The sequence below is a fragment of the Aeromonas sp. S41-2 genome (assembly GCF_027705845.1).
In the GTDB taxonomy this organism is placed as follows: Bacteria; Pseudomonadota; Gammaproteobacteria; order Enterobacterales; family Aeromonadaceae; genus Aeromonas; species Aeromonas hydrophila.
In genome coordinates this window covers 226,032-283,702 of sequence record NZ_JAPDCG010000005.1, presented here as the reverse complement: position 1 = coordinate 283,702, position 57,671 = coordinate 226,032, and the positions used below count along the sequence as shown (strand labels likewise).

Here is a 57,671-nt window from a genome sequence, read left to right as displayed (position 1 = left end):
CAGGCTGACTTTCAACTGATGAGCGTCACCTGCGCCGCTGGCGCGGTGCGGATCCCGGCGCACCGCTAGCACCAGGCGCCCTTGCGCGAGCCCAGTTGCTCCGCCAGATGGGGCTCGGCCAGCGGATGGCTGAACAGATAGCCCTGCCCCTCCTGGCAGTGCAGGGATTGCAAAAACTGGCGCTGGGCCTGGGTCTCAATCCCTTCGGCGGTGACCACCATGCCCAGGCTGTCAGCCAGATTGATGATGGTGCGGCACAGCTCCCGGCTGTGCTTGTCATCGGGTAGTGCCTGCACGAAGGTGCGGTCAATCTTGATGCGATCGATGGGCAGGCTCTTGAGCAGGCTCAGGGAGGAGAAGCCGGTACCGAAGTCGTCGATGGCGATCTGTACCCCCAGCGCCTTCAGGCGTCTGAACAGCTGCAGGCTCTGATCGACCCGCTGGATGATGCTCTCGGTGACCTCTATCTCCAGCTTCTCTGGCGGGAAGCCTGTCTCGGCCAGGATGGCGGCGACCCGTTCCACGTAACCTGCCGAGCGCATCTCCCGCACCGACACATTGATCGACAGCCTGGGGACCGCCAGCCCGGCGGCCAGCCACGCCTGTCCCTGCTGGCAGGCGGTGCGCATGACCCACTCGCCGATCTGCTCGATAAGCCCGCACTCCTCGGCCACCGGGATGAAGCGGGTGGGCCCTATCATCCCCTCGCTGGGGTGTTGCCAGCGCAGCAGAGCCTCCAGCCCGCTCATGCGGTTGCTGGCGAGCTCCGTCATGGGTTGATAGAGGACGCAGAGCTGATGCTGCTCGATGGCCTTGAACAGCCCCTGCTCCATGCTCATTCGCTCCCGGGTCTGCTCGGTCATGTCCGGGGTATAGAACAGATAGCCGTTGCGGCCCCGGCTCTTGGCCTCGTACATGGCGCTGTCGGCGGCGCTGACCAGGGTTTCCGGGCTGGTGGCGTGTTCCGGATAGAGGGCGATGCCGATGCTGGCGGAGACGGCAACCCGCTCGTGGCCGAGTTCGACCGGCTCGCGCAGGCTGGCCAGCAGTTGCTCTGCGAGCCTGGATAGCTCCTCTGGCTGCTCGAAGTAGGGGATCAGCACCAGGAATTCATCGCCACCGAGCCGGGCGGCCACGTCGTTGTGGCGCAGGACGCGGCGGATCCGCTCGGCCAGCAGCTTGAGCAGTTCGTCGCCGGCGCTATGGCCCAGGGTGTCGTTGATCAGCTTGAAGCCATCCAGATCGATGAACAGCAGGGCCAGTCGCTGGTGGTTGAGCTGCGCCGTCTTGAGCTCCAGCTCCAGCCGCTCCTGCAGCAGGTTACGGTTGCCGAGCTCGGTCAGGGGATCGTGATAGGCGAGGTGATTGAGCTGTGCTTCGGCCTTGCGAATGGCGCTGATGTCGGAGAAGGCGATGACATAGTTGGTGGTGTTGTGGCGGCTGTCGTGCACAGCGCTGACATGCTGCCAGGAGGTGAAGTAGCCGCCATCCTTGCGCAGGCACATCATCTCGCCATGCCAGGCGTGACTGCCGGGCAACAGGGTATGCCAGGGGTAATCGATGTCGGTGTGGCGGCGCGGATGCATGATGGCCTCCGGCGACTTGCCCACGATCTCCGCCTCTTCATATTGAGTCATACTGGAAAAGGCCGGGTTGACCGAGATGATCTGGCGCTGGCCATCCATGATGATGATGCCTTCGGCGGCGGTCTCGAACACCACGTTGGCCTGGCGCAGCTTGTCCTCCTGGTTGCAGCGACTGGTGGCATCGTGGATCACCCCGGTGATGCGTCGCCCCTGATGGTCGGTGGCCGCCACGTGATCGGCGTGAATGTCGACCCAGCCCCGCAGCTGATCCGGCCCGAGATAGCCGAGGGTGAGGTGAATGGGGGCCGTGCCGTTGACCGCGGCCCTGAACTGCTCGCCAGAGAGCGGGTCGAAGCGCTTGATGAACTGCTCCATCCCCCCCTGAAACTGGCTGGCCGTGGTGCCGAGCAGGCGCTCGACTTGGCCGTCAAACTGCAGCCTGTCCTCCGTCACATGCCACTCCCACACCCCGATCTGGCCGGCACTCATGGCCAGTTGCAGCCGCTGCTGCGCTTCGACCTGCTCGGTGACGTCCCGCACTATGGTGAGGATGCGGTCGGGCACCCCCTGTTCGTCCAGCATGGGGCTGTAAATCGCCTGCCAGTGGCGCTGCCGACCCTGATGGGCCGCGGTATGGCCGCTCAGGTTCAGCTCGACCCGGGGAACGCCGCTGCTGATGATCTGCTGGAACAGGGGTTCCAGCACCGGAGCCAGCGTGGGGACGATTTCGCGCAGGTATCTGCCGTAGTGCTCTTCTCGGGAGAGGCCGTTGAGATCGGCCAGGGTCTGGTTGACGCTGCGGCAGCGAAAGTGGCGGTCAAATACGCCTATGCCAAACGGGGCCAGTTCGAACAGCTGCTGCAGCTCGTTCATGTTCAATTGCCCCGCCAGCGGTGGATCCGGCATGGCATTGAAAGTCTCTTCGCCCATCGCGCGCTCCTGAATTGACTTCTTTGTCATTTAAGCTGCTGTCAGTATGGCATGAAGCATTCTGGAGGGAAGAGAGGGGGCGTCATTCGCCCCCTTTTTGCGGTGTTACCAGCTGAAGTGATAACTCAGGGTCAGGTTGATCATCGGTTGCCAGTCGTGCTCCTTGATGAGCCACTGCTTGGCGCCGAACTCGGTGCCAAGGCGCCACTGCTGCCAGCGCCAGCTGCGTTCCAGCGTGATTCCCCAGTCTCGCAGGCCCTCGTCTGCCCCATAGGCGGCCATGTGGGCCTGACTGCCCCGGGTCAGCCAGAGGTTGAGGGAGATCTCGGCCGGCAGCGGCAGGCTGTGCTCCATGTACCAGAGCTGGCCATAACGGCCGCTGACGTCATAGAGCTGACCCAAGGTGAGCTGGTGATCGTCGTCCAGTTGCCAGCCGAGGCGCCAGAAGGCGCTGAAGCGGTTGCGATCGACCACCTGCATGGGGGCGACGCCGACGGCGAAGAAGCTCTTTTTGTAGAGTGGCAAGGCCAGCCCGGCGCTCTGGCCATCGGCGAAGAGCAGGCCGACCTGGGTTTCCCGCTCATAGGCGAGCCAGAACTGCATGCTGGCATCGGCGCTGACCCCCGCCTGATTGCTGCCAAGCTGCCACTGACCGCCCAGCTGCCACTGGTTGTCCGGCTCTTTGGCCGACAGGGGCAGGGTCAGGAGCAGCAGCGGCAGCCAGCACTTATTTGCCATAGAGCCGCGCCCAGTCCCGGTCCTGATGCATGCCCATCAGGTGGCAGATGATGCCGGAGCGCTGGAAGGCGTAGATGAGCAGCACGCTGGTGGCACTGAGCGCCATGATGAGGCCGAAGTTGTTGGGCAAGATGGTGCCCTGACGGGCGGTCCACCACAGCAAGAGCGGGCCCCACAGGTGCACGAAGATGCTCTTGTGGAAGATGAAGACGGTCAGCGAGTACATGCCGATCCAGTTGAGCGGGCGCCAGCACAGCCGGATGTTGCGCTGATGCAGCCAGAGCACGGCCCCGATCACCAGAAACTCCATGCCCCAGATGCCGGCGCGGCCGACCATGTCCATCGCCAGTTCGTGTTCGTTGGCGTAGATGTCGCTGAGCTCGACCGTGCTGGTCTCGCCGAACATGAGATAGACGGCCAGCGCCACCAGCGAGAGCGTCAGCACCAGGGCGTTGAGGCGGTCCCGCCATTGGGGCCGCTGATGCCAGCACCAGCCATAGAGGAAGCCGAAGCAGCCACTGGCCATGAAGAGGTCGAGGCGGGCATCCAGCTCGTAGTCGGGGTGCACGTGCAGCTTCATCCAGCCGTCGATGTGACCGAGCAGATCCTGCACGCCGAGCTGATCCAGCAGCAGGCTGAGCAGGGTCAGCAGCAGCATGCCGCGAATGCCGAACCAGGCGTAGACCAGCGAGAAGAGCGCCAGCAGGCACATCCACAGCATCACCGGATAGAACGAGATCGCCTCGCCGAAGTTGGGGGCGATCACCAGCCCTTCCACATAGAGCACCAGAATGATGCTGGCGAACAGCACCAGCTTGCCGCCTAGCTGCGGTCTGAAGCTGGCCTGATCGCGGCGGCTGAGGTTGAAGGCGGCCAGCGCCAGGTAGATCTGGCTGACCCAGGGAATCAGCCAGGCCGAGACCTGGGCCGTGGTGTGATCCATGGGCAGCAGCTGGCCGGCCATCGCCTTGTGCGACAGATAGAAGCTGTCCCACAGGGCGTGTTCCCGGTTGAAGAAGTCGATGTACCAGTAGTTGAGGTAGCCGGTGTAGTGCTCGAAGACGGCCATGAAGATGACGAGCCCTCGCAACAGGTCGAGACCCGTGATGCGTGCATCCTGTGGAGGCATGCTGATGCTCCTGCATTGGTTGGAAAAGGAGCGGCACTATAACGGTTGCGGCGAAACTGAACGGGAGCTGAATGTAAGCGAATGTTACCAGCAATTGAGGGCCTGCCCTTGTGACAAGGGCGGATGGGCGGATCGGGCTGTCATGATTTGTAATAGTTTTGGCGGTTTATCAGCCTTTCTGGCGGCCGAAGGCCTGGATGCCGCGCACCAGCACCAGCAGGCCGAGCCCGTGAAACGGCAGCGCCAGGGCGAGCAGCAACAGCCAGTGGGCCTCGCTGCCGCTGCTGTTGATGAAGTCGACCCAGGCGGCCAGCAGGGCCAGCATGCCCGCTATCTGGAAGCGGCGGCGCAGCACCACCTCCACCCCGAGATTGGCGAGGTAGAGGGTCAGCAGGATGCCGGCGAAACCGGTGAGCTGGGCGGTGCCGTAGAGGACGCGGTCCGGGTTGAACAGCAGGGTCACGAGGGGGGTAAGGCCCTGATCCAGCGGGATCAGGGCCAGCAGCCAGCAGGCGATCAGCAGCAGGGCCGTCTTCATGTCGAACTCAGTCGGCGGCTGGCGCCGGTTTGACCAGGCTGAGGTAGTTGGCATCCATGGTGAGGAAAACCCCCAGCAGGCGGGCGCTGGCGCCGTAGAAGCCAAACGGATCGGCGGCGCGGCAGGCACGCTCGAAATGCGGGAACCAGGCCAGCAGATGGCCGTGCAGCAAGGCTTCCTGCTCGCCTAGCCACTGTTCGCGCAGGTCGGCGCTGGCGGCTTCGGCGGCGCGGATGATGAGATTGCCCATCAGATCCAGTTCAACCCCCAGATGATCGACCGGTTGTTGGTATTTGGCGCTGACATCGATATTGAGCCGGCTCAGCCGCGCCTGCATGCGCTCGAGCGCAGCGGCGTCCAGATGGGCGGATTCATGGGGAGAGACGGCATCGTTGGCCAGGAACAGCTCATGGAAGTCGCTGGCCAGCGCGTTGGCCCGCTCGGGGCGCACCAGCAGGCGGGCGATGGCGTCATTGAGCTCGGCCACGGCCGGGCGCATGGGATCGAGCGTGGAGAGGCTCTTCAGGAAGCTTCGCACATCATAGCTGTCGTATTCGGCGATCTGTTCGTCGCTGAGCTGGGCGGTAAACAGGGTGGCAAACCACCAGTAAAGTTCGGCCCGACGTTCGCTAGTGGCCAGAAATTCCTGCATTTTTCCTCCGTGGATAGCAAGCGGGAAGCAGACTGAGCCCGATTCTAACGGCTTTGGCAGAAAAGTTAACCCATAGGTGACAATCCGCCGAACAAGTCGGGAAAAACGCCGCCAGAGGCGGCCTTTTCAGGGCATGTCGACAACGGTGTCAGGCGGTGGGGCGAGTCTCGAACTGCGGCAGCTCATCGGTGATCTCGTGCCAGGGGGCCTTGGAGCCGACGAAAATGTGAAAGCCGGGTCGCTGGCTCGGCGCCGTGTCGAGAATGCCGAGGCGCAGGTTCAGCTTGCCGCTGCTGCGCTTCTCGCTGAACAGGCTGGCGCCGCAGTGGCGGCAGAAGGCGAGGCTGGTCTCGGGGGATTTCTGGAAGCGGCTGATGGCCTCCTCTCCTCGGGTGATGGTGACGAGCGCGCCATCCAGGCCGCCCACCGGGGCGTAATCGGCGCCGGAAAATTTGCGGCACTCGGAACAGTGGCAGTTGCCCAGATAGTCGAAGCGGTCGGGCAGGCTCAGGGCGACGGCGCCGCACAGGCAGCTGGCGGTCAATGATGTCATCTTGCGGATCCTTGGCTGATGGGTCAGAGCTCCTCGCGATAGAGCGTCTTCTTGCAGCGGGTGCAGATATGCTGGCGCCGGAAATCGGTCTGGTGCACCAGGCCCACATCCAGTTGCTGATGGTGGCCGCAATGAATGCAGAAGATGATGTCGCCATCGATGGCTTCCGGGTGCGCTGCCAGATACTGCTCGCGGGTGGGCAGTTGATCCCACTGCGTGACAAAGGGACTCTTGCGAGTGCCGGTATAGTAGATCCAATAGAACAGCGCGAATACCGAAATAATCAGAAACAGCATCAGGTTATCCAGCATGGCTTACTCCCGTGAGGTCTGCGGTGCAAAGAGGCAGGGGGTGACGTGAGCAGCAGTTGACCGGATGCGATGAGAGGGCCCTTCCGCTGCCGGTCGCGTCGTTGCTGCGCATGCCGGGCAACCGCTGTGCCAGCTAAAGATGTTATCTGTTAGTAAATGCTATATCCATGATCTGGCTCTGGTTTTGGCTGTTCGGCCAGCCCGCGCCCGGTCATGATGCCCGAGCGGTGACAGGGGATCGCAAGGCCGGTGTGGGTGTCGGGTGATGACTCTCACGCCGATTGGGGAGCATGGGTATTGTGAATTTCGCGACACATTTTACATTTTTTAAACAAATTTTTGGGTGGTTGGACTGTCTCTTTGATCCAGCTCACGTTACAATGCGCCTGCCCACTTCACCTATCGCGCAAACGATTTTCAGGAGAGAAACGGATGTTGAAACGTGACATGACCATTGCCGGCTATGATCCAGAGCTGTGGCAGGCCATCACAGACGAGACCCGTCGTCAGGAAGAGCATATCGAGCTGATTGCGTCCGAGAACTACACCAGCCCCCGTGTCATGGAAGCTCAGGGCTCCCAGCTGACCAACAAGTACGCCGAGGGTTACCCCTCCAAGCGTTACTACGGTGGTTGCGAGTATGTGGATGTGGTTGAAACCCTGGCTATCGAGCGCGCCAAAGAGCTGTTCGGTGCCACCTACGCCAACGTGCAGCCGCACTCCGGCTCCCAGGCCAACAGCGCCGTCTACATGGCCCTGCTGCAGCCGGGCGACACCGTGCTGGGCATGAACCTGGCCCACGGCGGTCACCTGACCCACGGCTCCCCGGTCAACTTCTCCGGCAAGCTGTACAACATCATCCCCTACGGCATCGACGAGTCCGGCAAGATCGACTACGACGACATGGAACGTCAGGCCGTCGAGCACAAGCCGAAGATGATGATCGGTGGCTTCTCCGCCTACTCCGGCATCGTTGACTGGGCTCGCATGCGCGAAATCGCCGACAAGGTCGGTGCCTGGCTGTTCGTCGACATGGCTCACGTAGCCGGCCTCATCGCCGCTGGTGTCTACCCGAACCCGGTTCCCCACGCTCACGTGGTCACCTCCACCACCCACAAGACCCTGGCTGGTCCGCGCGGTGGTCTGATCCTCTCTGCCGCCGACGACGAGGAGCTCTACAAGAAGCTCAACTCCGCCGTCTTCCCGGGTGGTCAGGGTGGCCCGCTGATGCACGTCATCGCCGGTAAAGCGGTGGCCTTCAAAGAGGCACTGGAACCCGAGTTCAAGACCTACCAGGCTCAGGTCGTCAAGAACGCCAAGGCGATGGCAGCCACCTTCATCGAGCGCGGTTACAAGATCGTCTCCGGCGGTACCGACAACCATCTGATGCTGGTTGACCTGATCGGCCGCGAGCTGACTGGCAAAGAGGCCGATGCGGCCCTTGGCAAAGCCAACATCACCGTCAACAAAAACTCCGTGCCCAACGACCCGCGCTCCCCGTTCGTCACCTCCGGTGTGCGGATCGGTACCCCGGCCATCACCCGCCGTGGTTTCAAGGAAGCCGAGTCCATCCAGCTGACCAACTGGATTTGTGACGTGCTGGACAACCACGACAACGATGCCGTGCTGGCCACTGTACGTGAACAGGTGCTGGATATCTGCCGTCGTTTCCCGGTGTATGCCTGATAACGGCCCTCACCCGGTTTGAGACCAATGCCACCCACGGTTATATGGTGTAGATAGTCGTTACTATTAAGTATCGAAGAATGCCTCCTTCAGACCTTGAAGGGGGCATTTTCATTTTTGACAAGCTATAGCTATGGCCCATTATTAGTACTAATGGTAATCGACTTACTACTCCTCCTTAGTTTCACTATGGGTAAGAGCTAGATAGGCTCTCATCTGAGATGTACCCAAAGCTACATCGGTCTGCGATAAGTGGTGGCGCCACCAATTGTCACGCAAGGAGATGTAATGGAACACACGACAGTACGCGGTAAGGTTCATCGTGATCACTCTGGCGCTGTCACCGAAATTCCTGTCATCCTGACCGAGCATGGCCCGTTAAGGCCGCTGGTCACTTACTTCCTAGCTCATGCTCAGGTACGCAGCAGTGCCTGGATGGCCAAGACTGCACAGGCTGTTGGTCTCCTGCTCGACTACATGGCCGCGAACCATGATTGCTTCGCTGATCCGAAAGAGCTATTCGAAGTCTTCAGCCAGCGTCTGTACACCGGCACAGTAGATGAGGATGGGAGCGACCCCAGCGGCCTCTATTGGCAGGGACGTAACCTAACTGTAGTGCGGATGTTGACGAACAGCATTTCCGGCTTCTCTGACTGGATGGCGTGTGAATTGAACGCTAAGCCCCTCAACCCGTGGCGTGAGGCCACACGCAGTGAGGAAATGCTAGCGTGGGCAGCCTGGTACCAGAAGTGTGACCGTGCCTTCCTAGCGCATACTTGGAATCGCGGCAAGGCGTCGCTCGAGATGACCCGCGCCCGTAATGTCCTGTTACAGCGCACGCCGGTGATCGACCATGAGGCAGTCAAGCGATTCCCAGATGAACGCATGTCAGACCTGATATTCAGGGGCTTCATCGTACCCGGTCAGCAGAACAGCCCGCGCCTTGAGCAGCGGCTGAACCTACGCGATATCCTGATCACGCTGCTGATGCACTACGGTGGCCTACGCATGTCCGAGCCGTTTCACCTCTTCGTACAGGATGTAGTGCCGGATCCCATCCACCCGGACCGCGCACTGGTACGAATCTACCACCCGAGTCTGGGAACTGCCCCGCCAGATTGGCCTGATGCCAGAGGCAAGTCCAGGAACTGTAATCGCATGACCTATCTGAATGGAAAGTACGGCCTGCGTCCTCGCAACGAATACGCCCTGAGTGCTCAACAGTTTGCGGGCTGGAAAGGCAATGCGCTCGATTCGAGATCACACTTCATGTATGTCAACTGGTTCCCGCAATGGGCCGGAAAATTGTTCTGGCAGTTGTGGATATTTTACATGGCACAGCGGGCACAACTGGTCTGCAATCACCCTTTTGCCTTTGTTACCCAGAGAGGTAAGCCCTACGCAATAGACTCATTCGAGCGCCAGCATCGGCGTGCTGTAGAGCGTATCGGACTACAAGTTGCTAAAGCTATGGGTACCTCACCACATGGTCATCGCCACGCCTACGGCCAAGCATTAGCGGACGCAGGGATTGACCCCATTTTTCGGAAGAAGGCGCTGCATCACAAGGCATTGGAATCTCAGGTGGTCTACACCGAACCCGATCGTGCAAAGCTAGTTCGAGCGTTGGAAGAGGCCACTACACGTGAGCAAGCCGATACAGTCTTGCCGCCAGACTTCTTGAAATACGGTTTCAGTGATGTTGACCCACTGGGGCTGATGAGCGGTCCGAGCCCGAAATTGGCGAGGAGAAAGTGAAATGGCTGATGGTAAAAGAATCAAGGGCACCGATCTAAATTTTGACCCTGAGTTTCGCTTCCTACTCGAGATCGATCCGGCTTTTGAGCAGTGGCGGGTACTCGCCATCGAATGGTGCTCCACACAGAAAAGCGCTAGAAGTAAGGCCCTATCAATCACAGCTTTTTTCGTGAGTTACCTGCATAAACTGCAACTGGATAAGAATCCAGTAAGTCTGTTCGAAGCCGGGCCTAGATTGCCAGACCTGTGTGAAACACTTGGATGGAAGTTTTATACCTCCCCATCGATCGTCATTCTTCATGACCATATCTCAGATTTCCTCGACTGGGTACTGCGCTCCCACCTAGCTGAAACCGACGCACAGGGCCATCGGGTGGTGCCACCGCATCTCCACCATCTCTTCCCGCGATTCAGAGCCCAAAGAACTGGCAAACAAGCAGATCTCAGTTTTGCACATGTGGCAATACGTGATCCCCGCATGCAAAATTGGCTGGTACTTGCTGTTGAATGGCTGAGTCAGCAGAAAACCTCCGTGGCACAGTGTCGTTATGCCCTTGACCACTTCTTGGTTACCTACATTATCGGCTGTGATTTGTCGCGTCAGCCTCTTGACTTCTTGACCCGTACCACGCCCAAGCCACTTCTCCCCGAGATCCTTGTTAAAGCTAAGAGCCGCGGTGATATTGGCCAATTAACCGACAATGAAGTCAGGGTAAATAACCATATTGCCGATTTTCTCGATTGGGTGCTTGCCGACAAGCTTTCACTTGAGGGCGACCATGGCCATAGGTTCATCCCGCATGAACTGCACAACCCGATTGCACGGTTGACTAAGTCTGGTATCGCCATGCCGACGGAAACAGTCAAAGCTGCGTTGTCCATTCGTTACATTAAAGAGCTGCGGACAATGTTGGCCGAAGGCCCACACTTTCGCGATTGGATCTGGGGGCAAAAAGTGACGGTTGGAGCGCGTGGTGGTGACTGGTTTCGGGTCGATCCGGCAATGGTCAACTACGACGATCCAGACTGTGTGTGGCGCAAACGAAACCCCACCCTTTACGAGCAAAATACGCTCAAACTTATAGGCAAGGTCACTGAACTTTGGTCGCCGGTTCGTGCAGTGGCGCTCTATCTCAAGCTGGAGCTGCCACTACGAACCTACCAAGTGCGAATGCTAGACTCTGGAGAAGCCGATACTTGGCGCTATGAACATGTCATACAGGGCGGCCGTTTCGTACTCAATGATTCACCGCTCGCTACTGGCAGCGACACGCGACCGTATCAGCGCGGCGTTTTTCATCGAAGTGCGAACGAATCAGGCGCGGGTTTGTTCATAAACACCAATAAAACAGCAGACAGCAGTAAGCCAGAATATGCTAGGGGCTATTTAATTCCCTGGGCCCACGAGGCTGTGCTGTATTGGCTGGCGAAGCTGCGCTGTTGGCAAGAACGCTACAATCCTATCAGCTCGCCGATAGCATGGACTGAACTGGAGGCGAAGCACTTTGGCCGCACACCTCCTCACCCGGAAGTGCTAGAGGGGTATGGAACTACCTGCTTCCTGTTCAGGAACGCAGCAGCTTCGGACAAAATCAGCCGACAAAAGCCAATTAATAATGTCGCACTCGACCACATCTGGTATCTGCTCCTAGCCCGCCTGGAACAACGTTGTCGGGCGCGTGCTGAAACACTGGATGACGGTACGCCTCTCCAGTTTATTAACCCTGTTGGTTATGGCACTCATTTTCCCCTACATGCACTGCGAGTGTCCCTTATCAGTTATCTGGTGCTCGACCTGCAGTTGCCGCTGGCCGTGGTCTCCAAGTTGATTGCCGGCCATGCGCGCCTCATTATGACGCTTTATTATACTAAGTTCGGGCATGCTTATATGAAGGAAATTCTAGACACTGCCGAACGCAAAACACTGGCTACTGAGGAGGCTAATCACCGCCGTTTCCTGATGGATGCAACCATGGAGCAAGTCAGTCAGCGATTTGCCAGTATCAGCGTGGATGCAATGCATGCTGCCGTTGGCCACCAGTCGGCAGCAACCTTTGTCTTCGATGATAAGGGGATCTGCCCGGTTGGCGGCTCGATGTGTGATGTGGGCGGAGAGCGCATCAAGGATCGCCAGCAAGATCAAATCTATGCCCCAGTCCCTGGCTACCCAGAGCATAACTGTGTGCGTTGCCGCTTCTTTCTTTCTGGCCCTGCATTTTTGCCTGGTTTGCAGGCACATTTCAATTCCCTCAGTTACAAAGCGCATGAGCGTGCTGAGCGGCACAATGCGCTGCAAGAGGAAGTTACTCTCTTGGAAAATCGCCGAGCTAATTGCGAGCGCCAAGGCCGGATGTTTCCGGAAACCCGTGAGCTGGAAAAACTCTCGCACAGTTACGAAGCGGAAGCAGAAGCGATGGGCAAGGTCATCAATGATCTCCAGGCCACGTACTACCTGATCAAGCGTTCACTAGATATACTGGGGTCAGTAAATCAGGAAGGGATCAAACTGGTCGCGGTAGGCGGGATGAACGACATTCAGATGGGTTTCACTGAGACGAAGTCGGAATTGCACCAGCTCGAAGTGCTGTGCGAAAACTGTATAATTTACCCTGAAATTGATGCGAGAAAACCCTCCCTACGCCGTGCCCAATTACTCGACAGCATGCTGGCGTTTAACAAAATGCCACCCATCTTCTTCCGTCTAACTCCCCAGCAACAACTGGAAGCGGGCAACGCAGTTATGCAGCTCATTCAGGCGCGCACCGGCTCGCTCAAAGGCGCGCTTGAGTTCGTTGAATGTCAGCGCAGTCTGCGGGAAATAGGGCTCATCGAAGAAACTTGGGATGTGCTTGCCGAGCAAGTTTGTGGTACACCAGCCCGACAACTAGTTGATGCTGCTCGTACCATCTTACATGATGGAGATAGTCATGCATCCTGACGAACTGCTGGAACAACTTAAGAGTAACGCAACACCGCGCAAAGCGAAGAACCTCGATATAATTCATGCCGTGTGCCGGGAGCAACATGAGCGCGGCAGTACTGATTTCTCAGTAGCCACAATATCCAAGATTGCCCAAGAGCATGGTGGCCCAGTCAAATCAACTATTCATAATAAAACCGGAGATGATTTTAAGGGGTTAATCAAGGCATGGGCTAGTTATACTGGCGGTGTGACCCGCAAGGTTCGTAGGGTTAGCGAGAATCCTATTTATGCAGTGCTCGATAAGATCCCCGACCCAGCTGTCCGAGCGGTGATGGGCGCGATACTCGCCGAGAACAAAAAGCTTCGCGGTGAGGTGAATCTACTCAAAGCTCATACCGAAGTCGTCATAGACCTGACTGTAAAGAATGCAAGCCACCTGCAGGACACTATACAGATCTTACCTATCTCGCAGGGGCTCACAGATTCAGAACAAACAGCATTGCGGCATGCGATCAGCGGACAACTTTTGCAAGACGAAGGCTGGCAGACTGATGAATATGGCCGCATTTTGGCTGCCAATGGGCGACCAATTTTCAAGATCGGATTTATTTCAGCGATCCGAAAAATTATTGGATGAGCATCATTTGATTGAATGTACCGTCAAATGTAGATAGCTCCAGAACTAGGAAGGTTGGAGTAACTCGATACCGACCAGCGGTTACCTAGCGTACCTCGAAACCTATCTGTGTCTGTTGCAGCCAACTAAATCCTAGTTACATAGACATAACTTAGAAGCGTTCATGCTTCTTCGTCTCTCCTAAATGAGCAACAGTACCTTCTCCACTACCGCAGTGACTAATAGCATTCGCCTAAAGATATTCGGTAATATATCTAAGGATACTTGCATATGGTTACACATTTTTAGGGAGGAGCTGAATGGATGATTTTGAAGAAAAGCGTAGATTTGAAGAGGCTATAAAAGCAGGCCAAAGCAATCTTCTGGCTTTAAACCTATTGAACAATTGGTGTACTCACGCTGAATTCATCCGAACAGGGGGGGTTGGCCTCATCGAGGCTCAAATGGGGCTTCCCATTGGTCACATGGGTGTTCAATGTAAACATGTTAAGCAAAGTTCTATCTGCAGCTGGTTACTGGAAGATTCAATTTACAGTTTTTATAAAGATCATTGTAAGGACTGCAACAAACGCATTCCTGCTGGATTTCCCAATATTATGGAGTTTGTTGCTCCCAGGGAGAGAGCTGCTGAAGAGCGGAAATCTGTACGCAGGGAAGAAGAAAAGCATAGGAAGCAGAAGCTGCTTATCAGGCAACAAGAACGGGAAAGATTACGGCAATGTCTTTCTCTTGAAGAGACTTTTGTTCTCGATTTACTAGACGAACTAGATCATGAACAGATAATGAATGATGATCCTCGTTTGGAGCAACTTGCAAATCTTGCTCCAGAGGCATTCACTCGTAAAGTAATTGAGCATATATTACCAGCGGTGCTACATGAAAAATTACCATATTCAATTTCAGCTGCAAAAGCCCTACTGAGAACACCATTAAAATCAGATGAAAAATTATCAGTTGCCGTATATTTAGTGAACAACTGTACAGATACGCCATCAGCAATAGAAGTAATTTTGTCAGAAACAGAAAACCTAACTCAAACTGATTTTATCAAAATATTATTTCGTTTTGTATCGATGGCCATTGCATCACCACCTGGGATTGGGTTTGGGCAAAAAAAACTTAATAAAACACCTATCCAGTCATTATTTAATAAAAAGAGAGAGTGTGTTTTCACCGAAGTTGATATCCTCATAAAAGATAGTAATCCAGGAAAAATTCAATTTGCCACTGAGATTATTCTTGCTGTTGATAATGACGAATTACTCCTAAGGCATATCAAGAGTATCTTTGCTAAACTGATGCGCAGGCGAACTCTTTTACCAGAAGAAGGACGTAATAGCAGTGTTGTTTACTATCTTCGGGAAGCTGCGACAAGGTGCTTAGATAGATATCCTGAGGTGACTGATAAACTCATTCAAGCTTACCTTGCCGACAGAGACAGTATCGGAAGAAAAGAGGCCAACAGAACCTATATATCTGTTCTAAGAAATAACTTTAGAAAAAAAGCTCAAGTGGGAAAGCCACAAGAAATAGCCTTTAGACGGTTACTTTGGGCTGCTGTAGAAAATCCTGAAGATGGTATGGATGATGCGGGGCAATTCTTCAGACACTCTAGGGACGAGTTTTCAGAACTTGCAGTCGTAAATTTTGATGACCTTATAGGCGCTGCAGCAACATTAAGCGAAAAATATGAGCAAATAGATAAAGATAATCTCTTGCAAGTAGAAGAGAATTTTCTTGACCATTTAGATAAGCGTAATAAACTTTCGGCCATTGATGTTTTGCAACAATCATTGATTGAATGGGCTTCCATTGGAGCTAAACATAAAGGGGAGGAAGGGATAAAAGACTATCTAAGTCTATATCGAAAAATACCAGAAGAGCAAACTCAGATGCGTGGAAACATGATTGCTCATGTATCAAAGCTATTAACTGGGGTTGAGAGCTTAAAGATGACGCTCTCCGATTGGTATCGTGCGCTTATGGATGAAAGTACATTGGTTCGTGCACACGCTATAAAAGCATGGGAGGATGTACCATATGATTTGGTGAGTAATTTTCCTGATTTATTCTTTGAAGCCTATGCGGTTTTACTAATGGATAAATACGTTATTGTTCATAAGTATGCCGTGTATTCACTTAGAAGAAGATCCTTTCCAAAGGAAAAAAGACATCTGATCAAAGCACATCTCTGGAATTTAATTTCTTATTATTCAGAGAGTGATAAGCAAGATGATTTTGTCGTTGATTGTATTGATGTCTTTGCCTCGCTTTGTCTATCAGAACAAGAAATGAAGGGCAATATTGGATTGCTTCTTTCAAGAATACTGTTAAGTTTTAATGGTGACACGCTTTATCATGCCATTGACCGATTGCACTATCGCTTTGATGGTGTCCCTGGATTTGTCAAAGTAGCACTCAAAGCAATTCAGGATGATTACACTCGTAGCATTTCTATTGATGACTGCATCTCTGTAATTTTAAGGGCTTCGCACAATGAGCTTGAAAGTTGTAAAGAGGATATTTTAAAAGCTTTTAATGCCCTTAAGCCATTTAGACCTCAAGAGTTTATTGAAGCTTTGGTATATGTGACTGCATTTAGCAAGCTTGGTGATAATATGACAGCCAACGCTTGTTTTCAGGAATTATTAGAGGGCATTCCGACAGATAACAAGAATATGCACTGGAGACTCGAAGCCGCTTTAGTTGCAGAAGCTGCTGGCATCGAACACTCTATAGAAGTTGGTAAGCCTTATATTGAATTAATTCAAAAATGGAATAACCTCTTAGTAGATTTGGAGAAAGAAAATGCAGAACAAGCCCAGTATAGAAATCTTCCACCAAGTTTTTTCTCCGAGGATTGAGATTGCAACTGCACTTGATGGAGCCCTCAAGCCCACTCCAGATGATTTAAAATGTCTGAAAGCTGCATGTCTAAAGCTTAAAGAGGCGATCGATGAACTTGGGCCTGGAGAGGTCGAGGATAAATATCGTGCGTATTATGCAGCTGTTACAATATTTTTGTCATTAGCTGAGTGGATACATGCTATCCGTAACGCTGAGCCTGATGCTCAAAGGTTCCTAAACTCAGCAAAATTAAAAGTATCAGATATCGATATGACCTTGAGTTTTTCAAGCGATGAGCGACTTAAAAAATTCCTTGAGGATGTTAGCAATGTAAGTGCACCGAAAGAATTAAACACGCTACAAAAGTACCTTCAGCAATGGTCCTTGCCACTTCTATTGTTTGCTAATGTTCGATATGACGGTATTACTGGATCCCGCTTACCAGTGACATCTAATAGTAATTCAGAAAAGGAAAAATTAGATACTACCATAGCATTCCTGAAGTTTGATATTGATGGAGAGCCCGCTAAGCAATGGAATTATCTTAAGCCAGGAACTGCGTATGATCTAACCTTAGAGGTTCGAGTTTCAAATTGGCCTAAGAGCGCAAATATACTTCTACTGACACCAATAACAATTGATGATCGTGAACGAGGTTGGTTACCTGACTTTAAGTTTGAGAAACCAGAGGGAGAAGGTCCTTTCTCATTGAAAGGAACCGGCCGAGTTGTTCTAGAAATAGCAAACTCATTTGGTTCTAGACCATATGAATTTTTATATGCTGCAGAGTTTGACAATTCAGATAACGGCCAAACTGTTACTGTTATAGGCCATAGACGTTTATTACTTGAGGGAAGTAATGTAGGACAGCATCCATTAAGTGGCTTTTCAAACGTTGATAGGCATCTTATAAAAATAAGAGATAGATTAAGAGTTTTCCGGGCGCATTCAGATGATATTGCGAATACAATGACGCTACTAGGCGGGTTAGGAAATATTGCTGCACAAGCACTTAAAGTGAGCTTATTCGATTCAGGTACACTTGAACAGCAATTTCAGAAAAAAATTGCTGAGATGCTTAGAAGTAGAGCTGATATAGGAGAGTATTTACAAGGCCACCCAGAAGCAGCTGGAGGAATTACAGATCTCACATTTATGGATATTCCACTGGAGCTAAAAGTTGAAAATAAAAAGGTTCTTTTTCCAAAGGATTTTTCAAAATATTTCGATCAAACCGCAGCTTATTCAATTGGATTAGGTAAGCGTATTGGAATACTATCAGTGCTTGAATCCTCGCCAAAATCAGCTCCAATTGGAGTGGTTGAAGATGACATCGAAGTATTTCCACATACAGTAGGTCAAACTCAAATTGCTATCGTTGTGGTTGTAATCCGAGGTGGTTTTCCTAAACCTAGTCATTACTCTCGTTAACACCTATATTAGCAATACTTTAAAAATAAAAATTAATTATTGCCCACTCAGATATAATGAGCGGGCAAATGTCACTGGAATAAATTTAACCGGATGTTAAATTTTTAATGATGTGGCTTCATTAATTTTCGACACGATATCGTTCTTTAAGAACGAGTGTTACTATAGGCTCTAATCTGAAACAGAAGTGAAACCAAGGGAAAACTGGACAGCCCCCGTAGACTACGTTTTCAAGATGGTGAAAAACACACGCCTCATTGCTACGATTGAAGTTTTATTACTTTGAGGAGATAACCTAGTTTTCTTGGTAAATTTCAGGGGCTCGTGTCAATTCACTCGATTGAGGAGAGATCAAGGCGTTGGATCCTAGTAGTGAGCCCTTTCAAGATGGACTCCGTAATTCGGGGGGGAAATGTGTCAGGTAATTTCGCACGAACGTTCGATATCACCATATCCAGATTGCCGATGAACTCAGCGATAATCCGTTTCATCTTCGCCTGTTCAAAGCCAACGGCTTTGGCTGTACGGTAGAAATGGCAGGGAAATATATGGTCTATCGCGTATATCTTACCCTTGGATGCGGTAAGTCCCATTGCCAGTTTGGCATCTCGGGGATGTAACCCTCGACCACCAAATGCAGGATACATAGAGAGAATGTCGTAAAATGGTGTCAGTCGGAAGCTTCCCCCCGGTTCTATAAAGACCGAGAAGTTCTTTGCATGACCGTCAGTCGCGGCCAGCAGCCAGAACAGCACTTGAGACTTCATAAACAGGTAACGATCCTGCTCCGGTGTGGCAGACCCCAACAGGGTCGTCATGATGTCAGCAATACTCGGCCCACCATGGCTCTCGTACTTCCGTACTGACGGTACATTCAATACTTGGCAGAAGTCCTCTTGGGGTAGACGCATGATCCAGCTACGATCAGCGGCGTAGCGTCGATCGAAGCGCTCCACTGCCAAAGCCTTGATCTTACCTACCTGCATAATGAAGCAATGCGGGACGGGAAGACCAAACTCTTTAGCTATCAGGGTACAGAGATACTCGTTCTCCACGCTCTGGGAGAGATCTATCGAGTAAGAGTGGCTCTCGATCTTACCAATGGGTAACTTGATGATATGGGTGGTTGGGGTCGCAGCACTCGGTAAGTACCAGCGGTTGTCACGATAGAGTAGCGCGGTCTTTTCCTGAGCCCCGGCGATAGAGATCCGGAAATCCTCAACTTCCCTGACCATCCCAAGAGGGATCCCTTGTTGGTAACTAGTCAGGATATGCTCCAGTTCAGCATCAGAGAGCGGTTTACATTCGATGCGTTTCACATCAGGCGTAGGGGCACCCTGAGCCACCAGTTGCAATGCACCTACGCAGTCCTGACCAATGCAGCTGAGCAGATCAAAAGATTGGGTTGAGTTGGCTTGGTAGCGTGCTACCACCCGGTTTTTTACTTCTAGATTATCCGGCAACAAGTTGCCGAAGAAGTTATAGGGCTCATCGCCTCGATAGCACTGCTGCCGTAACGGCATAGAGAGAGAAATGGGGCGGCTACCCGGCAGTGTTACCCAAGACTCATCGTACTGAAATTGGTGGGCACCGCTAGTTGTCATGGTAAAGGTACCCACTCGGTAACCGTTCATGTATACCCAAAGGTTAGCCATTACCATTCCTCTTTCCAGCCTGAGGAAGGGCTATCCGGTGGATCGGTTCGAGGCTTGATATCAAGGGATAGTTCCAACGCGGCGAGGATTTTGAACAAGGTATCCAACTTGGTTGATTCTGGATTGAGCTCAAAATTGGAGACGGTGTCTTGTCTGATGCCAACCTTGTCGGCAACCTTGCCCTGAGAATATTTTTGCAAAAGCCTGGCATCTTTGAGGTAGGCACTAAGCTGCTTCGCGCTGGTTACTTTCATGATTTGATATACCCGGTTGCTGACGTTATTTCAATTTACACGCTACAGCAGGTATTTCAAGGTTTACACGCTACAGCAGGTATCTTAAAGTTTACACGCTACAGCGGGTACTTCAAGGTTTACACGCTATAGCAGGTGATTTTAGCTTTACTGCCTACAGCGTGTATAACTCGCATCTACAGCCTAAAGGACCTTATTCGGGCCCTGTAACATCCCCATGGTTAAGATAGAAATTTTCACAGGCAGCAATGCTCCAAGATGCAGTTTATGACCCAACGTAATTAGGGGCCGATTAACGTCAGCGACTACTACATGGTGTGTCGTGTCTCTCCCATCACGGGCGTTACCAATCAATGGGCATCGCATTTGCACCGTTCCGGCCAATGAATTGCGAAGGTGCACCGTTCTTAACTTCCCCCTGTCCGTTGACACGAAGGTTCGATGTCATCAATACGCACGCCTTAACTGCTCGTGTAACTCCCACGTAATGAAGATTCAGGCATTGGATTTCGTGCTCGAAGAAAACACCATATTGTCCTCGCGGATAAGTGCGCTTTGGCAGCACGTGATCGTAGAGATCAACATGGAAAACGAGGTCGAACTCCAATCCTTTCGCCTTGTGTAGTGTCATGATCTGAATGGCATCGAGACTGGAGCTTTGAAGCCTACGGAGCTTGTCTGGATCTTCGCAAACAACCGTAAGCTCCGCCGTACCTTCCGCCGAAAGCGGCTGCCTCATCAAGCATGTGGCGGCATTCAATGCGACCGCAACTAGTTCGTAATCCAAGCAAGAGCGGCAACTTAAGATCGCACGTCGAAGCGCACGTCGTTCGTTAGCGGCTAGTTTGGTCGCGCCAGATCGCTCAATCAGCGCCTCTGCTGTCAAGTTCGAATCGAATCGCAACCTCAATAAATCCGAGAAAAGACTTGCCTCCGTTGCAGGTGCAGTCTGGAAAGGGTTCTCCTCGACAAGATGATGGGAAAGACCAATATGGTCAGCAATTAACCGTGCTGAGTGCTGATGACGGCACAAAACAGCTACCCTACTCGCTGCAGCAATCTGATAAAACCGCATTAAATGGGGAATGGCTGTATTCAACCACATACCCATCGCGCCCTGGTGGCCATCGACCGTTTTGATTAGCACCCTCATATCGTTCGACGAGGTAATAGGGTAGTTCGGATCGAGCAGGCGAAGAGCAAAGTCATTGATGGAGGGATGGCTTCGAAAATTAGTGGTAATAGCAAAGTGCACAAATCCACTGCCTGGCGCCGTAAGCTCAATCAAGTACTTCGAATCCTTGTGCGCAAATCCATAGATAGACTGGTCGCTATCTCCGACTGCAACAGCGGTCAATCCTAGAGACTTCAGCTTCAGAAATAGCTGATGTTGGAAGTACCCACTATCCTGATACTCATCGATATATACGGCGCTATACCGTGCAACGAGGTAGTTCTGGCATGCAGGTGATTGCTCGACCACATAGTGAGCAAGCATGCCCACTGTCTCTAGGGGAACAAATCCCAGAGCCAATGCCGCCTGCAAGAACGGCAAGAACTCGGCAGTATTTTCAACGGTACCATTCTGGATCGGCGTTGCCGGTAGCATAAGCCTTACCGTTTCGGGCAGCTCCATGACCTTGACCGTCTTGGTAGGAGTGGCAACAGGTATCAACTGTCGTGTAAACGGAAACACGATCTCGCGTAGGCAAAATTCATCGATCGTGCCGAAGAAAGAACCCTTTACGTCGAAAGCATCAGCTTTACTGCGACGCTCCAGCTCATCGCTTGCTTTGTTCGTGAAGGAGATGGCGATGACACCTTGGTGGCTACGCAACTCTGAAACGAGGTTTCTAACCTTACATGACAGAACGCTGGTTTTCCCACTGCCGGGACGAGCCATTATCACCATATTGCTCGTACATTGAATGGCCTGTGTTTGTTCTGCACTAAACGTGAAGGTATCCATTTTTAAACCTGCGCAGCAGCGGTCATACAGTAAATCAGCGGCTGCAACAGATGCCCATCGGGAGGCGCTCGTAGCGATCCCCCGCAATGCTCAATGAACTGCTGCATGCGGATGGCTTTCTTGCCTTGTAGGTAAGTAATTGCGTCAGGCAATGCTGTGTAGCCATTGAACCCCGCCAGCAAGCCTGGGAGTTCGGCGGCGATGTCGTTCTCCAGATCGATCTGTGAAAGAAAGATACCCAAGGGTGCCACTGCAGCACTTACAGTATTCCAAGTACCATCCGCCAGCGAGGCGGCTTGATCATATGGTACTTGACGGTGAGGCTGATGAGGCATACCTGCCAGCGACAGAGCGCGGTTCATACCCGCCAGGTTGCGCAGTGTCACTCGAGTTCCATTGTGACTACACAGAATATTGGAGATGTCGTTGTCGGTCCGCACAGCCCATGGAATTTCGAGAGCGTCTAGTACTCGTTTGTAGACCTCAAACGCCACTCCATCCACAGACAGCAGTGACACATTGCTATGATCAAGATCGAAGCCATGTACGCGTGCCAGCGCAGAGTAGAACAACATTTCTGAAGGCCCCTCGACCAGCATTACTGCCGAGGCAAAAAATGCTTCCGCAGGAAGGATGCTTATTCGGTATCCAAGTCCTGTCCATGCACTATCGATGCAATTTGAACAACCTTGGCTTGCCGCTCGGGACCCTCCGTGGTGGCGTAGTAGGCGGACGACTGAGTCGGGACGGTAGCTGGCAGCAATCTGAGGGGAATGTGTGGTAACGATGGTCTGGCCAGGCAACGCACTGATCAGGTAACTCGCCAGCTTTCGTTGTTGGTGAGGATGTAGGTGCGCCTCGGGCTCCTCGACGCAATAGATTACCACCTCGTTGTCTTGATCGTGCTCAAGCACGCTTTTGGCCTTCCACAAAGCTAGGAGGATCTGGTTATTACGACCGTCACCACCGAGCATTACACGCGAGCCGTTAGTACTGGCTCCTAGCTCCAACTGCTCAATGAACTGCTCAATACCTATCGCACCGGTATCCAGCGAGACATTGTAACCAGCATTATGGTGTGAGAGTGCCCTTAGTTCGTTGTTGAGGTCTTGGGTTGCCTCAGCTACGTAGTACAGGTTCTTCACGCCAGCATTAACGGATTCAAGTAGGCCCTGAAGAGTTTGCAGCTGTATGGCATCGGCATCCACTTGAGCATCGTCGCGTGCCTCCTGTGCAAGACGCAAAAGATGCCGTTTTTCCGAGCGAATATACCGCATAAGGTCACGCTGAGAGTGGATGTACTTCAGATGAAGATGCTTCATGTAGTAGCGGCTAGGGATAACCTCCATTGCAGAGAGGTCATGACCTGCCGCGATCTCATAGCTGTGGTCTGCCCTAGTGGCCCGAAACTCAAGGAAGAGATGGCCAGTAGCACTGACAAAGCCCTTTAGCTGGGAAAGTACGGCGTCCTGAGTGACTTCAGAGAACGCAACTCTAATCATGAAGTGATCGGCCTGCGTGCCATTTTGCGCGCAATGGAAATCACGTGTTGTCGGTTCGATATCGGCCTCTGACAAGCTTTTATCCAACAAGAGCCGCAACGCATGGATCATGTTGGTTTTACCAACATCGTTGCTTCCAATCACCAAGCTGTTCTTGGCTAGATTAATGTGCGCGTCAGCGAAGTTGCGGTACTGGTTCAGGTAGACGTAGTCAATTTTCATAAGGGGAACGGAGCGTCGTGCCAATTGTTGTGGAGGCCCTGCTAATGACAAGACCCTGCGATTTGGAGAACCATGATTTTTGACGAGTAGTACGTTACCCCACTAGGCTGTGTTCTTAAAGTGATGAATATATAATCTCAATTCTTCTCAACAGCTTAAGACACTATGCAGTGTCCCGTCGTTACCAGTTAACCAATGCACAATGGGGGCTTATCGAGCCCCTTTTTCTATGCCGCCGCATAAGCGGACGCCCTACTCGTGAGCCACGCCAAGTGCTTGATGGCATTCTCTGGATACTTCACACCGGCGCACCTTGGCGAGATCTGCCAGAACGTTTCGGCCCATGGAGCTCGGTCTACAACTCTTTTCGACGTTGGCTGAGTACAGGTCGTATTGATGCCATCCTTGCTGGGCTGCAACTGCATCTCAATGAAGAAGGGCTTATCGACTTCGACCTGTGGTGCATTGACGGCTCCAATGTCAGGGCATCCAAAGATGCTGCCGGAGTGCGTAAAAAACACTCAGGTGAATCAAACTCTTGGTCGCTCTCGTGGTGGCTTTGGCAGCAAAATTCACTTGGTCACTGATGGTAATGGTTTACCGCTGGGGTTCTGCCTTTCGCCGGGGCAATCAGCGGAAATCAGATATGCGACAAGTGCGTTGGCCATGGCAAGGATCCCGACTTCATCAGGCCGTTATCGCACTCGGCCAACACATCTTGCCGCAGATAAGGCCTATAGCAGCAGGGCTCTGCGGGCAGAACTCCGGCGCAGAAAGATAAAAGCGGTCATTCCGCAACGCTGCGACCAGCAACGGTGCCATAAGGGACGTCCACTGGTGTTAGACAAAGCTCGTTATCGTAGGAGAAATGTGGTCGAACGGTGCTTCGGATGGCTGAAGAAGTTTCGCCGATTCTCAACGATGTATGAAAAGCTGGCGGGAAGTTTTGCTGCTTTTATACCAACGAAACGGGTAAGGTGCGGAAAAATGGCCACAGGTATATCTGTGACCATTTCGTACTATTACTAATTACAACTCACTGATATTGCTTTCTCTTGCAGTCATAGTTGCATTTTTATACGGCAGAACCACAGGTGGCATTGTTTTTTGTAGCGTTTGGCAACACAGGAGGGCCTGATGACGCTGAAGGGCGAAGAGCATAGCGGGCAAGGCAATCTGACCATGACCAGTGAACAGCAAGACGAGGCGCTGGAGGCTGCGCTCAGGCAGGCGATCCGCGCCCAGTACCACTTTCGAGCCAGCGAACAGGGGCTGCTGGCCTGGGACGTGCGCCGGCTGGTACGACTGAGCCGCGATCTGCCGGTGCAGGCGGTGGCGCTTGGCGAGATTGCCGAGCTCGATCAGGTGCACTGGTACGGTTATGACGCCGCCAGTCCCACGGTGCGCAGCGTGGTGGCGCACTGTCAGTTGATGATGGCGGCCGATCTCGCCTATCCCATCCTGCTGGACAGCGCCGGTCGGGTGATGGATGGGATGCACCGGGTAGGCAAGGCGTTGCTGCTGGGCCACAGCCATATCGAGGCGCGTCGCTTTGCCGTGGATCCCGAACCCGATTATCAGGGCTGCGACCCCGATACCCTGCCTTATGACGACGGAGCTCGGTTGATTGGATAGTCAGGGTGAACATCGGAAACACTATTTTTCAAGAGATGGATTGCAGGAGATAGCTCAGTGAAGAGAGTGCTAGAGATTCGGAACTATCGGCTCAAAGCCGGGAGTGGAGCGATTTTTCATAGCTTGGTGGCAGAACAGAGTTTGCCTCTACATCGTGAGTGGGGGATGGATGTGGTGAATCACGGACCCTCCCTACATGATCCGGACGTTTATTTTTTGATGCGGGCTTACGATGACCTTGAGGAATTGAACCATTCACAGGCGGCATTCTATGCCACTGAAGCATGGCGGACAGGTCCGAGAGAAGCCATTGTCGAGTTGATCGAGAGCGACGCCAATACTGTGCTCTGGTTGTCTGATGTTGCCATTGATGCACTCCGTGGTTGCTGATGGCATCTGTCACATCCCTTGTTTCCACGGGCTTTTACCGGTTCCGGATGGCCGTGCTACACTGGCTGGCCTAGAGCCTGCCCCCGGGGCCGGCGCCCTTTTCCGTCAACGCCGGAGGTCCGATGCATTGCCCTTTCTGTAGTGCGGTAGATACCAAGGTGATCGATTCCCGTCTGGTGGCCGAAGGCCATCAGGTGCGCCGCCGTCGCGAATGTCTGCTCTGCCACGAGCGCTTCACTACCTTCGAGATGGCCGAGCTGGTGATGCCCCGCGTCATCAAATCCAATGGCTCGCGCGAGCCGTTCAACGAAGACAAGCTGCGCGCCGGCATCTTGCGGGCGCTGGAGAAGCGGCCGGTGAGCATGGAGGCCATCGAAAAGGCGGTCAACCACATCAAGTCCCGCCTGCGCGCCACCGGCGAGCGCGAAGTCGCCTCCCAGCTGGTGGGCAACCTGGTGATGGACGAGCTCAAGAGCCTGGACAAGGTGGCCTATATCCGCTTTGCCTCCGTCTATCGCAGCTTTGAAGATATTCGCGAGTTCGGCGAAGAGATCGCCAAGCTGGAGAAGTAAGTCTTTCTTCCAAACCAGGTTGCCGTGTTCGATTACGCTGCGCTAAGCGAACCGACGATATTGCGTCAGCCTGGATGTGCTGTCAGAGGAGCCCAGATGTTTAGTCAAGACGATTACCAATGGATGAGCCGGGCCCTCGAACTGGCCCGCCGTGGCCGTTACACCACGGCCCCCAACCCTTGCGTCGGCGCCGTGCTGGTGAAAGCCGGCGTGGTGGTGGGAGAGGGCTGGCACCAGCGGGCCGGCGAGCCCCATGCCGAGGTCTACGCCCTGCATGCCGCCGGTGACAACGCCCGTGGCGCCACCGCCTACGTGACCCTGGAGCCCTGCTCCCATCACGGCCGCACCCCGCCCTGCGCCGAGGCACTGATCAAGGCCGGGGTGACCCGGGTGGTCGCCGCCATGGTGGATCCCAACCCTCAGGTGGGTGGACGCGGCCTGCGGATGCTCTCCGAGGCCGGCATCAAGACCGATTTCGGCTTGCTAGCAAGCGAAGCCGAGGCGCTCAACCCGGGCTTTTTCAAGCGGATGCGTACCGCGTTTCCGCAGGTGACGGTCAAGCTCGGCGCCAGCCTGGATGGTCGTACCGCCATGGCGAGCGGCGAGAGCCAGTGGATCACCTCCCCGGAGGCGCGTCGCGACGTGCAGCGGCTGCGGGCTCGCCACGATGCGGTGCTCTCCAGCGCCGAAACCGTGCTGGCGGATAACGCCTCCCTCACCGTGCGCTGGGACGAGCTGCCTGCCTCGGCCAAGGCCGCTTATCCCAAAGAGACCCTGCGCCAGCCGCTGCGGGTCATCGTCGATTCGCAAAACCGGCTCACCCCGGATCTAGCGCTGTTCCAGAGCGAGGGCCCGGTACTGCTGGCTCGCTACAAGGCATCTGGTGAGTGGCCCGCCTGGGTGCAGCAGCTGGAAGTACCGCTGCTGGACGGCAAGCTGGATCTGGTCAGTCTGTTCATGCTGTTGGCCAAGCAGAACGTCAACTCTGTGCTGGTGGAGGCGGGACCGCGGCTGTGCGGCGCCCTGCTGGACAAGGGGCTGGTGGACGAGCTGGTGCTCTATCAGGCTCCCAAACTGATGGGGGATGAGGGGCGCGGCCTGTTCCACCTGCCGGGGCTGACCCGGCTGTTCCAGGCGCCCAAGCTCAACATCAAGGATGTGCGCATGGTGGGGCCGGATATCCGTATTACGGCCAGACTGGCCTGATTTATCAATGTTAAAGGGGGCGGTGCCGCCCCCGTCATCAGCAAGGTGATCTGCATGTTTACCGGAATTATCGAAGCGGTGGGAACCCTGGCCGAGCTGCGCCGCCAGGGTGAGGACATGGCCCTCACCGTGCACGCACCGACCCTGGACTTTGGCGACGTCAAGCTGGGCGACTCCATCGCCACCAACGGCGTCTGCCTCACCGTGATTGCGCTCGGCGACAAGAGCTATACCGCCGACGTGTCGCTGGAAACCCTCTCCCGCACCGGTTTCGCCACCGCCAGGGTGGGGGAGCGGGTCAACCTCGAGAAGGCATTGATGCCCACTTCCCGCCTTGGCGGTCACCTGGTCTCCGGCCATGTGGACGGCATCGGCGAGGTGAAGAGCAAGTCCGCCAGCGGCCGCGCCATCGAGTACTGGATCAAGGCGCCGGGCGAGCTCTCCCGCTACATCGCCGAGAAGGGCTCGATCGCGGTGGACGGCATCAGCCTCACCGTCAACGCGGTGCAGGGGGATCTGTTCCGGCTGACCATAGTGCCCCACACTGCCCAGGAGACCACCATCGCCCAGTGGAAACCTGGCTACAGGGTCAATCTCGAGGTGGATCAGATTGCCCGCTATCTGGAGCGGCTGATGACGGGCAAGCGCGAGGAGAGCAACGCCTCCACCCTGACCCTGGAAAAGCTGGCCCAGTCCGGTTTCCTGTGATGGCCCCTCGGCGGGAAAAACGCTTTTCTGTGATCCCGCGCCGATTGAAATGGGGCCTCCTGTGCCCCATCTAGAGCACAATAGGCAGTATCAAGCCGAGCCGACTGGCTCAATCCCCGCAGCATGTTGATGGAGTAGCCCATGGCGCTAAGCACGACCCAGGAAATCATTGCCGATATCAAGGCTGGCAAGATGGTGATCCTGATGGATGACGAAGACAGGGAGAACGAAGGGGACCTCATCATGGCCGCCTCCTGTGTCCGCCCGGAAGATATCAACTTCATGGCCCGCTACGGCCGGGGGCTCATCTGTCTGACCCTGACTCGGGATCGCTGCAAGCAGCTGGCGCTGCCGCTGATGGTCGATCGCAACAATGCCCAGTTCTCCACCGCCTTCACCGTGACCATCGAAGCGGCCGAAGGGGTAACCACCGGCATCTCCGCCGCCGACCGCGCCGTCACCGTGCAGGCTGCTGTCGCACCGAACGCCAAGGCCGCCGATCTGGTGCAGCCCGGCCACATCTTCCCGCTGATGGCACAGGATGGTGGCGTGCTGACCCGCGCCGGTCACACCGAGGCCGGTTGCGATCTGGCCCGGCTGGCGGGTTACGAGCCGGCGTCCGTCATCGTCGAGATCCTCAACGAAGATGGCACCATGGCGCGCCGCCCTGATCTGGAGCTGTTCGCCGAGCAGCACGGCATCAAGCTCGGCACCATCGCCGACCTCATCGAATACCGCAACCAGCACGAGACCACGGTAGAGAAGGTGGCCGAGTGCAAGCTGCCCACCGAGTTTGGCGAATTTGACCTCATCACCTTCCGCGACACCATCGACAACCAGGTGCACTTCGCCCTGAAAAAGGGTGAGGTTCAGGCCGAGCAGCCAACCCTGGTGCGGGTCCATCTGCACGACGTGCTGAGCGATCTGCTGTTGACCGATCGCCACAGCGCCCGCAGCTGGCCGCTGCCCAAATCCATGGCCCGCATCGCCGATGAAGGCGGGGTGCTGGTGATCCTGGGGGCGGAAGCCCACGGCGCCGAGCTGCTGGCCCGGGTCAAAGGGTTCGAGGCGGCGGACAAGGGGCTGGCACCGGAAGGGGCCAAGTGGCAGGGCACCTCGCGCCGGGTCGGCGTCGGTTCCCAGATCCTCAAGGCGCTGGGTGTCGGCAAGATGCGCCTGTTGAGCTCACCGAAGAAGTATCATGCCCTCGGCGGTTTCGGCCTGGAAGTGGTGGAGTACGTCGGCGAATAAGTCTGATGTGATGAAATGAATATGAAGCAAGGGATGACCTCGGTCATCCCTTGCTGTTTTGCCTCAGCGGCGCCGGCGCAACCAGGCCAGCGGCAGCAGCAACAGGGCTGCGAATCCGGTGGCGCCACCACCGCCACTGCTTGACGTGGTCGTCGTTGTGGTGGTCGTGGTGGTATCCGGAGTCTTGGTGGGCTCGCTGGTGAGACTGATCAAGGCCCCTTCAAGACGCTGGCTCGCCCCCTGTTCATTGGTGGCGGTGAGTTCAACGCCCTGCACGCGCAGGGTACCGACTGTATTGTTGCCATCGGCGCGAAGGCGCAGGGTGCAGGTTTGACCCGCCTCCAGACGTGCGGCGCAGCCGTTGCTCATGGCGGGAGCGTCGCTGTAGAAGCCGCTCAGGGTGACCGCCTGGTTGCTGCGGTTGGCCAGCAGGTAGTCGGCCCAGCCACTGGTGCCTGAAGGCAGGATCAGGCCGCGGACCGTGGTCAGGGTGACGCCTTGCTGCTGCTCGGTGATCCAGTCACTGAAGGCGGGGGCGTAGACATAGCCACCGGCGCTGCCGGTGGCGCAGGGGAAGGCCCCGTAGCTGGTCACGCCGACCAGTTGTCCACCATAAGTGAGCGGGCCACCGCTGTCGCCTTTGCAGGTGTCCTGACCGGCCAGCTTGCCGGCGAAGATATGGGTCGTGGTCGGGTCACCGTACCAGAAGTCCCGGTCTCCCCGATAGGCGAGATCCACCGCCAGCAGCTGCGGGCTGGCTTTGGTCGCGCTGGGGTCGATGCCACCGTACCCCAGGGCATGCAGCATGGTCGTGTTCTGCTGCCAGGTATCCTTGATGACGGGGTCGGCGATGGCGATCGGTGTCTGGGTAACGGGCGTGGCAAGGTGCAGCAGGGCCACATCCGAGGCGTTCGGGGTGTCGCGATAACCCAGATTGATGAGCAGGTTGACGTAATACTCCGGGTGCATCAGCACCTGATCGACCTTGCTGCGAAGGTGAGGGCGGCTGAGATCACTCACCCCGATGGCCACTTCCATGGGGCCGGACTGGGCCTCTGCGACGCAGTGCGCAGCGGTGAGTACCCACTGCTTGTCGATGAGGGTGCCGCCGCAGAAATTGCTCCAATTGCCGTTGACGACTTCGCCGACGGCCACCATCCAGCTGGGGGCTGTCACGGCGCTGCCGCCGATGATGCGCGGGCTGCCAGCATCGGCCTGAGCAGCCAGCGGCAGCAGGCAGGCGAGTGCGACGCCGCTGCGTTTGAAATCCAACATACTGAACTCCTTGGTGTTATTATTTTAACCCGTAGTAGGGTGGCGTATTATTATCAGGTCGGATCAGTTAAGCAAAAAGTCAATTGCGCTGTCGTTGCCAGAAGTGTGATGCATGTTTTTGTCCGATTCCCCTTTGTGCTAGAATGTGCGCACTTTTGACTCCGGCCCCTTTTGATTGCACAGAGACAGGATTTCCCATGAAGGTTATCGAAGGAAATATCGCCGCTCCTGAGGCGCGCGTTGCTATTGTCGTTGCCCGTTTCAACAGCTTCATCAACGAAAGCCTGGTGGACGGTGCGGTAGACGTACTGAAGCGTCAAGGTCAAGTCCAGGACAGCAACCTGACCCTGGTGCGAGTGCCGGGCGCAGTCGAAATCCCCCTGGCCATCAAGAAGCTGGCCAAGAGTGGTCAATATGACGCCATCGTGGCTCTGGGCACCGTCATCCGTGGCGGCACCTATCACTTCGATTTGGTGGCAAACGAGAACAGCAAGGGCATGGCCCAGGTAATGATGGAATATGAAATTCCGGTTGCCTTCGGCGTACTGACCACTGAAAACATTGAACAAGCCATCGAGCGTGCCGGTACCAAGGCGGGTAACAAGGGTGCAGAGGCAGCATTGAGCGCGCTCGAAATGATCAACGTCCTGAAACAGCTGGACGTGTAACGAGGAGAAATGCATTGAAACCGTCCGAGCGCCGCAAGGCCCGCCATTGTGCCACCCAGGCCATCTACCAGTGGCAGATGACCAAGGCCAACGTGGGCGACATCGAAGAGCAGTTCAAGATCGATCAGGACACCAAGGGTGTGGACCTGAACTACTTCCGCGATCTGCTGTTCGGAGTAGCCCTCCACTGCAACGAGCTGGACAAGGTCTTCGCACCTTTCCTCTCCCGTCCGCTGGAAGAAGTGGACATGGTGGACAAGGCGATCCTGCGTCTGGCGACCTATGAGCTGACCCGTCGTGATGATGTGCCGCCGCGCGTGGCCATCAACGAAGCGATCGAGCTGGCCAAATCCTTTGCTGCCGATGACAGCCACAAGTTTGTCAACGGTGTACTGGACAAGGTGATCAAGTCGCTGAACAAGCGTTGATCCTGCTGTCCGTCAACAGCATCTAAGAGAGGAGCCAGCTTATTGCTGGCTTTTTACTGTATGGGTGAATTCGAGCTGATTGATAAGTACTTCAAGGTCCCCCACGCCCGCAAGGACGTGGTGATGGGCCCTGGAGATGATTGTGCCCTGCTGACCCTGCCCCCCGACACCCAGCTGGCGGTGAGCACGGATACCCTGGTGAGCGGCGTCCACTTCTTTCCCGACATGGATCCGGTGGATCTCGGCTACAAGGCGCTGGCGGTCAATCTCTCCGATCTGGCTGCCATGGGCGCCGAGCCGCGCTGGGTGTCGCTGGCGCTGACCCTGCCCACCATCAACGAGGCCTGGGTAGCCGGTTTTGCCGAAGGGTTCCTGGAGCTTGCCGAATACTACAACGTGGCGCTGGTAGGCGGCGACATGACCCGCGGCCCGCTCTCCATCACGGTGTCGGTGAAAGGGTCGGTACCGGCTGGCCGTGCCCTGCTGCGCAGCGGTGCCAAGGCCGGGGACGGGGTCTATGTGACCGGTACCCTGGGCGATGCCGCCCTGGCGCTCTCCCATCTGCTGGCCAAGCGAACCCTCAACGAGAACCAGCTGGCGGCCGTGCTGCCGCGTCTCGATCATCCCCATCCCCGTATTCTGGCCGGACAGGCCCTGCGTGGGCTGGCCGGCAGTGCGCTGGATCTCTCCGACGGGTTGGCCTCGGATCTCGGCCATATTCTCAAGGCCTCCGGTGTGCGGGCCCAGATCGATCTCGATCTGCTGCCGCTCTCGCCGGTGCTGCAGGATGCGGTGAGCGAACAGGATGCCTGGCAGCTGGCACTGGCCGGTGGCGATGACTATGAGCTCTGCTTCACCGTGCCGGAGGAGCATCGCGGCGCGCTGGACACGGCACTGGCCAACTGCGGCGTCAAGTTTACCCGCATCGGTCGCATCGTTGCCGGCGAGCCGGGCATCGACTATCTGCGGGGTGAACAAACGGTGGCGCTGGAACTGAAAGGGTGGGACCACTTCGCATGAGCCTGTTCGCGATAAAGCCCGAGTTGAAGCGGCTGAACCTGAAGCATCCGCTGCACTTTCTGGCGGTGGGTTTTGGCTCCGGCCTCTCGCCCAAGGCGCCGGGCACCATGGGGACGCTCGCCGCCATCCCCCTTTACCTGCTGGTGAGCGGTCTGTCGACGCCCTGGTTTATCGGGCTGCTGGTGCTGGGCTTCATGGCGGGTATCCGGATCTGTCAGAGCGCCACCGATGCCATCGGCATGCCGGATCACGGCGCCATCGTCTGGGACGAGGTGATCGGTTTTGGGGTCACCATGATCGCGGCGCCGGCCGGCTGGGAGTGGGTGCTGGCCGGCTTCGTGCTGTTCCGGTTGTTCGACATCCTCAAGCCCTGGCCCATCTCCTGGTTCGACCGCCGCATCCATGGCGGCCTTGGCATCATGCTGGACGATCTCATCGCCGGCCTGTTCGCCCTGTTTTGTATGCAATCGCTGGCATACTGGCTGGGTTGAGGGTGACCGCAAGGGGGAGCGCCATGCTGGCATCCCCCTATATATCTCTGTTTAGTTTTCATTCATCGGCATATGCTGCCGTTAAAAAATCATTTCACATAAATATTCACTACTCATTCGAAGCTTAAGACTATTAAGTCAATAGTGAATATTCCCGCCTGTTACGCCATTGTTGAAAGTAAAAGCACTAGTCAGGCATTTTATCGGTCATATAGTCTGTATATGTGATAGGAGTCATGATTTATGACTGCTGACTTGGCTGCTAACTGAGCAAAGTATTGCGAAATTGTATAACCCGATCATTTACACTCGCCGCCAAACCGTCTAAGTTACTCGCGGGTTATTCCAAAAAAATGCAAAAAACCCGCCCGGATCGCTGGTTTCGTTGTCTCATGGATTGAGCGTTTTGCAGTCATATCAAGCACTCAAGATCACCCCAAGGCACGACCGGCATCTGCGGCCGATTTACGGACGAATTATTTGGGACGGATGTCCCCCGCAGAGGTAAACATGTCCTTGCTCGAAGTGAAAAACTTGCGGATCGAGTACCCCTCCCGCTACGGGGTGCTGGCCGCAGTGAAGGATCTCTCTTTTTCCGTTGAAAAGGGGGAGATAGTCGGTGTGGTAGGCGAGTCCGGTGCCGGCAAGTCCACCATAGGCAACGCCGTCATCGACCTGCTGAGCCCCCCTGGCCGTATCGCCCGTGGCGACATCTATCTCAATGGCGAACTCATCTCCGGCAAGAGCCAGAACGAGATGCGAGCCATTCGAGGGTCGCGCATCGGCTTCATCTTTCAGGACCCCATGACCTCCCTCAACCCGCTGTTCACCGTTGAACGGCAGCTGGTTGAAACCATTCTGGCCAATACCGACCTCACTCGTGAGGCGGCGTTTGCCAAGGCGCTTTCCCTGATGGCGGCGGTGGGCATCCCGCAGCCTGAGCTGCGCATCAAGCAGTACCCCCATCAGTTCTCCGGCGGCATGCGCCAGCGGGTGGTCATTGCCATCGCCCTCTCCGGCGATCCCGAGCTCATCATCGCCGACGAGCCGACCACGGCGCTGGACGTCTCCATTCAGGATCAGATCCTCCAGCTCATCCGCAACCTCTGTAAAGAGCGGCAGGTGGGCTGCATGCTGGTGACTCATGACATGGGCGTGGTGTCCAACGTCACCGACAAGGTGGCGGTCATGTATCGCGGCGATCTGGTGGAGTTCGGTACCACCGAACAGGTGCTGGGTCGCCCCAACCACCCCTATACCCGCAGCCTCATTTCGGCGGTGCCCCGCTCGGATGTGAAGCTGGTGCGCTTCCCGCTGGTCTCCTATATCGAGGACGCCGGTGCGGCGGATACCAGCATCGATCTCAAGACCCACTGGCTCGGCCAGAGTCAGGACGAGCGCGCCTATGAAGGGGCGCTGCTGCGGGTGGAGAACGTGGATCTGAAGTTCGTCACCAAGGATTCCCTGTTCCCGAGCCGCCGCCAGTACGTGCGGGCCTGCAACAACATCAGCTTCGAGATCTTCGAGGGTGAAACCTTCGGCCTGGTGGGGGAGTCTGGCTCCGGCAAGTCGACCATCGCCCGTGCCATCACCGGCCTCTATCCGCCCGATACCGGCAAGATCTTCTTCGAGGGGATCGATCTGACCGCGCTCAAGGGCGAGCATGAGCGCCGCCCGCTGCGTCGCCAGATGCAGATGGTGTTCCAGAACCCCTACTCCTCGATGAACCCGCGCATGAAGGTGCGCGACATCATCGCAGAGCCGATCCGCTTTCATAAGCTGGCGGGCAGCGAGAGCCAGATCGAGGGGATCGTGGGGGATCTGCTGGATCACGTCGGCCTTGGCCGTGGTGCCGGGGTCAAGTATCCCCACGAATTCTCCGGCGGCCAGCGTCAGCGCATCTCCATTGCCCGCGCCCTGGCGACCCGGCCACGCTTCCTCATCTGCGACGAGCCCACCTCGGCGCTGGATGTGTCGGTGCAGGCCCAGATCCTCAACCTGCTGAAGGATTTGCAGCAGGAGCTAGGCCTCACCATGCTGTTCATCAGTCACGATCTGCCGGTGATCCGCCAGATGTGCGATCGCATCGGGGTGATGCAGCACGGTCATCTGGTGGAAGTGGCGGAGACCGAGAAACTCTTTACCAATGCCGAGCATGAGTACAGCCGCAAGCTGATCTCCCTCATGCCGGAGTTCAAGGGAATGTCCCGCGAGGGGCTGGAAATCGCAAGCTAGGAAAGGGGCGGCCCGCCGCTCTGCTTGTCAAAAAAAGTGTCAATAAAAAGCCAAAAGCATGGAGAAAGACATGAAGAAAGGATTATCCAAGATTGCCCTGGCGCTGTTTGCCGCCGGTTTCGCTTTTAACGTTTCCGCCGTCGACATCAAGGTCGCCGTCGCCTCCGACGCCACCTCGCTGGACCCGCAGGAGCAGCTCTCCGGTCAGACCCTGGAGATGTCCCACCTGGTGTTCGATCCGCTGATGCGTTACACCCAGGACCTGAAATTCGAGCCGCGTCTGGCCGAGAAGTATGAGCGCATCGACGACAAGACCGTGCGCTTCTTCCTGCGCAAGGGCGTCAAGTTCCACTCCGGCAACGACTTCACCGCCGACGACGTGGTGTGGACCGTCAACCGACTGAAGTCCTCCGTCGACTTCAAGGCCATCTTCGACCCCATCGCCGAAGTGAAGAAGGTCGATGAGTACACCGTCGATCTCGTCACCGCCAAGCCGTTCCCGCTGGTGCTGCAGACCGTCACCTATATCTTCCCGATGGACTCCAAGTTCTATACCGGCAAGACCGAGGCGGGCAAAGACAAGGCCGAGATCGTCAAGAACGGCGACTCCTACGCCTCCACCCACGTCTCCGGTACCGGTCCGTTCAGCGTCAAGTTCCGCGAGCAGGGCGTGAAGCTGGAGTACACCCGCAACGCCAACTACTGGGACAAGGCCTCCAAGGGCAACGTCGACAACCTGACCGTGGTGCCCATCAAGGAAGACGCCACCCGCGTGGCGGCACTGCTGGGTGGCGACGTGGACGTGATCTACCCGGTTGCGCCGAACGATCTGGAGCGCGTGAAGAACGGCAAGGACACCCAGCTGGTGACCCTGTCCGGTACCCGCGCCATCATCATCGAGCTGAACCAGAACACCAACCCGGCGCTGAAAGACAAGCGCGTGCGTCAGGCGATCAACTACGCCATCAACCAGGTGGGCATCGTCGAAAAGATCAACAAAGGCTTCGGTACCCCTGCCGGCCAGCTGAGCCCGAAAGGCTATGCCGGTCACAACGAGGCGCTCAAGCCCCAGTATGATCTGGCCAAGGCCAAGCAGCTGATGAAGGAAGCCGGCTATGAGCGGGGCTTCAAGATGAGCTTCATCTCCCCGGCTGCCCGTTACGTCAACGACGTCAAGATTGCCCAGGCCGTCTCCGCCATGCTGGCCAAGATCAACATCAAGGTGGATCTGAAGACCATGCCGGTGGCCCAGTACTGGCCTGAGTTTGACAAGTGCGCCGCGGACATGCAGCTGATCGGCTGGCACTCCGACACCGAAGACAGTGCGAACTTCTTCGAGTTCCTGACCTTCACCAAGGATGCCAAGACCGGCATGGGCCAGTACAACTGCGCCGGTTATGCCAACGCCGAGGCTGACAAGCTGGTCGAGCAGGCCAACGCCGAGACCGATCCGGCCAAGCGTGCCGAGATGCTGAAGAAGGTTGAAGCCATGCTGATCGACGACGCTGCCTACGTGCCGCTGCACTGGGAAGATCTGGCCTATGGCGCCAAGAAGAACGCCGACATCAAGCCGGTGGTCAACGTGATGAACTTCCCTTACTTCGGCGACCTGGTGGTCGGCAAGTAAGCGAAGGTTGCAAGGAAGGACGGGGCGGGGTGGTCAGCCGGCCACCCCGCCTGCTAACAGAAGCCTGTGCCATGACACAGGCCACGTAGAAGGACAAGCATGTTTACATTCCTGCTGAAACGGTTCTATCAGGCCGTGATAGTGATGTTCGTCATCAGCCTGGTCGCCTTCTCCATCCAGGACAACCTGGGGGATCCGTTGCGCGAGCTGGTGGGACAATCCGTCTCCGAAGCCCAGCGCCACGAATTGCGCGAGAAGATGGGCCTCAACGATCCTTTCCTCGTCAAATACAGCCGCTTCTTGAAGAACGCGGTACACGGGGATCTGGGTACTTCCTACTTCTTCAAGCGACCAGCCCTCGAGGTTATCCTCGACAAGCTGGTGGCTACTCTTGAGCTGGTGTTTGGCGCTGCGCTGATCATCGTGGTGGTCTCCATTCCGCTTGGGGTCTACTCGGCGATCCGCCCGCACAGCATACCGACCAAGATCATCATGGCGGGGAGCAGCATCGGCATCTCGATCCCGGTGTTCCTGACCGCCATCATGCTGATGTACCTCTTCTCCATCCAGCTGGGCTGGCTGCCGGCCTATGGCCGCGGCGAGACCTACAACCTGCTGGGCTGGGAGTCTGGCTTCTTCACCTGGGACGGCATCAAGCATTTGATCCTGCCCTGCGTGGCGCTCTCCTCCATCATGCTGCCGCTGTTCATCCGGCTGGTGCGCTCCGAGATGCTGGAGCAGCTCTCCTCCGAGTACGTCAAGTTCGCCCGTGCCAAGGGGCTGGACAACAACAAGGTCTACTACAGCCACGCTCTGAAGAACACCATGCTGCCGGTCATTACCGTCGGCGGTGTGCAGATCGGTACCATGGTGGCCTACACCATCCTGACCGAGAGCGTGTTCCAGTGGCCGGGGACCGGCTTCCTGTTTCTCGAGGCGATCCACCGGGTCGATACGCCCCTCATCACCGCCTACGTCATCTTCGTCGGGCTCATTTTCGTGGTGACCAATACCCTGGTCGACCTGCTTTACGGGTTGATCAACCCGACCGTCAACCTGACCGCCAAGGGGTAACAGATGACTAATGCTGTAACTGCAAGCCCAAGCCGTTGGGCACGTTTTAAAAATTCCGACATCGTCTACTACTTCCTGCGGGACAAGGTAGCCATGTTCAGCTTTGCGGTGTTCGTGGTGTTCGTACTGGCGGCGCTGCTGGCACCCTGGCTGGCCCCGTACAACGTCTACGACCAGACCAGCTTCGATCTGATGGATGCCGAATTGCCGCCCTCCTGGCTGGAAGGGGGCGAAGAGCGCTTCTGGCTCGGTACCGACAACCAGGGTCGTGATATCTGGAGCACCATCCTCTATGGCGCCCGTATCTCGCTGACCATAGGTCTGTTCGCAGTTGCGTTGCAGCTGGTGCTCGGCATCGTCATCGGGCTGATGGCCGGTTACTTCGGTGGTCGCATCGACAGCCTGCTGATGCGCTTTGCCGACGTGCAGCTGTCGTTCTCCACCATGATGGTGGCGATCATCATCTCCGCCATCTTCCAGGCGACGTTTGGTTCCGAGTTCTACTCGAAGTTCGCCATCCTGATGCTGGTGGTGATCATTGGTATCGCCGAGTGGCCGCAGTACGCCCGAACCGTGCGCGCCTCGGTGCTGGCGGAGAAGAAGAAGGAGTATGTGGAAGCAGCCAAGGTGATGGGTTTTCGTGCCCCGCGCATCATGTTCCGCCACATTCTGCCCAACTGCCTGTCGCCGATCCTGGTCATCTCCACGGTGCAGGTGGCCAACGCCATCATGAGCGAGGCAGCGCTCTCCTTCCTCGGTCTGGGGATGCCGGTGGATCAGCCGTCGCTGGGCTCGCTCATCAGCGTGGGCTTCAACTACATCTTCTCCGGTTCCTGGTGGATCACCGCCTTCCCGGGCATCTGCCTGGTGGTGCTGGTGCTGGTCATCAACCTGCTGGGTGACTGGCTGCGGGATGTGTTCAATCCCAAGCTCTACAAGGGCTGATGGTCACAGATAAACCAACGAGACAGATAAACAAAAAGGGCGCCATAACGGCGCCCTTTTACTGTGTGTGCTGAGGGGGTCAAGCCTGCAGCCACTGTTCGATGCTGCGCTGGATGCCGGCGCCATCGAGCCCCAGCAGTGCGTAGATCTCCTCCTGGGTACCCTGTTCGACGAAGCGATCCGGCAGGCCGAGGTTGAGCACCGGCTTGCACTGTTTGCTGCGCATCAACAGCTCGTTCACCGCAGAGCCGGCACCGCCCATGATGGCGTTGTCCTCGAGGGTGACGAACTGATCGTGGGTCGCGGCCAGGGAGAGCACCAGCGCCTCGTCCATCGGTTTGACGAAGCGCATATCCACCAGGGTGGCATCGAGCGCCTCGGCTGCCGCTTTGGCCTGTTGCAGCAATGTGCCGAACGCCAGGATGGCGGTGCCCTTGCCTTGACGCACAATGCGGCCCTTGCCGAGCGCCAGCGCCTGCATCTCGCTCTCGACCTGGATACCGGTGCCGCTGCCGCGGGGGTAGCGTACCGCCGCCGGCCCGTTGCACTGGTAGCCGGTGTAGAGCATCTGGCGGCATTCGTTCTCGTCGGACGGGGTCATGATCACCATGTTGGGCACGGTGCGCAGGAAGCTGATGTCGAACGCCCCCTGATGGGTCGGGCCGTCGGCCCCCACCAGACCGGCCCGGTCGATGGCGAACAGCACCGGCAGCTCTTGCAGCGCCACATCGTGGATCAGCTGGTCGTAGGCCCGCTGCAGGAAGCTCGAGTAGATGGCGACCACCGGCTTCTGGTCGGCGATGGCGAGACCGGCGGCGAAGGTGACCGCGTGCTGTTCGGCGATGGCCACGTCGAAGTAGCGATCCGGATACTGCTGGCTGAACTTCACCAGGCCGGAGCCTTCGCGCATGGCCGGGGTGATGCCGACCAGCCGCTCATCCTTGGCCGCCATGTCGCACAGCCACTGGCCGAAGATGGCGGAGAAGCTCGGCTTGCCGCCGCTCGCCTTGGGCAGGGTGCACTCGTCCGGATTGAACTTGGGCACACCGTGATAACCGATGGGGTCCTTCTCGGCGGGCTCGTAGCCCTTGCCCTTCTTGGTCTTGACGTGCAGCAGCTGCGGCCCCTTGAGGTTGCGCATGTTGCGCAGGGTCTCGACCAGGGCGTTGATGTCGTGGCCGTCGATGGGGCCTATGTAGTTGAAGCCGAACTCCTCGAACAGGGTGCCGGGCACCACCATTCCCTTGAGGTGTTCCTCGGCCCGCTTGGCCAGCTCCTTGACTGGCGGCAGACCGGCCAGCACCTTCTTGCCACCCTCGCGGATGGTGGTGTAGAGCTTGCCAGACATGATGCGGGCCAGGTGGTTGTTCAGTGCCCCGACATTTTCGGAGATGGACATCTCGTTGTCGTTGAGCACCACCAGCATGTCCTTGTGGACATCGCCGGCGTGATTGAGTGCCTCGAACGCCATGCCGGCGGTGATGGCACCGTCGCCGATCACCGCGACCACCTTGCGTCCCAGCCCTTCGCTTTCGGCAGCAACTGCCATGCCGAGCGCCGCACCGATGGAGGTGCTGGAGTGGCCGACCGAGAGCACGTCATATTCGCTCTCGCCGCGCCAGGGGAAGGGGTGCAGACCGTCTTTCTGGCGGATGCTCTGCATCCGATCACGGCGACCGGTGAGGATCTTGTGGGGATAAGCCTGGTGGCCCACGTCCCACACCAGCCGATCGAACGGGGTGTTGTAGACGTAGTGCAGCGCCACCGTCAGTTCGACGGTGCCGAGCCCGGAGGCAAGATGGCCACTGGAGCGACTCACCGAACGCAGCAGATATTCACGCAGTTCGTTGCACAGTACGGGCAGTCGCTCGAAGGGCAGGGATCGCAACTCGACCGGCGTATCCGCGAGGGCCAGGTTGGGGAAATTGCTTATATCAACGCTCATATTGTTACTGTTATCCAGCGTTTAGTGGGTTCGCTCGATGATGTAATCGGCAAACGCTTCCAGAATGTCGGTATTGTAGGGCAAAGATTGCAAGGCTGTTAAGGCTTTACCATGCAGTTCGCGAGCCAGCTCACGGGCATTGTCGAGCCCCAGCAGCGCCGGATAGGTACTCTTTTCCAGCGCTAGATCGGAACCTTGCCGCTTGCCGAGGGTGGCGGTATCGCCCGTGATGTCGAGGATGTCATCCTGCACCTGGAAGGCGAGACCGATGGCGGCGGCATAGGTTTGCAGCGCGCTCAGGGTGGTTTCATCCACGTCAGCCTTGCACAGGGCGCCAAGCGCCACGGCGCACTCGATGAGAGCCCCGGTCTTGTGGCGGTGTACCTGTTCCAGCTCGGCGAGGGAAATCTGGCGCCCTTCCGCCTGCAGATCCAGCGCCTGACCGCCGCACATGCCGAGATAACCCGAGGCGCGGGCCAGCCGGCTCAGCATCCGTACCCGGTTGGCCAGCAGCGAATCCGGCATCGGGTGATCGGCCAGAATGGTGAAGGCCAGGGTCTGCAGGGCGTCGCCGGCCAAAATGGCGGTGCCTTCATCGAAGGCCTTGTGCACCGTCGGCTGACCGCGACGCAGATCGTCGTTGTCCATGGCGGGCAGATCGTCGTGCAGCAGGGAGTAAGCGTGGATGCACTCCACCGCGGCGGCCGGGCCATCCAGCAGTTCGCTCTTTACGCCCAGCATCTCGCCGACGGCGTAGACCAGGAAGGGGCGCACCCGCTTGCCGCCCAGCAGCAGGCCGTAGCGCATGGCATCGCGCAGGCGCGGCGCCATGGCGGGCAAGGATTCAAGTTGTGCAGACAGACAGTCGTCAATACGTTGCCGGTGCAGGCGGGAAAAATCGTCCAGCGTCACTCACTCCTCTCCTTGCTCTGGCTGGAAGGGGACGGCTTGCTCGCTGCCATCGGCCTGAGTCAGCAGGATCTGGATCTTCTGCTCGGCCTGCTCCAGCTTCTGCTGGCCGGCCCGCACCAGATGAATGCCCTGCTCAAACTGCTTGAGGGCCTCTTCCAGCGGCAGGGAGCCCTGTTCCAGTTGATGAACTATGGTTTCCAGCTCTTCCAGAGTGGCATCAAAACTCAGGCGGTCGATTTTTTTACTGGCCATGTCCATCCTCGGGGATTGAAAAAAACGGCTTATCTTAACATCGACGACGGGCAGGGGGGAGGCAGAAAAATGCCGTCGGCTTAAACTCTCGGAAAAGTGGCCGATAATAAGCCATCTTCCGAACGGGGAAAATTGTGGCAACCCTTGCCGCTGATGAGCCAATAGCAGAAAATTCAACAAACTGCAGATACAACAAATTTCAGCTGACAGGAGTAGGGATGTGGATTTAGGCAGTCTGATAGGCATAGTGCTGGGGTTCGGGGTGGTGGTGTACGGCATGCTGCTGGGTGGCCCCATGAGCATGTATGTGGATATGCCCTCGGTCTATATCACCATTTTGGGTTCTCTGTTCATCTGCATGATGAAGTTCAACCTCGGCCAGTTTCTGATGGCGTTCAAGGTGGCCGGCAAGGCCTTCATGTACAAGGGGGACAAGCTCGATGACCTGATTGCCAAGGCGGTGGAGCTGGCGGACGCGGCCCGCAAGGGGGGCTTCCTGGCCCTGGAGGCGGCGGAGATCCCCAATACCTTCATGAAGAAGGGCATCGACATGCTGGTGGATGGCCATGACGCCGACGTGGTACGGGCTGTGATGGAGAAGGATATCGAGCTGACCTCGGAGCGCCACGTCATCGCCGTCAAGGTGTTCCGCTCCCTGGGGGATCTCGGCCCCGCCATGGGGATGATAGGTACCCTGGTGGGCCTGGTAGCCATGCTGGCCAACATGAGCGATCCCAAGTCCATCGGCCCGGCCATGGCAGTGGCCTTGCTCACCACCCTGTACGGGGCGATCGAGGCCAACATGATCGCCATCCCCATCGCCGACAAGCTGGAGCTGCGCAGCGGTGAGGAGCAGCTGAGCCGTACCCTGATCCTCGACGCCATCATGGGCATTCAGGATGGCCAGAACCCGCGGGTGATCCAGGCCATGCTGCAGAACTACCTGAACCAGTCCAAACGCAACAACGGGACCGAATAGGAGCGCGCATGGCAAAGTGCAAATGCCCACCTCCCGGTCTGCCCGGCTACATGGGAACCTTCGCCGACCTGATGTCGCTGTTGATGTGCTTCTTCGTGCTGCTGCTCTCGTTTGCCGAGATGGACGTGCAGAAGTTCAAGCAGATCGCCGGCTCCATGGAGAAGGCGTTCGGGGTGCAGAATATTCTCGAGGTGAAGGACATCCCCAAGGGAACCTCCGTCATCGCTCAGGAGTTCAGACCGGGTCGCCCGGAGCCGACCCCCATCGATACCATCATGCAGCAAACCATGGACATGACCCAGACCGAGCTGGATTTTCAACCCGGCGATGCCGATCAGGCCGGCGGTCATGACAAGAGTGAAGAGAAGCTGGTGGGGGGGGACACCCAGCAGGAGGCGCAGAAACAACAGCAGCAGGAGCAGTCCAACGCGCTGGCCAAGGCGCTGGCGGATCAGATGAAGGCGCAGATCCAGGATGGCGCCATCGAAGTGGAAGCGCTGGGCCAGCAGATCATCATCCGGATCCGGGAAAAAGCGGCCTTCCCGGCGGGATCCGCCTTCCTGCAGCCCCAGTTCTGGCCGGTGGTGCGCAAGGTAGCGGCTCTGCTCAAGGATGTGCCCGGCGAGATCACCATTTCGGGTCACACCGATGATGCTGCAACCGAGGATGAGCTGTTCCAGTCCAATTGGGAGCTCTCTTCCCAACGGGCGGTGGCGGTAGCCCACCAGATGATCAAGGTGCCGGGCTTCGATGGCGGCCGGCTGGTGGTACAGGGCATGGCCGATTCCCAGCCGCTGGTGCCCAACACCAGCCCGGAAAACCGGCGCATGAACCGACGGGTGGAGATCTCCATCATGCAGGGCAAACCGACGGTGTCAGCCCCGATCAGCGCGCAGGAGCAGAAATAGTTCCGGCAAATTCTGATGAGAAAGCGCGATCCCGCTCGCAGGGACTGACATGGATTTTGTGCCGGCTTCATATTAAGATGCCTCATCCGAACCGACAGCTGCGGCTCTCTCTGATAGCCGCAGCTTCTCTTTTCAAGCAACCCAGGTTTCGACTATGAATCATACTCCGATGACTGTTCGCGGCGCTGAAAAGCTGCGTGAAGAGCTCGAATATCTCAAGACCGAGCTGCGTCCGCAGATTATCGAAGCGATTGCAGATGCCCGTGAACATGGTGATCTGAAAGAAAACGCCGAATACCATGCTGCCCGCGAGCAGCAAGGCTTCTGTGAAGGCCGTATCCAGGAAATCGAGAGCAAGCTCTCCAACGCCCAGGTGATCGACATAACCAAGATGACCAACAATGGGCGCGTCATCTTCGGGGCAACTGTGACTCTGCTCAAGAGCGAGACGGAAGAAGAGGTGGTCTACCGTATCGTGGGCGACGATGAGGCGGACATCAAACAGAACATGATCTCCGTGAATTCCCCCATCGCCCGTGCTCTGATCGGCAAGGAAGTGGACGATGTGGCCATCGTCAAGACGCCGGCAGGCGATGTGGAGTACGAGATCCTGGAAGTTGCCTACCTCTGAGGTAGCTTGATGCCAGAACAGGGGAGCCCCGGCTCCCCTGTTTGTATTTAGCGGGGCTGGTAAGCCTGGGTGAAGGCGTCCTGATGACGCTGGAACATCCAGTTGCGTAGCAGTTCAAGGTCCGGTTTGGCCATCTGGAAATGCAGTGCCCAGCCCTGGATGCCGTTGCGACGATGAATGTGCCTGACCAGCTCTGCGCTGAGCGGCAGGGGGGCGAGATCCTCAATGAGCAGGCTGCCCGTCAAGGTGGCGCCGACGGTCAGTCCGGGCGGCAGGCCCTCGACGACCAGGCCATCGAGCGACAGGCTGTGTACCAGATATTCGTGCTCACCCATCCTGAAGCTGGCCTGCTCGTCCAGCCGCCAGGTGCGCGGATGGGGATAACCCAGCTCCTTGATGACGGGGGCGGCGATGCGTGGCTCGACGAAGCCATCATCCCCTTGAGTGAAGCGCAGCGGAAAACGGAGCTGATGCCCGGCAAAACGGGCTTCCAGCACCAGCTGGTCGGCGCGTTGCAGCAGGCCTAGCAGGGGAGTGGCGAGATAACCGCTCAGGGATTGACCGGCGGCCGTCTCCTGATCGCTTCCCAAGTCCCGTAGCATGGCCAGTTCATCTTCGGTGAGAATCTGATGGTGATCCATAGCGGGTATCCACGAGTATTCATCGCAGGTTAAGGGCCTGGCGACTACTTTGGCAAGCGACTTGGGAAGAGGGGAAATGAAGGAAAGAGCGATGCTCTTTCCTGTTACTTGCGGGGCAGTTGGATTTTCGGCTCGTTGGCCTGACGATAGATGGTCAGCACGTGGCCGATGCTCTGTACTTTCACCGCGCCGGTTTCACGGACGATGGCATCCATAACCAGCTGTTTCATCTCACGATCTTCAGACGCAACCTTAACCTTGATCAGCTCGTGGTGGTTGAGCGCCAGATCGATCTCGGCCAGCACACCTTCGGTCAGACCGTGTTGTCCCAGCAGGACGACCGGCTTCAGACTGTGGGCAAGGCCCTTGAGGTACTGTTTCTGTTTATTGTTGAGAATCATGGCAATTTCTTCATAAGTCAGGGTTGAAAGGGGCGTATTCTACCCCCACTTAGCCCTTAATACTAATAACCCTTGTGGTTTTTTAAAGTCGACGATCATGACCCAGAAAAAACATTCCCCCAGTTCAACCCGCTGGTTAAAAGAGCATTTTGACGATCAATACGTCAAAAAAGCCCAGAAGTTGGGACTGAGATCCCGTGCCGTGTTCAAGATCGACGAGATCCAGGGCAAGGACAAACTGCTCAAGCCGGGCATGACGGTGGTGGATCTGGGGGCGGCCCCCGGTGGCTGGTCCCAGTTTGCCATCGACCAGGTCGGTGACAAGGGCCGGGTGATCGCTTGCGATATTCTGCCGATGGATTCCATCGCCGGTGTCGATTTCCTTCAGGGCGACTTTCGGGAGGAAACTGTGCTGGGCGCTCTGCTTGAACGGGTAGGTCCGGACAAGGTTGACGTCGTCATGTCCGACATGGCGCCCAACATGAGCGGTACCCAGCAGGTGGATCAGGCCCGTTCCATGTATCTGGTCGAACTGGCGCTGGACATGTGCAATCAAGTCCTGCGGGCCAACGGCAGCTTCGTGGTCAAGGTGTTCCAGGGGGAGGGGTTTGATATCTATCTCAATGAAATCCGTAAACTTTTCACTGCCGTCAAGATTCGTAAACCAGACTCGTCTCGTGCCCGTTCACGAGAAGTCTACATTGTGGCTACCGGTTTTAAACTGTAGTACCCTAACCTTCATCGTTAACTGTCAGTCTGCGAGGTTACTGATTTGAGTGACATGGCGAAAAACCTAATCCTGTGGCTGGTCATCGCCGTCGTGTTGATGTCGGTGTTCAATAGCTTCAGCCCCAGCGATACCACCAGTCGCCAGCTGGACTATTCCAGCTTCGTTAAAGAAGTGACCCAAGAGCAGATCCGTGAAGTGCGGATGGATGGCAAGGTCATTAATGGCGTCAAGCGCACCGGTGAACGCTTCACCACCATCATCCCGGCGCCGGATCCCCAGCTGCTCAACGACATGCTCAATCACAATGTCAAAGTGATGGGCGAGAAGCCGGAAGAGCCGTCTCTGCTGACGTCCATCTTCATCTCCTGGTTCCCGATGCTGTTGCTGATCGGTGTCTGGGTCTTCTTCATGCGTCAAATGCAGGGCGGTGGTGGCAAGGGTGCCATGTCGTTCGGCAAGAGCAAGGCTCGCCTGATGAGTGAAGATCAGATCAAGACCACCTTTGCCGACGTGGCTGGCTGTGACGAGGCCAAGGAAGAGGTGAAGGAGCTGGTCGACTATCTGCGCGATCCGAGCAAGTTCCAGAAACTGGGCGGCAAGATCCCGACTGGCGTGCTGTTGGTTGGTCCTCCCGGTACCGGTAAGACCCTGCTGGCCAAGGCCATTGCGGGCGAGGCCAAGGTGCCCTTCTTTACCATTTCGGGTTCTGATTTCGTCGAAATGTTCGTGGGTGTCGGTGCCTCCCGGGTACGCGACATGTTCGAGCAGGCCAAGAAGTCTTCTCCCTGCATTATCTTCATCGACGAGATCGATGCGGTCGGCCGCCAGCGTGGCGCCGGTCTGGGCGGTGGTCATGACGAGCGTGAGCAGACCCTGAACCAGATGCTGGTCGAAATGGATGGTTTTGAAGGCAATGAAGGCATCATCGTCATCGCCGCCACCAACCGTCCTGACGTACTGGACCCGGCCTTGCTGCGTCCGGGTCGTTTTGACCGCCAGGTTGTGGTCGGTCTGCCGGATGTGCGTGGTCGCGAACAGATCCTGAAAGTGCACATGCGCAAGGTGCCGCTGGCGGATGACGTCAATCCGGCGCTGATTGCCCGTGGCACCCCCGGTTTCTCCGGTGCTGACCTGGCCAACCTGGTCAACGAAGCTGCTCTGTTCTCGGCCCGCGAGAGCCGTCGCGTGGTCTCCATGGCCGAGTTTGAAAAGGCCAAGGACAAGATCATGATGGGTGCGGAACGTCGTTCCATGGTGATGAAAGAGTCCGAGAAAGAGATGACGGCCTATCACGAAGCCGGTCACGCCATCATTGGTCGTCTGGTGCCGGATCATGACCCCGTCTACAAGGTCTCCATCATTCCGCGCGGTCGTGCGCTGGGGGTGACCATGTACCTGCCGGAGCAGGATCGTTGGAGCCACTCCAAGCAGCATCTGGAGTCCATGATCTCCAGCCTGTACGGTGGCCGTCTGGCGGAAGAGCTGATCTACGGTGCCGAGAAGGTATCGACCGGTGCGTCCAACGACATCGAGCGTGCCACCGACATCGCCCGCAAGATGGTGACCCAGTGGGGCATGTCCGAGCGTCTCGGCCCCATGCTCTACGCGGAAGAAGATGGCGAGGTGTTCCTCGGTCGCAGCATGGCCAAGGCCAAACACATGTCCGATGATACTGCGCGCGTCATCGATGCAGAGGTCAAGCAGGTCATCGATCGCAACTACGCCCGCTCCAAGCAGATCCTGCTGGACAACATGGACGTGCTGCACAGCATGAAAGATGCGCTGATGAAGTACGAGACCATCGATGCCAAGCAGATCGACGATCTGATGGCTCGCCGCGAAGTGCGTGCCCCCAGCAACTGGCATGATGAGCACGGTGATACCCCGCAAGGCGGTGCCACGGTTGCAGCAGAAGCCAAGCCGGCGGTAGCCGAGACCGAGCAGGTGGCCGATGTCGATATCGACAAGGCCAACGATCTGCCGGCCAAATAAATCGTGATGATACAAACCCCGGGCTGGCCCCGGGGTTTTTCTTTATGTCAACGGAAGTAACGATGCAGCTAACCAGCAAGGGGCTCAGCCTCTCCCTCGAACGTCCCCACGTCATGGGGATCCTCAATGTGACACCGGACTCCTTCTCCGACGGCGGTCATTTCAATCAGCTGGAGCGGGCGATGACTCATGCGCGCCAGATGGTGGCGGAGGGGGCGACCCTTATCGATATCGGTGGTGAGTCGACCCGTCCCGGTGCTCCCGATGTGAGCGAGCAGGAGGAGCTGGACCGAGTGATTCCGGTGGTGGAGCGCATGGTCGCCGAGCTGGAGGTGATGATCTCCCTGGATACCTCCAAGGCGGCGGTGATGCGGGAAGGCTGCGCGGCGGGTGCCCATCTTATCAACGACGTACGAGCCTTGCTCGAGCCGGGGGCCCTGGCCGCGGCCGCCGTTGCCAACGTTCCGGTGTGCCTGATGCACATGCAGGGACAGCCCAGAACCATGCAGGCAGAGCCGCATTATGACGATCTGCTGGGGGAGGTGAGGGCTTTCTTCGACGAGCGGATCGCCGCCTGCCTGGCAGCGGGAATTCGCAGGGAGCTGTTGTTGCTGGACCCCGGTTACGGTTTCGGCAAGACGCTCGCACACAACTATCAGCTGCTTGCCCAACAGGACAAGTTGCTCGATTACCAGCTTCCGCTCTTGGTCGGTATGTCGCGAAAGTCTATGATAGGCAACCTGCTTGGCCGCCCGGTTGATGAACGGCTGGCCGGCAGTCTGGCCTGTGCGCTCATCGGGATGCAGCACGGTGCCCGGATCATTCGGGTGCACGATGTGCGAGCGACCATGGATGCCTTGCGTACCGGCTGGATGGTCATGACGGGACAAGATTTCATATCCAAATAAAAAACGAGAACAGACAATGGCAAGAAAGTATTTTGGCACCGACGGTGTACGCGGCAAGGTGGGTGAATACCCGATCACCCCGGATTTCGTGATGAAACTGGGCTGGGCTGCGGGCAAGGTGCTCTCCAAGAAGGGTACTCGCAAGGTGCTGATCGGCAAGGATACCCGCATCTCCGGCTACATGCTGGAGTCCGCACTGGAGGCGGGCCTGTCCGCCGCGGGTCTCAAGGCCATTCTGATGGGCCCCATGCCCACCCCGGCCGTCGCCTACCTGACCCGCACCTTCCGGGCCGAAGCCGGCATCGTCATCAGCGCTTCCCACAACCCCTATTACGACAACGGCATCAAGTTCTTCTCCGCCGATGGTACCAAGCTGCCTGACGAAGTCGAGATGGCCATCGAAGCCGAGCTGGACCACGAGCTCAAGTGCGTGGAGTCCGCCGAGCTGGGCAAGGCACTGCGCATCGACGATGCCGCCGGTCGTTACATCGAATTCTGCAAGAGCACTTTCCCCTCCAATCTGAGCCTGGAAGGGCTGAAGATGGTGGTGGACTGCGGTCATGGTGCGACCTACCACATTGCGCCTTCCGTGTTCCGCGAGCTGGGGGCTGAAGTGATCGCTATCGGCTGCAGCCCGGATGGTCTCAACATCAACGACGGTGTCGGTTCGACCGCCCCCGAAGCCCTGGCGGCCAAAGTGCTGGAGTGCAAGGCAGATCTGGGGGTGGCCTTCGATGGTGATGGCGACCGTCTGGTGATGGTGGACAACACCGGCTATATCATCGACGGCGATGAAATCCTCTACATCATTGCCCGCGATGCACTGCGCAACGGTCGCCTCAAGGGCGGCGTGGTGGGCACCCTGATGGCCAACATGGGTCTGGAGCTAGCGCTGCAGACCCTCGGCATCCCGTTCGCCCGTGCCAAGGTAGGTGACCGCTACGTGCTGGAGATGATGAACGAGAAGGGCTGGCGCATCGGCGGCGAGAATTCCGGTCACATCATCTGCCTGGATCAGACCACTACCGGGGATGGCATCGTCGCTGCCCTGCAGGTACTGACTGCCATCTGCACTGCCGAGATGCCGCTGGCCAAGCTGCGCTCCGGCATGAACAAGTTCCCGCAGGTGCTGGTCAATGTGCGCTTTGCCGAAGGCAAGGACCCGCTGGTGGCCGACGCCGTGCAGCAGGAAGTGGGCAAGGTGGAACAGGAGCTGGCCGGTCGTGGCCGTGTGCTGCTGCGCAAATCTGGCACCGAACCCCTGATCCGCGTGATGGTGGAAGGGGAACATGAACAGCAGGTGCGTGATATGGCCCAACGCATCGCACAACAGGTTGAATCGGCGTTTTAATGAACAAAAAGGGCGGCTTTTAAGCCGCCCTGGTTGTATCTTGTTCAAACGATTCGAAAATTTGAAAATAGCGCTTGTCAGCTGACAATCCTCTGGATATTATCAGCCCCGCTTTCGCAAGGGAGTTGCCGATGGGACATCGCAAGCCGTTTGTAGCAGCCAACTGGAAGTTACACGGTAGTAGGTCGCAGTTAGAGCAGTTTACTGGTCAATGTCTGAAGGGCGTTGATGAACGAGTAGACGTGGTCTTGTGTCCATCCCATGTGCATCTCGACTTCACGGCCGCATTGCTCGGTGAGCAGCGGACAATGAAGTTGGGGGCTCAGAATGTGAGTCAGCACAGACAGGGCGCTTACACGGGGGAAATTTCGTGTCAGATGCTGGTCGAGGCAGGGTGTCGATACGTACTGGTAGGGCACTCCGAGCGCAGGCGTCTCTTTGGTGAGACCAGTTTTATCGTCGCAGAGAAGTTTGCGGCAGCCAGAGCGGCAGGTCTGATTCCCATCCTCTGTTTGGGTGAGTCAGGGGCGGCGAGGCAGGCGAGAAGAACCTTCGAGGTGATCGCCGAAGAGCTGGACATCGTCATAGAGAAAAATGGCGCGATGGCTTTCGATAATGCTATCATCGCCTACGAGCCGATTTGGGCTGTAGGTACAGGTAAATGCGCCACACCCGAGCAGGCACAAGAGGTTCATTCCTTTATACGTGGTCGCTTGGCGGAGGATACTCCGGTCATAGGTGAGAAAGTCAGAATCATCTATGGTGGGAGCGTGACGCCGGCCAATGCGAGAGAATTGTTTGCCCAGCCCGACGTTGACGGCGGCCTGATTGGTGGAGCAAGTCTCGATGACCAGACGTTTTTAGGAATTGTTGAAGCGGCAAAGGGTGCAAGTTAAATGTACGAGATTCTTTTGGTCGTTTATCTGCTGGTTTCACTGGCTCTGATTGGTCTGGTGATGATTCAGCAAGGTAAAGGGGCTGACATGGGCGCCTCCTTCGGCGCAGGGGCATCGAATACCGTATTCGGCTCCGGTGGTTCAGGCAGCTTCCTGACCCGCACAACAGCGATTTTGGCTACTCTGTTCTTCTTGATTAGCTTGGTGCTCGGCTCTATGTCCAGCAACAAGGTCAAACAGGGTAGTGAATGGGAAAATCTGCAACAAACCCAACAGGTTGAGCAGAGCAAAGCGCCAGTCAAGAAAGACACTGACGTTCCCGAGTAAGAGTTTTGCCGTGGTGGTGGAATTGGTAGACACGCTATCTTGAGGGGGTAGTGCTCTAGGGTGTGCGGGTTCGAGTCCCGCCCACGGCACCAATTAAGCAGTGAGCCCGGGTAACCGGGTGTATTATAGCCAGTCAGTCTTGTGTGACGAGGGTGAAGTGGCTATAATCTCGCACGATTTCGGACGCGGGGTGGAGCAGCATGGTAGCTCGTCGGGCTCATAACCCGAAGGTCGTCGGTTCAAATCCGGCCCCCGCAACCAAATTTCACGCATTTCCTACGCTCAGGAAGGCGGTCGCTGCGAGGCGACAATCAGGGTAAAGCGCCAAGCCCCGATTTGACATCGGGGCTTTTTGTTATGTGCAATTTACTCTGAACCAATTTCTATCTGGGCTTTATGCCCTTTTTTTGTTTTTTCGGAGGGTGACTTTGGCTACGTTGGAACAACGTTTGACCGATCTGCTCGAGGCTCCTGTCGTTGCCTTGGGCTTTGAACTGTGGGGTATTGAGTTTATCCGTGCGGGTAAACACTCCACCTTGCGCGTCTATATCGACGGCGAGCATGGCGTGAGCGTCGAGAACTGTGCTGAGGTCAGCCATCAGGTTGGCGCCATCATGGATGTCGAAGATCCCATCACCGAGGAGTATTACCTCGAGGTGTCTTCCCCGGGTCTGGATCGTCCCCTGTTCAAGGTTGCCCAGTTCGAAAAATACGTTGGCCAAGAGGCGGCGGTAACGCTTCGGATGGCAACAAACAACCGCCGCAAGTTCAAAGGCGTAATCAAAGCCGTGCAGGGCGACATGATCACCCTGACGGTAGATGGTAAGGACGAAGTGTTGGCTTTCACCAATATCCAAAAAGCGAACATAGTGCCGAACTTTGGTTAACGAGGCTATCGGATATGAATAAAGAGATTTTGCTGGTCGTTGACGCAGTTTCCAACGAGAAGGCGGTACCCCGCGAGAAGATTTTCCAGGCTCTGGAAACCGCGTTGGCGACAGCGACCAAGAAAAAATACGAAGGCGAGATTGAAGTTCGGGTCGAGATCGATCGCAAGACCGGTGACTACGACACTTATCGCCGCTGGGTGGTCATTGCAGATCAAGCTGCGATGGAAAACCCTTACGCCGAGATTACCCTGGAAGCTGCCCAGATCGAGCAGCCAGAGATCCAGATCGGTGAATACGTTGAAGATCAGATCGACTCTGTTACCTTCGACCGCATCACCACCCAGACTGCCAAGCAGGTCATCGTGCAGAAAGTGCGCGAAGCCGAGCGTTCCCAGGTCGTTGACCAGTTCAAGGACAAGGAAGGCACCATCATCAGCGGCGTGGTGAAGAAGAGCAACCGCGACAACGTGATCCTGGATCTGGGCAGCAACGCCGAAGCCGTGATCTTCCGTGACGACATGCTGCCGCGCGAGACCTTCCGCCCGGGCGACCGCATCCGTGGTCTGCTCTACGCTGTGCGTCCGGAAGCCCGTGGTTCCCAGCTGTTTGTCAGCCGTTCCAGCCCGGACTTCCTGAAAGAGCTGTTCCGCATCGAAGTGCCGGAAATCGGTGAAGAGATGATCGAAATCATGGGCGCAGCCCGTGACCCGGGTTCCCGCGCCAAGATCGCGGTGAAGACCAACGATCGTCGTATCGACCCGATCGGTGCCTGTATCGGCATGCGTGGTGCCCGCGTTCAGGCGGTCTCCGCCGAGCTGAGCGGCGAGCGCGCCGACATCGTGCTGTACGATGACAACCCGGCCCAGTACGTGATCAATGCCATGGCGCCTGCCGATGTGGCCTCCATCATTGTTGATGAAGACAACCACACCATGGACATCGCCGTGGAAGCCGCCAACCTGGCCCAGGCCATCGGTCGCAACGGTCAGAACGTGCGTCTGGCTTCCCAGCTGACCGGTTGGGAGCTGAACGTGATGACCGTCGAGGACATGCGTGCCAAGCACCAGGCCGAGAACGACCGCATCCTGACGCTGTTCACCAGCACTCTGGACATCGATGACGATTTCGCCAGCCTGTTGATGGAAGAGGGTTTCTCCACTCTGGAAGAGATCGCCTTCGTGCCGGTCAACGAGCTGCTGGCCATCGATGGCCTGGACGAAGACATGGTGGAAGAGCTGCGCAAACGCGCCAAAGATGCTCTGACCACCAAGGCTTTGGCCAAAGAAGAATCCTTTGAAGGTGTAGAACCTTCCGAAGAACTGCTCAATCTGAACGGCCTTGGCCGTGAAATGGCGTACGCACTGGCCGCTCGCGGCATCGGTACCCTGGAAGATTTGGCAGAGCAAGGCATCGATGACCTTGCTGATATTGAAGGGCTGACGGCAGAGAAAGCCGGTGAGCTGATTATGGCTGCTCGTAATATCTGTTGGTTCGGAGAAGAGCAGTCTGAGTAAGATCAAACGGAGGAAAATGAATGGCAGAAGTATCAGTCAAACAACTTGCCACTGACATCGACACACCGGTTGATCGTCTTCTCCAGCAGTTTGTCGATGCCGGTATCAGCAAGAGCAAGGCCGACGACATGGTCAGCGAGTCTGAGAAACAGACACTGCTGGCCCATCTGAAGAAACAGCATGGAGGTGACGAGGTCGCCGCTCCTGCCCGCATGACCTTGCAGCGCAAGACCAAGAGCACCATCAGTGTTCAGGGGACTGGCGGCAAGAACAAGGAAGTGCAGGTAGAAGTGCGCAAGTCTCGCACCTATGTAAGACGTTCGGCGCTGGAAGATGAACAGCGCCAGGCGGAAGCCGAGGAAACAGCGCGTTTGGAAGCAGAAGAAAAAGCTCGTCGCGAGGCCGAAGAGAAGGCCCGTCTCGACGCTGAAGAGAAGGCTCGCCGTGAGGCTGAGCAGGCTCGTCGTGAAGCTGAGGAAAAGGCGCGGATCGAGGCACAACAAAAGGCTCGACAGGCTCAACAGCCCGCCAAAGCAGCCGGTAGCACAGCTCAGCAAGAGGCAGAAAAGATGGCCAAGCGCGAAGCAGAAGAACTGAAGCGCCAACAAGAACAAGCAGCCTTGACCAAGGCTGAGGAACTCGCCGCGAAGAAAGCCGAAGAGGCTCGTGTCATGGCGGAACAGAACGCAGCCCGCTGGGCTGAAGAAGAAGCCGCTCGCGCCAAAGAGAGCAGCGATTACCATCTGACCACCAACAAGCACGCTCAGGCGGCTGAAGATGAGTTGGATCGTAAGGAAGAGACCAGCCGCCGCACTGCCGCTGCTGCCAAGGGCCCGAAAAAGGCCGGTCGTCGTGAAGACGATCGCGATGCGCGCAACCCGCGTGCTCGCAAGGGCAAGCGTGGCAAGGTTGCCACTCCGAACGCCATGAAGCACGGCTTCAACAAGCCGGCTGCCGCGGTGAACCGCGACGTGGTGATCGGCGAGACCATCACTGTGGCCGACCTGGCCAACAAGATGGCCGTCAAGGGCGTTGAAGTCATCAAGGTGATGATGAAGATGGGTGCCATGGCCACCATCAACCAGGTGATCGATCAGGAGACCGCTCAGCTGGTCGCCGAGGAGATGGGTCACAAGGTGGTGCTGCGCCGCGAGAACGAGCTGGAAGAGGCGGTACTGTCCGATCGTGACGAGACCTCCGAAGCCAAGCCGCGCGCGCCGGTCGTGACCATCATGGGTCACGTTGACCACGGCAAGACCTCGCTGCTGGACTACATCCGCAAGGCCAAGGTTGCCGCGGGCGAAGCCGGTGGTATTACCCAGCATATCGGTGCTTACCACGTCGAAACCGACAGTGGCATGATCACCTTCCTGGATACCCCGGGTCACGCGGCGTTTACCTCCATGCGTGCTCGTGGTGCCAAGGCCACCGATATCGTGGTGCTGGTCGTTGCTGCCGATGATGGCGTGATGCCGCAAACCATCGAAGCCATCCAGCACGCCAAGGCCGCTGAAGTGCCCTTGGTGGTGGCGGTCAACAAGATCGACAAGCCGGAAGCAGATCCGGATCGCGTCAAGACCGAGCTGGCCCGTTACAACGTCATGTCCGAAGACTGGGGTGGCGATTGCCAGTTCGTCCATGTCTCCGCCAAATCCGGCCAGGGCATCGATGACCTGCTGGAAGCCATCCTGATCCAGTCCGAAGTACTGGAGCTGAAAGCCGTGGTTGACGGCATGGCCAACGGCGTCGTGATCGAGTCCTTCTTGGACAAGGGTCGTGGCCCGGTTGCTACCGTGCTGGTACAAGAAGGTACCCTGCGTCAGGGCGACATCGTGCTGTGCGGCCTGGAATATGGTCGTGTCCGTGCCATGCGTGACGAGCTGGGTCGCGAGATCAAGGAAGCGGGTCCGTCCCTGCCGGTGGAAATCCTCGGCCTGTCCGGCGTTCCCTCTGCCGGTGACGAAGCCACCGTCGTGCGTGACGAGAAGAAAGCCCGTGAAGTGGCGCTCTACCGTCAAGGCAAGTTCCGCGAAGTCAAGCTGGCTCGCCAGCAGAAGGCCAAGCTGGAAAACATGTTCGCCAACATGACCGAGGGCGAAGTGTCCGAAGTGAACGTGGTGATCAAGGCCGACGTACAGGGTTCCGTGGAAGCGATCTGCGATGCCCTGGTCAAGCTCTCCACCGACGAAGTGAAGGTGAAGATCGTGGGTTCCGGCGTGGGTGGTATCACCGAGACCGACGCTACCCTGGCTGCCGCGTCCAGCGCCATCCTGGTGGGCTTCAACGTCCGTGCCGATGCTTCTGCACGCAAGGTCATCGAGGCCGAGAGCCTGGATCTGCGTTACTACTCCGTCATCTATGACCTGATCGACGAAGTGAAGCAGGCCATGAGCGGCATGCTGGCCCCCGAGTACCGTCAGGAAATCATCGGTCTGGCCGAAGTGCGCAGCGTGTTCAAGTCACCGAAGTTTGGTGCCGTGGCCGGCTGTATGGTCACCGAAGGTGTGGTCAAGCGTTCCAACCGTATTCGCGTTCTGCGCGACAACGTGGTTATCTATGAAGGCGAGCTGGAATCCCTGCGTCGCTTCAAGGATGACGTCAACGAAGTCAAGAACGGCTACGAGTGTGGTATCGCGGTCAAGAACTACAACGACGTACGCGAAGGCGACCAGATCGAAGTTTACGAGACCGTTGAAATTCAACGGACTCTGTAAGGCTGGAGTCAGATTAAATAGGGGGCCGCGGCCCCCTTTTATCGCAGGATAGAATATGGCCAGAGAATTTAGCCGGACCCGTCGGGTCGGACAGCAGATCCAGCGTGAAATCGCGCTCATTCTGCAGCGCGAGGTCAAGGATCCGCGCATCGGCATGGTGACCGTTTCCGATGTGGAAGTGTCCCGTGACCTCAATTACGCCAAGGTGTATGTCACCTTCTTGCAGCTGGAAAATGATGCCGAGCGCATCAAGGAAGGGCTCAAGGCGCTGACGGAAGCCGCTGGCTACATCCGCAGCCTGCTGGGCAGCGCCATGCGTCTGCGCGTGGTGCCCGAGCTGCGTTTCTTCTACGACCAGACCCTGGTCGAGGGGATGCGTCTCTCCAACCTGGTGACCAACACCATCCGTGAAGACAAGCGTCGCATGGCCGAATCCGGTCGTGAAGAAGACGATGCCGCGCCGGATGAAACTACTGAGGATAACGCCTGAGATGTCTCGTAGACGTCGTTTCAAGGGCCGTGACGTGCACGGTATCCTGCTGCTGGACAAGCCGACCGGGTTGACCTCCAACGATGTGTTGCAGAAGGTCAAGCGGATCTACAACGCCGCCAAGGCTGGCCACACCGGCGCTCTGGACCCGCTGGCAACCGGCATGCTGCCGATCTGCCTCGGCGAAGCCACCAAGTTCTCCCAGTATCTGCTGGAAGCGGACAAGCGCTACGAGGTGACCGCCAAGCTGGGCGAGCGCACCAATACCAGCGACTCCGATGGCGAGGTGGTCTCCACCCGGCCGGTGAACGTGGCCGTGGGTACCCTGATCGAGTCGCTGGACC

At 56.8% G+C, this 57,671-nt stretch carries 52 protein-coding genes, 2 tRNA genes and 1 pseudogene (2 of these 55 cut by a window edge); 38 read left to right on the top strand and 17 right to left on the bottom strand.

Annotation, left to right across the window (positions count from 1 at the left end; genetic code table 11):
- Positions 1 to 19, top strand: the 3' end of a protein-coding gene (locus tag OKC44_RS14130; protein WP_049048219.1) for a hypothetical protein. 278 nt of this gene lie to the left of the window's left edge; the window shows 19 of its 297 coding nt (coding positions 279-297); its start codon lies beyond the left edge, outside the window; the stop codon is at positions 17 to 19.
- 46 nt (positions 20 to 65) lie between these two features.
- Here the strand turns inward: OKC44_RS14130 and OKC44_RS14125 are convergent, their stop codons facing one another.
- The 7 genes from OKC44_RS14125 to OKC44_RS14095 form a co-directional block, all read right to left on the bottom strand.
- Positions 66 to 2,516, bottom strand: coding sequence for a sensor domain-containing protein (locus tag OKC44_RS14125; protein WP_270813529.1), 2,451 nt, complete (start codon positions 2,514 to 2,516; stop codon positions 66 to 68).
- A gap of 105 nt (positions 2,517 to 2,621) precedes the next feature.
- The gene (locus tag OKC44_RS14120) at positions 2,622 to 3,254 is read right to left on the bottom strand and encodes a hypothetical protein (protein WP_219279603.1); all 633 of its coding nucleotides are present in this window, start codon (positions 3,252 to 3,254) and stop codon (positions 2,622 to 2,624) included.
- Positions 3,244 to 4,383 (bottom strand): hypothetical protein, encoded by a 1,140-nt coding sequence (locus tag OKC44_RS14115; protein WP_011707106.1) that lies wholly within the window; start codon positions 4,381 to 4,383, stop codon positions 3,244 to 3,246. The genes OKC44_RS14120 and OKC44_RS14115 overlap by 11 nt, the downstream gene beginning before the upstream one ends.
- A 169-nt stretch (positions 4,384 to 4,552) precedes the next feature.
- Positions 4,553 to 4,921 carry a hypothetical protein gene (locus OKC44_RS14110; RefSeq protein WP_016351742.1) on the bottom strand — a complete coding sequence of 123 codons (369 nt, stop codon included), beginning with the start codon at positions 4,919 to 4,921 and terminating at the stop codon, positions 4,553 to 4,555.
- A gap of 7 nt (positions 4,922 to 4,928) precedes the next feature.
- Positions 4,929 to 5,573, bottom strand: coding sequence for a molecular chaperone TorD (torD, locus tag OKC44_RS14105; RefSeq protein ID WP_043120979.1), 645 nt, complete (start codon positions 5,571 to 5,573; stop codon positions 4,929 to 4,931).
- Between the two features lie 148 nt (positions 5,574 to 5,721).
- Complete coding sequence (locus OKC44_RS14100) at positions 5,722 to 6,126, bottom strand: GFA family protein (protein WP_162516993.1); 405 nt, start codon at positions 6,124 to 6,126, stop codon at positions 5,722 to 5,724.
- 23 nt (positions 6,127 to 6,149) lie between these two features.
- Positions 6,150 to 6,437 (bottom strand): hypothetical protein, encoded by a 288-nt coding sequence (locus tag OKC44_RS14095; RefSeq protein WP_017409302.1) that lies wholly within the window; start codon positions 6,435 to 6,437, stop codon positions 6,150 to 6,152.
- 432 nt (positions 6,438 to 6,869) lie between these two features.
- Between OKC44_RS14095 and glyA the strand changes: the two genes are divergently transcribed.
- From glyA to OKC44_RS14065, 6 genes are all read left to right on the top strand, one after another.
- Positions 6,870 to 8,123, top strand: a complete 1,254-nt coding sequence (glyA, locus tag OKC44_RS14090) for a serine hydroxymethyltransferase (RefSeq protein ID WP_011707102.1) — start codon at positions 6,870 to 6,872, stop codon at positions 8,121 to 8,123.
- Positions 8,124 to 8,411: 288 nt separating this feature from the next.
- Positions 8,412 to 9,881, top strand: a complete 1,470-nt coding sequence (gmtY, locus tag OKC44_RS14085; protein ID WP_113068880.1) for a gamma-mobile-trio recombinase GmtY — start codon at positions 8,412 to 8,414, stop codon at positions 9,879 to 9,881.
- Position 9,882: 1 nt separating this feature from the next.
- A complete protein-coding gene (gene gmtZ / locus OKC44_RS14080) occupies positions 9,883 to 12,819 on the top strand; it encodes a gamma-mobile-trio integrase GmtZ (protein ID WP_270813523.1) in 2,937 nt (978 codons plus the stop codon).
- Entirely contained in the window at positions 12,809 to 13,441 is a 633-nt protein-coding gene (gene gmtX / locus OKC44_RS14075; RefSeq protein WP_219635176.1) for a gamma-mobile-trio protein GmtX, read from the top strand. The genes gmtZ and gmtX overlap by 11 nt, the downstream gene beginning before the upstream one ends.
- Before the next feature lie 299 nt (positions 13,442 to 13,740).
- A complete protein-coding gene (locus OKC44_RS14070) occupies positions 13,741 to 16,305 on the top strand; it encodes a hypothetical protein (protein WP_270813519.1) in 2,565 nt (854 codons plus the stop codon).
- Positions 16,250 to 17,719 (top strand): hypothetical protein, encoded by a 1,470-nt coding sequence (locus OKC44_RS14065; protein ID WP_270813517.1) that lies wholly within the window; start codon positions 16,250 to 16,252, stop codon positions 17,717 to 17,719. The genes OKC44_RS14070 and OKC44_RS14065 overlap by 56 nt, the downstream gene beginning before the upstream one ends.
- 332 nt (positions 17,720 to 18,051) lie before the next feature.
- Here the strand turns inward: OKC44_RS14065 and OKC44_RS14060 are convergent, their stop codons facing one another.
- The 4 genes from OKC44_RS14060 to OKC44_RS14045 all read right to left on the bottom strand — a co-directional run bounded on the left by OKC44_RS14060 (position 18,052) and on the right by OKC44_RS14045 (position 23,321).
- On the bottom strand, positions 18,052 to 19,374 hold the full coding sequence (locus tag OKC44_RS14060; protein ID WP_113068876.1) for a type II toxin-antitoxin system HipA family toxin: 1,323 nt from the start codon (positions 19,372 to 19,374) through the stop codon (positions 18,052 to 18,054).
- A complete protein-coding gene (locus OKC44_RS14055; protein ID WP_113068875.1) occupies positions 19,374 to 19,628 on the bottom strand; it encodes a helix-turn-helix domain-containing protein in 255 nt (84 codons plus the stop codon). Before OKC44_RS14055 ends, OKC44_RS14060 begins: the two co-directional genes overlap by 1 nt.
- A gap of 343 nt (positions 19,629 to 19,971) precedes the next feature.
- Positions 19,972 to 21,597, bottom strand: a complete 1,626-nt coding sequence (locus OKC44_RS14050; RefSeq protein ID WP_113068874.1) for a UvrD-helicase domain-containing protein — start codon at positions 21,595 to 21,597, stop codon at positions 19,972 to 19,974.
- Between the two features lie 2 nt (positions 21,598 to 21,599).
- The gene (locus OKC44_RS14045) at positions 21,600 to 23,321 is read right to left on the bottom strand and encodes an ATP-dependent nuclease (protein ID WP_270813512.1); all 1,722 of its coding nucleotides are present in this window, start codon (positions 23,319 to 23,321) and stop codon (positions 21,600 to 21,602) included.
- Between the two features lie 239 nt (positions 23,322 to 23,560).
- Between OKC44_RS14045 and OKC44_RS14040 the strand changes: the two are divergent.
- The 7 genes and pseudogenes from OKC44_RS14040 to ribBA all read left to right on the top strand — a co-directional run bounded on the left by OKC44_RS14040 (position 23,561) and on the right by ribBA (position 29,083).
- Positions 23,561 to 24,350: pseudogene (locus OKC44_RS14040) on the top strand (IS5 family transposase).
- A 153-nt stretch (positions 24,351 to 24,503) separates the two neighbouring features.
- A complete protein-coding gene (locus OKC44_RS14035; protein WP_257622368.1) occupies positions 24,504 to 24,956 on the top strand; it encodes a hypothetical protein in 453 nt (150 codons plus the stop codon).
- Positions 24,957 to 25,013: 57 nt separating this feature from the next.
- Complete coding sequence (locus OKC44_RS14030) at positions 25,014 to 25,346, top strand: NIPSNAP family protein (protein WP_219279607.1); 333 nt, start codon at positions 25,014 to 25,016, stop codon at positions 25,344 to 25,346.
- Positions 25,347 to 25,468: 122 nt separating this feature from the next.
- Positions 25,469 to 25,918: a transcriptional regulator NrdR gene (gene nrdR, locus OKC44_RS14025; protein ID WP_010675395.1), complete on the top strand. Its 450-nt coding sequence runs from the start codon at positions 25,469 to 25,471 to the stop codon at positions 25,916 to 25,918.
- Positions 25,919 to 26,014: 96 nt separating this feature from the next.
- On the top strand, positions 26,015 to 27,124 hold the full coding sequence (gene ribD / locus OKC44_RS14020; RefSeq protein ID WP_270813506.1) for a bifunctional diaminohydroxyphosphoribosylaminopyrimidine deaminase/5-amino-6-(5-phosphoribosylamino)uracil reductase RibD: 1,110 nt from the start codon (positions 26,015 to 26,017) through the stop codon (positions 27,122 to 27,124).
- A 54-nt stretch (positions 27,125 to 27,178) separates the two neighbouring features.
- Positions 27,179 to 27,832, top strand: coding sequence for a riboflavin synthase (locus OKC44_RS14015; protein ID WP_270813504.1), 654 nt, complete (start codon positions 27,179 to 27,181; stop codon positions 27,830 to 27,832).
- A 141-nt stretch (positions 27,833 to 27,973) separates the two neighbouring features.
- Positions 27,974 to 29,083, top strand: a complete 1,110-nt coding sequence (gene ribBA, locus OKC44_RS14010; RefSeq protein WP_016351734.1) for a bifunctional 3,4-dihydroxy-2-butanone-4-phosphate synthase/GTP cyclohydrolase II — start codon at positions 27,974 to 27,976, stop codon at positions 29,081 to 29,083.
- 63 nt (positions 29,084 to 29,146) lie between these two features.
- Here the strand turns inward: ribBA and OKC44_RS14005 are convergent, their stop codons facing one another.
- Positions 29,147 to 30,358, bottom strand: a complete 1,212-nt coding sequence (locus OKC44_RS14005; protein ID WP_270813502.1) for a S1 family peptidase — start codon at positions 30,356 to 30,358, stop codon at positions 29,147 to 29,149.
- Between the two features lie 197 nt (positions 30,359 to 30,555).
- Between OKC44_RS14005 and ribH the strand changes: the two genes are divergently transcribed.
- The 8 genes from ribH (at position 30,556) to OKC44_RS13965 (ending at position 38,846) form a co-directional block, all read left to right on the top strand.
- Positions 30,556 to 31,026 carry a 6,7-dimethyl-8-ribityllumazine synthase gene (gene ribH / locus OKC44_RS14000; protein WP_016351731.1) on the top strand — a complete coding sequence of 157 codons (471 nt, stop codon included), beginning with the start codon at positions 30,556 to 30,558 and terminating at the stop codon, positions 31,024 to 31,026.
- A gap of 14 nt (positions 31,027 to 31,040) precedes the next feature.
- A complete protein-coding gene (nusB, locus tag OKC44_RS13995; RefSeq protein WP_011707095.1) occupies positions 31,041 to 31,454 on the top strand; it encodes a transcription antitermination factor NusB in 414 nt (137 codons plus the stop codon).
- Positions 31,455 to 31,514: 60 nt separating this feature from the next.
- A complete protein-coding gene (thiL, locus tag OKC44_RS13990) occupies positions 31,515 to 32,474 on the top strand; it encodes a thiamine-phosphate kinase (protein ID WP_029299287.1) in 960 nt (319 codons plus the stop codon).
- Positions 32,471 to 32,965: a phosphatidylglycerophosphatase A family protein gene (locus tag OKC44_RS13985; RefSeq protein ID WP_270813500.1), complete on the top strand. Its 495-nt coding sequence runs from the start codon at positions 32,471 to 32,473 to the stop codon at positions 32,963 to 32,965. Before thiL ends, OKC44_RS13985 begins: the two co-directional genes overlap by 4 nt.
- A 510-nt stretch (positions 32,966 to 33,475) precedes the next feature.
- On the top strand, positions 33,476 to 35,200 hold the full coding sequence (locus OKC44_RS13980) for a dipeptide ABC transporter ATP-binding protein (protein ID WP_011707092.1): 1,725 nt from the start codon (positions 33,476 to 33,478) through the stop codon (positions 35,198 to 35,200).
- 70 nt (positions 35,201 to 35,270) lie between these two features.
- On the top strand, positions 35,271 to 36,827 hold the full coding sequence (locus OKC44_RS13975; RefSeq protein ID WP_270813498.1) for an ABC transporter substrate-binding protein: 1,557 nt from the start codon (positions 35,271 to 35,273) through the stop codon (positions 36,825 to 36,827).
- A 99-nt stretch (positions 36,828 to 36,926) separates the two neighbouring features.
- Positions 36,927 to 37,901, top strand: coding sequence for an ABC transporter permease (locus tag OKC44_RS13970; RefSeq protein WP_011707090.1), 975 nt, complete (start codon positions 36,927 to 36,929; stop codon positions 37,899 to 37,901).
- 3 nt (positions 37,902 to 37,904) lie between these two features.
- Positions 37,905 to 38,846 carry an ABC transporter permease gene (locus OKC44_RS13965; protein WP_011707089.1) on the top strand — a complete coding sequence of 314 codons (942 nt, stop codon included), beginning with the start codon at positions 37,905 to 37,907 and terminating at the stop codon, positions 38,844 to 38,846.
- Positions 38,847 to 38,925: 79 nt separating this feature from the next.
- On the opposite strand, the gene dxs is transcribed toward OKC44_RS13965, so the two are convergent.
- From dxs to xseB, 3 genes are read right to left on the bottom strand one after another with little or no spacing between them, the layout of a single operon-like run.
- Complete coding sequence (dxs, locus tag OKC44_RS13960) at positions 38,926 to 40,791, bottom strand: 1-deoxy-D-xylulose-5-phosphate synthase (protein ID WP_029304284.1); 1,866 nt, start codon at positions 40,789 to 40,791, stop codon at positions 38,926 to 38,928.
- Positions 40,792 to 40,812: 21 nt separating this feature from the next.
- Positions 40,813 to 41,703: a (2E,6E)-farnesyl diphosphate synthase gene (gene ispA / locus OKC44_RS13955; protein ID WP_029304283.1), complete on the bottom strand. Its 891-nt coding sequence runs from the start codon at positions 41,701 to 41,703 to the stop codon at positions 40,813 to 40,815.
- Positions 41,704 to 41,955: an exodeoxyribonuclease VII small subunit gene (xseB, locus tag OKC44_RS13950; protein WP_016351725.1), complete on the bottom strand. Its 252-nt coding sequence runs from the start codon at positions 41,953 to 41,955 to the stop codon at positions 41,704 to 41,706.
- A gap of 220 nt (positions 41,956 to 42,175) precedes the next feature.
- On the opposite strand from xseB, the gene pomA reads away from it, so the two are divergent.
- The 3 genes from pomA (at position 42,176) to greA (ending at position 44,473) form a co-directional block, all read left to right on the top strand.
- A complete protein-coding gene (pomA, locus tag OKC44_RS13945) occupies positions 42,176 to 42,934 on the top strand; it encodes a flagellar motor protein PomA (RefSeq protein ID WP_011707085.1) in 759 nt (252 codons plus the stop codon).
- A gap of 8 nt (positions 42,935 to 42,942) precedes the next feature.
- Positions 42,943 to 43,842 (top strand): flagellar motor protein MotB, encoded by a 900-nt coding sequence (locus OKC44_RS13940; protein ID WP_011707084.1) that lies wholly within the window; start codon positions 42,943 to 42,945, stop codon positions 43,840 to 43,842.
- Positions 43,843 to 43,996: 154 nt separating this feature from the next.
- Complete coding sequence (greA, locus tag OKC44_RS13935; protein ID WP_011707083.1) at positions 43,997 to 44,473, top strand: transcription elongation factor GreA; 477 nt, start codon at positions 43,997 to 43,999, stop codon at positions 44,471 to 44,473.
- A 47-nt stretch (positions 44,474 to 44,520) separates the two neighbouring features.
- Here the strand turns inward: greA and OKC44_RS13930 are convergent, their stop codons facing one another.
- Entirely contained in the window at positions 44,521 to 45,114 is a 594-nt protein-coding gene (locus tag OKC44_RS13930; RefSeq protein WP_101614017.1) for a PilZ domain-containing protein, read from the bottom strand.
- Positions 45,115 to 45,218: 104 nt separating this feature from the next.
- Complete coding sequence (gene yhbY, locus OKC44_RS13925; RefSeq protein ID WP_005298134.1) at positions 45,219 to 45,515, bottom strand: ribosome assembly RNA-binding protein YhbY; 297 nt, start codon at positions 45,513 to 45,515, stop codon at positions 45,219 to 45,221.
- Between the two features lie 97 nt (positions 45,516 to 45,612).
- On the opposite strand from yhbY, the gene rlmE reads away from it, so the two are divergent.
- The 13 genes from rlmE to truB all read left to right on the top strand — a co-directional run.
- A complete protein-coding gene (rlmE, locus tag OKC44_RS13920) occupies positions 45,613 to 46,242 on the top strand; it encodes a 23S rRNA (uridine(2552)-2'-O)-methyltransferase RlmE (RefSeq protein WP_011707081.1) in 630 nt (209 codons plus the stop codon).
- A 45-nt stretch (positions 46,243 to 46,287) separates the two neighbouring features.
- Positions 46,288 to 48,237, top strand: a complete 1,950-nt coding sequence (gene ftsH, locus OKC44_RS13915; RefSeq protein WP_011707080.1) for an ATP-dependent zinc metalloprotease FtsH — start codon at positions 46,288 to 46,290, stop codon at positions 48,235 to 48,237.
- Between the two features lie 62 nt (positions 48,238 to 48,299).
- Positions 48,300 to 49,145 carry a dihydropteroate synthase gene (gene folP, locus OKC44_RS13910; RefSeq protein WP_270813492.1) on the top strand — a complete coding sequence of 282 codons (846 nt, stop codon included), beginning with the start codon at positions 48,300 to 48,302 and terminating at the stop codon, positions 49,143 to 49,145.
- A 16-nt stretch (positions 49,146 to 49,161) separates the two neighbouring features.
- Positions 49,162 to 50,496 (top strand): phosphoglucosamine mutase, encoded by a 1,335-nt coding sequence (gene glmM / locus OKC44_RS13905; protein WP_270813490.1) that lies wholly within the window; start codon positions 49,162 to 49,164, stop codon positions 50,494 to 50,496.
- 131 nt (positions 50,497 to 50,627) lie between these two features.
- A complete protein-coding gene (gene tpiA / locus OKC44_RS13900) occupies positions 50,628 to 51,392 on the top strand; it encodes a triose-phosphate isomerase (protein WP_011707077.1) in 765 nt (254 codons plus the stop codon).
- Positions 51,393 to 51,719: a preprotein translocase subunit SecG gene (secG, locus tag OKC44_RS13895; RefSeq protein WP_010633113.1), complete on the top strand. Its 327-nt coding sequence runs from the start codon at positions 51,393 to 51,395 to the stop codon at positions 51,717 to 51,719.
- 7 nt (positions 51,720 to 51,726) lie between these two features.
- A tRNA-Leu gene (locus tag OKC44_RS13890) sits at positions 51,727 to 51,811 on the top strand.
- A 92-nt stretch (positions 51,812 to 51,903) separates the two neighbouring features.
- Positions 51,904 to 51,980: transfer RNA gene (locus OKC44_RS13885), tRNA-Met, on the top strand.
- Positions 51,981 to 52,147: 167 nt separating this feature from the next.
- Entirely contained in the window at positions 52,148 to 52,606 is a 459-nt protein-coding gene (gene rimP / locus OKC44_RS13880; protein WP_016351719.1) for a ribosome maturation factor RimP, read from the top strand.
- 14 nt (positions 52,607 to 52,620) lie between these two features.
- Positions 52,621 to 54,123, top strand: a complete 1,503-nt coding sequence (gene nusA, locus OKC44_RS13875) for a transcription termination factor NusA (protein ID WP_011707075.1) — start codon at positions 52,621 to 52,623, stop codon at positions 54,121 to 54,123.
- A gap of 20 nt (positions 54,124 to 54,143) precedes the next feature.
- Positions 54,144 to 56,837 carry a translation initiation factor IF-2 gene (infB, locus tag OKC44_RS13870; protein WP_016351718.1) on the top strand — a complete coding sequence of 898 codons (2,694 nt, stop codon included), beginning with the start codon at positions 54,144 to 54,146 and terminating at the stop codon, positions 56,835 to 56,837.
- 55 nt (positions 56,838 to 56,892) lie between these two features.
- A complete protein-coding gene (gene rbfA, locus OKC44_RS13865; RefSeq protein ID WP_011707073.1) occupies positions 56,893 to 57,327 on the top strand; it encodes a 30S ribosome-binding factor RbfA in 435 nt (144 codons plus the stop codon).
- Position 57,328: 1 nt separating this feature from the next.
- Positions 57,329 to 57,671, top strand: the 5' portion of a protein-coding gene (truB, locus tag OKC44_RS13860; protein WP_016351717.1) for a tRNA pseudouridine(55) synthase TruB. Its footprint extends 617 nt past the window's final position; 343 of the gene's 960 nt are visible here — the first part of the coding sequence; the start codon lies at positions 57,329 to 57,331; its stop codon lies beyond the right edge, outside the window.

Excerpts from the sequence above, each read along its gene's own strand:
- OKC44_RS13970 (WP_011707090.1), top strand. The coding sequence starts at position 36,927 with ATGTTTACATTCCTGCTGAAACGGTTCTATCAGGCCGTGATAGTGATG.
- OKC44_RS14125 (WP_270813529.1), bottom strand. The coding sequence starts at position 2,516 with ATGGGCGAAGAGACTTTCAATGCCATGCCGGATCCACCGCTGGCGGGG.
- OKC44_RS14115 (WP_011707106.1), bottom strand. The coding sequence starts at position 4,383 with ATGCCTCCACAGGATGCACGCATCACGGGTCTCGACCTGTTGCGAGGG.
- thiL (WP_029299287.1), top strand. The coding sequence starts at position 31,515 with ATGGGTGAATTCGAGCTGATTGATAAGTACTTCAAGGTCCCCCACGCC.
- OKC44_RS14100 (WP_162516993.1), bottom strand. The coding sequence starts at position 6,126 with ATGACATCATTGACCGCCAGCTGCCTGTGCGGCGCCGTCGCCCTGAGC.
- gmtX (WP_219635176.1), top strand. The coding sequence starts at position 12,809 with ATGCATCCTGACGAACTGCTGGAACAACTTAAGAGTAACGCAACACCG.
- OKC44_RS14015 (WP_270813504.1), top strand. The coding sequence starts at position 27,179 with ATGTTTACCGGAATTATCGAAGCGGTGGGAACCCTGGCCGAGCTGCGC.
- yhbY (WP_005298134.1), bottom strand. The coding sequence starts at position 45,515 with ATGATTCTCAACAATAAACAGAAACAGTACCTCAAGGGCCTTGCCCAC.
- OKC44_RS14095 (WP_017409302.1), bottom strand. The coding sequence starts at position 6,437 with ATGCTGGATAACCTGATGCTGTTTCTGATTATTTCGGTATTCGCGCTG.
- OKC44_RS13980 (WP_011707092.1), top strand. The coding sequence starts at position 33,476 with ATGTCCTTGCTCGAAGTGAAAAACTTGCGGATCGAGTACCCCTCCCGC.
- nusA (WP_011707075.1), top strand. The coding sequence starts at position 52,621 with ATGAATAAAGAGATTTTGCTGGTCGTTGACGCAGTTTCCAACGAGAAG.
- OKC44_RS14060 (WP_113068876.1), bottom strand. The coding sequence starts at position 19,374 with ATGGCTAACCTTTGGGTATACATGAACGGTTACCGAGTGGGTACCTTT.
- rbfA (WP_011707073.1), top strand. The coding sequence starts at position 56,893 with ATGGCCAGAGAATTTAGCCGGACCCGTCGGGTCGGACAGCAGATCCAG.
- OKC44_RS14005 (WP_270813502.1), bottom strand. The coding sequence starts at position 30,358 with ATGTTGGATTTCAAACGCAGCGGCGTCGCACTCGCCTGCCTGCTGCCG.
- dxs (WP_029304284.1), bottom strand. The coding sequence starts at position 40,791 with ATGAGCGTTGATATAAGCAATTTCCCCAACCTGGCCCTCGCGGATACG.
- rlmE (WP_011707081.1), top strand. The coding sequence starts at position 45,613 with ATGACCCAGAAAAAACATTCCCCCAGTTCAACCCGCTGGTTAAAAGAG.
- infB (WP_016351718.1), top strand. The coding sequence starts at position 54,144 with ATGGCAGAAGTATCAGTCAAACAACTTGCCACTGACATCGACACACCG.
- secG (WP_010633113.1), top strand. The coding sequence starts at position 51,393 with ATGTACGAGATTCTTTTGGTCGTTTATCTGCTGGTTTCACTGGCTCTG.
- ribD (WP_270813506.1), top strand. The coding sequence starts at position 26,015 with ATGTTTAGTCAAGACGATTACCAATGGATGAGCCGGGCCCTCGAACTG.
- folP (WP_270813492.1), top strand. The coding sequence starts at position 48,300 with ATGCAGCTAACCAGCAAGGGGCTCAGCCTCTCCCTCGAACGTCCCCAC.
- gmtZ (WP_270813523.1), top strand. The coding sequence starts at position 9,883 with ATGGCTGATGGTAAAAGAATCAAGGGCACCGATCTAAATTTTGACCCT.
- OKC44_RS14035 (WP_257622368.1), top strand. The coding sequence starts at position 24,504 with ATGACCAGTGAACAGCAAGACGAGGCGCTGGAGGCTGCGCTCAGGCAG.
- OKC44_RS14070 (WP_270813519.1), top strand. The coding sequence starts at position 13,741 with ATGGATGATTTTGAAGAAAAGCGTAGATTTGAAGAGGCTATAAAAGCA.
- glmM (WP_270813490.1), top strand. The coding sequence starts at position 49,162 with ATGGCAAGAAAGTATTTTGGCACCGACGGTGTACGCGGCAAGGTGGGT.
- tpiA (WP_011707077.1), top strand. The coding sequence starts at position 50,628 with ATGGGACATCGCAAGCCGTTTGTAGCAGCCAACTGGAAGTTACACGGT.
- xseB (WP_016351725.1), bottom strand. The coding sequence starts at position 41,955 with ATGGCCAGTAAAAAAATCGACCGCCTGAGTTTTGATGCCACTCTGGAA.
- OKC44_RS14055 (WP_113068875.1), bottom strand. The coding sequence starts at position 19,628 with ATGAAAGTAACCAGCGCGAAGCAGCTTAGTGCCTACCTCAAAGATGCC.
- OKC44_RS14050 (WP_113068874.1), bottom strand. The coding sequence starts at position 21,597 with ATGGATACCTTCACGTTTAGTGCAGAACAAACACAGGCCATTCAATGT.
- OKC44_RS14065 (WP_270813517.1), top strand. The coding sequence starts at position 16,250 with ATGCAGAACAAGCCCAGTATAGAAATCTTCCACCAAGTTTTTTCTCCG.
- gmtY (WP_113068880.1), top strand. The coding sequence starts at position 8,412 with ATGGAACACACGACAGTACGCGGTAAGGTTCATCGTGATCACTCTGGC.
- OKC44_RS13965 (WP_011707089.1), top strand. The coding sequence starts at position 37,905 with ATGACTAATGCTGTAACTGCAAGCCCAAGCCGTTGGGCACGTTTTAAA.
- OKC44_RS14120 (WP_219279603.1), bottom strand. The coding sequence starts at position 3,254 with ATGGCAAATAAGTGCTGGCTGCCGCTGCTGCTCCTGACCCTGCCCCTG.
- ribBA (WP_016351734.1), top strand. The coding sequence starts at position 27,974 with ATGGCGCTAAGCACGACCCAGGAAATCATTGCCGATATCAAGGCTGGC.
- OKC44_RS13985 (WP_270813500.1), top strand. The coding sequence starts at position 32,471 with ATGAGCCTGTTCGCGATAAAGCCCGAGTTGAAGCGGCTGAACCTGAAG.
- ribH (WP_016351731.1), top strand. The coding sequence starts at position 30,556 with ATGAAGGTTATCGAAGGAAATATCGCCGCTCCTGAGGCGCGCGTTGCT.
- OKC44_RS13940 (WP_011707084.1), top strand. The coding sequence starts at position 42,943 with ATGGCAAAGTGCAAATGCCCACCTCCCGGTCTGCCCGGCTACATGGGA.
- OKC44_RS13975 (WP_270813498.1), top strand. The coding sequence starts at position 35,271 with ATGAAGAAAGGATTATCCAAGATTGCCCTGGCGCTGTTTGCCGCCGGT.
- OKC44_RS14045 (WP_270813512.1), bottom strand. The coding sequence starts at position 23,321 with ATGAAAATTGACTACGTCTACCTGAACCAGTACCGCAACTTCGCTGAC.
- nrdR (WP_010675395.1), top strand. The coding sequence starts at position 25,469 with ATGCATTGCCCTTTCTGTAGTGCGGTAGATACCAAGGTGATCGATTCC.
- OKC44_RS13930 (WP_101614017.1), bottom strand. The coding sequence starts at position 45,114 with ATGGATCACCATCAGATTCTCACCGAAGATGAACTGGCCATGCTACGG.
- OKC44_RS14110 (WP_016351742.1), bottom strand. The coding sequence starts at position 4,921 with ATGAAGACGGCCCTGCTGCTGATCGCCTGCTGGCTGCTGGCCCTGATC.
- greA (WP_011707083.1), top strand. The coding sequence starts at position 43,997 with ATGAATCATACTCCGATGACTGTTCGCGGCGCTGAAAAGCTGCGTGAA.
- glyA (WP_011707102.1), top strand. The coding sequence starts at position 6,870 with ATGTTGAAACGTGACATGACCATTGCCGGCTATGATCCAGAGCTGTGG.
- torD (WP_043120979.1), bottom strand. The coding sequence starts at position 5,573 with ATGCAGGAATTTCTGGCCACTAGCGAACGTCGGGCCGAACTTTACTGG.